Annotated in this window: 45 protein-coding genes, 1 tRNA gene and 1 riboswitch; of the genes, 26 read left to right on the top strand and 20 right to left on the bottom strand. The window is 48.3% G+C overall.

The annotated features are described in order from the left end of the window. Window positions 1–302 precede the first annotated feature (302 nt). The 3 genes from AC5JLB_RS25120 to AC5JLB_RS25110 all read left to right on the top strand — a co-directional run bounded on the left by AC5JLB_RS25120 (window position 303) and on the right by AC5JLB_RS25110 (window position 4,775). Window positions 303–3,017 (top strand): YfhO family protein, encoded by a 2,715-nt coding sequence (locus AC5JLB_RS25120; RefSeq protein ID WP_495876558.1) that lies wholly within the window; start codon window positions 303–305, stop codon window positions 3,015–3,017. Between the two features lie 19 nt (window positions 3,018–3,036). Further along, window positions 3,037–3,813, top strand: a complete 777-nt coding sequence (locus AC5JLB_RS25115; protein ID WP_495876557.1) for a glycosyltransferase family 2 protein — start codon at window positions 3,037–3,039, stop codon at window positions 3,811–3,813. A 185-nt stretch (window positions 3,814–3,998) separates the two neighbouring features. Continuing rightward, window positions 3,999–4,775, top strand: a complete 777-nt coding sequence (locus tag AC5JLB_RS25110) for a class I SAM-dependent methyltransferase (RefSeq protein ID WP_495876556.1) — start codon at window positions 3,999–4,001, stop codon at window positions 4,773–4,775. A gap of 206 nt (window positions 4,776–4,981) precedes the next feature. Here AC5JLB_RS25110 and gltB read toward each other — a convergent pair whose 3' ends face one another. Beyond that, window positions 4,982–9,628: a glutamate synthase large subunit gene (gltB, locus tag AC5JLB_RS25105; protein ID WP_495876555.1), complete on the bottom strand. Its 4,647-nt coding sequence runs from the start codon at window positions 9,626–9,628 to the stop codon at window positions 4,982–4,984. Window positions 9,629–10,328: 700 nt separating this feature from the next. Between gltB and AC5JLB_RS25100 the strand changes: the two genes are divergently transcribed. The 9 genes from AC5JLB_RS25100 (at window position 10,329) to AC5JLB_RS25060 (ending at window position 19,197) form a co-directional block, all read left to right on the top strand. Next, window positions 10,329–12,227: a phosphodiester glycosidase family protein gene (locus AC5JLB_RS25100; protein ID WP_495876554.1), complete on the top strand. Its 1,899-nt coding sequence runs from the start codon at window positions 10,329–10,331 to the stop codon at window positions 12,225–12,227. Window positions 12,228–12,410: 183 nt separating this feature from the next. Continuing rightward, a complete protein-coding gene (locus AC5JLB_RS25095) occupies window positions 12,411–12,812 on the top strand; it encodes a phosphomannose isomerase type II C-terminal cupin domain (protein WP_495876560.1) in 402 nt (133 codons plus the stop codon). 155 nt (window positions 12,813–12,967) lie between these two features. Next, window positions 12,968–13,309 carry a HesB/IscA family protein gene (locus tag AC5JLB_RS25090; protein WP_495876553.1) on the top strand — a complete coding sequence of 114 codons (342 nt, stop codon included), beginning with the start codon at window positions 12,968–12,970 and terminating at the stop codon, window positions 13,307–13,309. A gap of 156 nt (window positions 13,310–13,465) precedes the next feature. Beyond that, the gene (gene rpsL / locus AC5JLB_RS25085) at window positions 13,466–13,846 is read left to right on the top strand and encodes a 30S ribosomal protein S12 (protein WP_162422526.1); all 381 of its coding nucleotides are present in this window, start codon (window positions 13,466–13,468) and stop codon (window positions 13,844–13,846) included. A 167-nt stretch (window positions 13,847–14,013) separates the two neighbouring features. Beyond that, window positions 14,014–14,484, top strand: coding sequence for a 30S ribosomal protein S7 (gene rpsG / locus AC5JLB_RS25080; protein WP_495694744.1), 471 nt, complete (start codon window positions 14,014–14,016; stop codon window positions 14,482–14,484). 67 nt (window positions 14,485–14,551) lie between these two features. Next, window positions 14,552–16,675, top strand: coding sequence for an elongation factor G (gene fusA, locus AC5JLB_RS25075; protein ID WP_495876552.1), 2,124 nt, complete (start codon window positions 14,552–14,554; stop codon window positions 16,673–16,675). A gap of 22 nt (window positions 16,676–16,697) precedes the next feature. After that, window positions 16,698–17,927, top strand: a complete 1,230-nt coding sequence (tuf, locus tag AC5JLB_RS25070) for an elongation factor Tu (RefSeq protein ID WP_495876551.1) — start codon at window positions 16,698–16,700, stop codon at window positions 17,925–17,927. Window positions 17,928–18,071: 144 nt separating this feature from the next. After that, the gene (gene rpsJ / locus AC5JLB_RS25065; RefSeq protein WP_162422530.1) at window positions 18,072–18,389 is read left to right on the top strand and encodes a 30S ribosomal protein S10; all 318 of its coding nucleotides are present in this window, start codon (window positions 18,072–18,074) and stop codon (window positions 18,387–18,389) included. Between the two features lie 151 nt (window positions 18,390–18,540). Next, entirely contained in the window at window positions 18,541–19,197 is a 657-nt protein-coding gene (locus tag AC5JLB_RS25060) for an LON peptidase substrate-binding domain-containing protein (protein ID WP_495876550.1), read from the top strand. Window positions 19,198–19,199: 2 nt separating this feature from the next. Here the strand turns inward: AC5JLB_RS25060 and pheA are convergent, their stop codons facing one another. Then, window positions 19,200–20,039 (bottom strand): prephenate dehydratase, encoded by an 840-nt coding sequence (gene pheA / locus AC5JLB_RS25055; protein WP_495876549.1) that lies wholly within the window; start codon window positions 20,037–20,039, stop codon window positions 19,200–19,202. 195 nt (window positions 20,040–20,234) lie between these two features. On the opposite strand from pheA, the gene AC5JLB_RS25050 reads away from it, so the two are divergent. Further along, window positions 20,235–20,816 carry a DUF1997 domain-containing protein gene (locus AC5JLB_RS25050; protein ID WP_495876548.1) on the top strand — a complete coding sequence of 194 codons (582 nt, stop codon included), beginning with the start codon at window positions 20,235–20,237 and terminating at the stop codon, window positions 20,814–20,816. 353 nt (window positions 20,817–21,169) lie between these two features. After that, window positions 21,170–21,847 (top strand): GNAT family N-acetyltransferase, encoded by a 678-nt coding sequence (locus tag AC5JLB_RS25045; protein ID WP_495876547.1) that lies wholly within the window; start codon window positions 21,170–21,172, stop codon window positions 21,845–21,847. On the opposite strand, the gene rnhB is transcribed toward AC5JLB_RS25045, so the two are convergent. The 6 genes from rnhB to AC5JLB_RS25015 form a co-directional block, all read right to left on the bottom strand. Then, the gene (gene rnhB / locus AC5JLB_RS25040; protein WP_495876546.1) at window positions 21,833–22,510 is read right to left on the bottom strand and encodes a ribonuclease HII; all 678 of its coding nucleotides are present in this window, start codon (window positions 22,508–22,510) and stop codon (window positions 21,833–21,835) included. The genes AC5JLB_RS25045 and rnhB overlap by 15 nt on opposite strands. Before the next feature lie 3 nt (window positions 22,511–22,513). Beyond that, window positions 22,514–24,661: a ribonuclease E gene (gene rne, locus AC5JLB_RS25035; RefSeq protein ID WP_495876545.1), complete on the bottom strand. Its 2,148-nt coding sequence runs from the start codon at window positions 24,659–24,661 to the stop codon at window positions 22,514–22,516. Window positions 24,662–25,064: 403 nt separating this feature from the next. After that, window positions 25,065–27,743: a TIGR03960 family B12-binding radical SAM protein gene (locus AC5JLB_RS25030; RefSeq protein WP_495876544.1), complete on the bottom strand. Its 2,679-nt coding sequence runs from the start codon at window positions 27,741–27,743 to the stop codon at window positions 25,065–25,067. A gap of 65 nt (window positions 27,744–27,808) precedes the next feature. After that, entirely contained in the window at window positions 27,809–28,144 is a 336-nt protein-coding gene (locus AC5JLB_RS25025) for an STAS domain-containing protein (RefSeq protein ID WP_495876543.1), read from the bottom strand. A 290-nt stretch (window positions 28,145–28,434) separates the two neighbouring features. Further along, window positions 28,435–28,884, bottom strand: coding sequence for a YidH family protein (locus tag AC5JLB_RS25020; RefSeq protein ID WP_495876542.1), 450 nt, complete (start codon window positions 28,882–28,884; stop codon window positions 28,435–28,437). Between the two features lie 55 nt (window positions 28,885–28,939). Further along, window positions 28,940–29,368, bottom strand: a complete 429-nt coding sequence (locus AC5JLB_RS25015) for a hypothetical protein (protein ID WP_495876541.1) — start codon at window positions 29,366–29,368, stop codon at window positions 28,940–28,942. A 319-nt stretch (window positions 29,369–29,687) separates the two neighbouring features. On the opposite strand from AC5JLB_RS25015, the gene AC5JLB_RS25010 reads away from it, so the two are divergent. The 4 genes from AC5JLB_RS25010 to AC5JLB_RS24995 all read left to right on the top strand — a co-directional run bounded on the left by AC5JLB_RS25010 (window position 29,688) and on the right by AC5JLB_RS24995 (window position 34,847). Then, on the top strand, window positions 29,688–30,161 hold the full coding sequence (locus AC5JLB_RS25010; protein ID WP_495876540.1) for an NAD(P)H-quinone oxidoreductase subunit N: 474 nt from the start codon (window positions 29,688–29,690) through the stop codon (window positions 30,159–30,161). Between the two features lie 167 nt (window positions 30,162–30,328). Further along, window positions 30,329–31,471 carry a circadian clock protein LdpA gene (gene ldpA, locus AC5JLB_RS25005; RefSeq protein WP_495876539.1) on the top strand — a complete coding sequence of 381 codons (1,143 nt, stop codon included), beginning with the start codon at window positions 30,329–30,331 and terminating at the stop codon, window positions 31,469–31,471. Window positions 31,472–31,666: 195 nt separating this feature from the next. After that, window positions 31,667–33,490: a R3H domain-containing nucleic acid-binding protein gene (locus AC5JLB_RS25000; protein ID WP_495876559.1), complete on the top strand. Its 1,824-nt coding sequence runs from the start codon at window positions 31,667–31,669 to the stop codon at window positions 33,488–33,490. 238 nt (window positions 33,491–33,728) lie between these two features. Beyond that, window positions 33,729–34,847 (top strand): histidinol-phosphate transaminase, encoded by a 1,119-nt coding sequence (locus AC5JLB_RS24995; protein WP_495876538.1) that lies wholly within the window; start codon window positions 33,729–33,731, stop codon window positions 34,845–34,847. 16 nt (window positions 34,848–34,863) lie between these two features. Here the strand turns inward: AC5JLB_RS24995 and AC5JLB_RS24990 are convergent, their stop codons facing one another. The 5 genes from AC5JLB_RS24990 to AC5JLB_RS24970 all read right to left on the bottom strand — a co-directional run bounded on the left by AC5JLB_RS24990 (window position 34,864) and on the right by AC5JLB_RS24970 (window position 39,904). Next, a complete protein-coding gene (locus AC5JLB_RS24990) occupies window positions 34,864–35,289 on the bottom strand; it encodes a hypothetical protein (protein ID WP_495876537.1) in 426 nt (141 codons plus the stop codon). A 343-nt stretch (window positions 35,290–35,632) separates the two neighbouring features. After that, window positions 35,633–36,283 (bottom strand): universal stress protein, encoded by a 651-nt coding sequence (locus AC5JLB_RS24985; RefSeq protein ID WP_495876536.1) that lies wholly within the window; start codon window positions 36,281–36,283, stop codon window positions 35,633–35,635. A 131-nt stretch (window positions 36,284–36,414) separates the two neighbouring features. Beyond that, window positions 36,415–36,570: riboswitch (cyclic di-AMP (ydaO/yuaA leader) on the bottom strand. Between the two features lie 423 nt (window positions 36,571–36,993). Next, window positions 36,994–37,266, bottom strand: coding sequence for a hypothetical protein (locus tag AC5JLB_RS24980; protein WP_495876535.1), 273 nt, complete (start codon window positions 37,264–37,266; stop codon window positions 36,994–36,996). Between the two features lie 224 nt (window positions 37,267–37,490). Further along, window positions 37,491–38,393, bottom strand: a complete 903-nt coding sequence (locus AC5JLB_RS24975) for a DMT family transporter (protein ID WP_495876534.1) — start codon at window positions 38,391–38,393, stop codon at window positions 37,491–37,493. A gap of 5 nt (window positions 38,394–38,398) precedes the next feature. After that, on the bottom strand, window positions 38,399–39,904 hold the full coding sequence (locus AC5JLB_RS24970; protein ID WP_495876533.1) for a phytoene desaturase family protein: 1,506 nt from the start codon (window positions 39,902–39,904) through the stop codon (window positions 38,399–38,401). Window positions 39,905–40,003: 99 nt separating this feature from the next. Here AC5JLB_RS24970 and AC5JLB_RS24965 point away from each other — a divergent pair, with 99 nt between their 5' ends. Together AC5JLB_RS24965 and AC5JLB_RS24960 are read left to right on the top strand one after the other, a co-directional pair. Next, complete coding sequence (locus AC5JLB_RS24965; RefSeq protein WP_495876532.1) at window positions 40,004–40,441, top strand: FKBP-type peptidyl-prolyl cis-trans isomerase; 438 nt, start codon at window positions 40,004–40,006, stop codon at window positions 40,439–40,441. 374 nt (window positions 40,442–40,815) lie between these two features. Continuing rightward, window positions 40,816–42,306 (top strand): glycosyltransferase family 2 protein, encoded by a 1,491-nt coding sequence (locus tag AC5JLB_RS24960; RefSeq protein ID WP_495876531.1) that lies wholly within the window; start codon window positions 40,816–40,818, stop codon window positions 42,304–42,306. Window positions 42,307–42,312: 6 nt separating this feature from the next. On the opposite strand, the gene recJ is transcribed toward AC5JLB_RS24960, so the two are convergent. The 4 genes from recJ to AC5JLB_RS24940 all read right to left on the bottom strand — a co-directional run bounded on the left by recJ (window position 42,313) and on the right by AC5JLB_RS24940 (window position 46,738). After that, window positions 42,313–44,625: a single-stranded-DNA-specific exonuclease RecJ gene (gene recJ, locus AC5JLB_RS24955; protein WP_495876530.1), complete on the bottom strand. Its 2,313-nt coding sequence runs from the start codon at window positions 44,623–44,625 to the stop codon at window positions 42,313–42,315. Window positions 44,626–44,666: 41 nt separating this feature from the next. Beyond that, a complete protein-coding gene (locus tag AC5JLB_RS24950) occupies window positions 44,667–45,248 on the bottom strand; it encodes a GNAT family N-acetyltransferase (RefSeq protein ID WP_495876529.1) in 582 nt (193 codons plus the stop codon). Window positions 45,249–45,324: 76 nt separating this feature from the next. Beyond that, window positions 45,325–46,098 (bottom strand): PD-(D/E)XK nuclease family protein, encoded by a 774-nt coding sequence (locus AC5JLB_RS24945; RefSeq protein WP_495876528.1) that lies wholly within the window; start codon window positions 46,096–46,098, stop codon window positions 45,325–45,327. Between the two features lie 55 nt (window positions 46,099–46,153). Next, window positions 46,154–46,738, bottom strand: a complete 585-nt coding sequence (locus AC5JLB_RS24940) for a PAP/fibrillin family protein (protein WP_495876527.1) — start codon at window positions 46,736–46,738, stop codon at window positions 46,154–46,156. Window positions 46,739–47,039: 301 nt separating this feature from the next. Here AC5JLB_RS24940 and AC5JLB_RS24935 point away from each other — a divergent pair, with 301 nt between their 5' ends. The 4 genes from AC5JLB_RS24935 (at window position 47,040) to AC5JLB_RS24920 (ending at window position 50,289) form a co-directional block, all read left to right on the top strand. After that, complete coding sequence (locus AC5JLB_RS24935; protein ID WP_495876526.1) at window positions 47,040–47,273, top strand: DUF3134 domain-containing protein; 234 nt, start codon at window positions 47,040–47,042, stop codon at window positions 47,271–47,273. Between the two features lie 176 nt (window positions 47,274–47,449). Beyond that, window positions 47,450–48,490, top strand: a complete 1,041-nt coding sequence (gene mraY, locus AC5JLB_RS24930; RefSeq protein WP_495876525.1) for a phospho-N-acetylmuramoyl-pentapeptide-transferase — start codon at window positions 47,450–47,452, stop codon at window positions 48,488–48,490. Between the two features lie 72 nt (window positions 48,491–48,562). Beyond that, window positions 48,563–48,651 (top strand) — tRNA-Ser (locus AC5JLB_RS24925). 321 nt (window positions 48,652–48,972) lie between these two features. Beyond that, on the top strand, window positions 48,973–50,289 hold the full coding sequence (locus tag AC5JLB_RS24920; protein WP_495876524.1) for an ABC transporter substrate-binding protein: 1,317 nt from the start codon (window positions 48,973–48,975) through the stop codon (window positions 50,287–50,289). A 79-nt stretch (window positions 50,290–50,368) separates the two neighbouring features. On the opposite strand, the gene AC5JLB_RS24915 is transcribed toward AC5JLB_RS24920, so the two are convergent. After that, complete coding sequence (locus AC5JLB_RS24915) at window positions 50,369–51,166, bottom strand: tetratricopeptide repeat protein (protein ID WP_495876523.1); 798 nt, start codon at window positions 51,164–51,166, stop codon at window positions 50,369–50,371. Between the two features lie 656 nt (window positions 51,167–51,822). On the opposite strand from AC5JLB_RS24915, the gene AC5JLB_RS24910 reads away from it, so the two are divergent. Continuing rightward, the gene (locus tag AC5JLB_RS24910) at window positions 51,823–52,287 is read left to right on the top strand and encodes a hypothetical protein (RefSeq protein WP_495876522.1); all 465 of its coding nucleotides are present in this window, start codon (window positions 51,823–51,825) and stop codon (window positions 52,285–52,287) included. Between the two features lie 35 nt (window positions 52,288–52,322). Then, window positions 52,323–52,874: a glutathione S-transferase family protein gene (locus AC5JLB_RS24905; RefSeq protein ID WP_495876521.1), complete on the top strand. Its 552-nt coding sequence runs from the start codon at window positions 52,323–52,325 to the stop codon at window positions 52,872–52,874. A 97-nt stretch (window positions 52,875–52,971) separates the two neighbouring features. Here the strand turns inward: AC5JLB_RS24905 and AC5JLB_RS24900 are convergent, their stop codons facing one another. Both AC5JLB_RS24900 and tgt read right to left on the bottom strand, forming a co-directional pair. Further along, window positions 52,972–53,109, bottom strand: coding sequence for a photosystem II reaction center protein K (locus AC5JLB_RS24900; protein ID WP_162545730.1), 138 nt, complete (start codon window positions 53,107–53,109; stop codon window positions 52,972–52,974). 78 nt (window positions 53,110–53,187) lie between these two features. After that, window positions 53,188–54,297 carry a tRNA guanosine(34) transglycosylase Tgt gene (tgt, locus tag AC5JLB_RS24895; protein WP_495876520.1) on the bottom strand — a complete coding sequence of 370 codons (1,110 nt, stop codon included), beginning with the start codon at window positions 54,295–54,297 and terminating at the stop codon, window positions 53,188–53,190. Window positions 54,298–54,399: the final 102 nt, after the last annotated feature.

The following is a 54,399-nucleotide window of genomic DNA, read 5'->3' as shown; positions in this document are numbered from 1 at the left end:
GCCTGGTTCACGCATTGCTGCTACTGTACCTGACTAGATCGAAAAAGGCTGTAATTATCAACACAACCTAGATGACAGCATGACAAATCGGGGTAGTCCGAACTTCGATCTCATCCTCAACTATTTCCCAACAACTCTTAATGCACCAACAAACATACAGAATAGAAATATTGAACCAGCTTGGTCATTATAGAACTTCTATTACCCATGTCCTTTCAGTTCTCTTAGGCTTCTCAGCCTTCTACATCATCTTCTTCGCGCCAATCCTCCTTTTTAATCGTCTCTTGGCGTATGGAGACGCATTGGCTTACTATTTGCCCGCATTCTCCTCCCCCCGCACACTGTGGACACCGTTACTCTTTTCGGGATTTCCGATTGCTGCCGATCCGCAAATTCAGACTTGGTATCCGTTATCTCTGTTGTTCTCGCTACTGCCCCACGCCTGGAACAGCTTTGTAATCTGCGCCTACGTCCTCGCCAGTTGCTTTACCTATGGCTACGTCCATAGCCTAACTCAGTCCAAGTTAGCCGCCACAATATCAGGGTTTACTTACGGTTTGAGCGGGTTTATGATTGCTCACCTGTACCATACAACCATGATTCATGCGGCTGCTTGGATACCGCTGATAATATGGGCACTAGACAGGCTCCGCTATCGATTTGACAAGTTCTGGTTCGGGGTCGGCACAATTTCAGTCGCTTGCTGTTTCTTATCAGGACATCCACAAATCTCAGTTTATGGCATTGGCTTAACGATCGCCTATGGGATTGTGTTTGGCTGGACGGCCCCACACGGACGATGGAAATACTACCGCCTTGCGTCGGGCATATTTAGCTTAGGTATCTTGCTCTCCAGTATTCAACTGATTCCTACTGTCCAGCTAGCCCCGTTAAGTCTACGGTCAGAGATGACATTCCAAAACTTTGTAGGCTTCTCTTTACCTGCCTGGCAGGCAGGTCTGTTGCTATTCCCATACCTCACAGGAAAATTTGTCCATTCTGCTGCTCCTGATTCTTCCCCCTCCCTCTACAAAATTGCCTACTGGGGAGAATGGAATTGGGCAGAACTAACGGGTTACGTAGGCTTGCTGCCTGTAATGCTAGCGGTGATCGCAGTCTACACCTACTGCAACAGGCAAATGGTCTGGTTCTGGTTGGGTGTAGGCTTACTGGCGTTGCTCCTTGCTTTTGGAAATAGCACTCCCTTAGCTCAACTTGTCTATCATTTCATCCCTGCCTACAACAAGTTTCGTGCTCAGGGCCGGCATTTTGTAGAGGTTGACCTAGCATTTAGTGTCTTAGCTGGGTTGGGGGTTGCATCTATGCAACGATTTCTCGCACCCCACCGCCTCGTTCTCAAAATTGTGTTTGCTAGTGGTAGCGTGATGCTGGCTAGTTTAGGGGCAATTGTTCTATTTTCTAAGCAACTTAAAACTAAAGCTTTAAGTGCAGGAGTAGATAGCTTACCGTTACTGCCTTGGTCAAATCCTGCAATCGGAGTACCATTAGTTGTCTTCGTGGTTTCAGCTGCAACGCTCCTATACTGGAGCCGCCGCAAATCTCGATGGAGTTACCTTGCGTTACTCATCGCTTTGCTGATTGATTTAGGCAGTTTTGGACAATTCTCGTATTGGCAGTATTTATTCTCTAAACCAAGCGCTCTAATTCCAACTGCTTCTGTTCAAACATATCAGCAGTTGACAGAGTCTAGCCAGCAGCGCATCTTAACAATGAGCGGATATCTGGGCAGCCTCAGTGAGATTATCCCGAATCTATCTCGACTGTGGAGAGTTCCCAATGCAAGCGGCTATACCCCAATGACATTGGCTAGAATTAGCCAGTTGTATTCCATTTCTGCGGATGGAATTGTGTCTACAGCGAGTTTAGATAAGTCAGATCGCTCGTTAGACCTGATGGCAGTCCGCTACCTGTTTATGCCAACACCTGTCCGCATTGAGCGGAAGGGTATTGCTTGGTCTGATGAGAATTTATCTTTAACGGTTGGCTCTGGAGACTGTGCCACAAATCTATCTCAGTCTATTACCCTCAATGTACCGGAGCAAAGAACAACAGCGATTGGCTTCGTAACTTCGCTTGCCTGTTCAACGACGATTCCCAATTTGACACCTGTGGTTAATGTTTCTATCACCGATACTCAGGGTCGTATCGAAAATCGGAGTCTAAAAGCAGGACCCGATACGGCTGAATGGGCAGCCGATTGTGCCGATATCAAACCTCAGTTGCGGCATCAGCGCGCCCCTGTCTTTTCAAGTGTCCCAGTTTTGAGAGAGAACTTGACATGCAGCAGCAACAATTATGTTAGTATCCTGCAATTAAATCAGACGCAACCGCTCAAGACCCTCTCTCTACAGTGGACCGGTGGGCCTGGTGTCATCATGGTAAAAAAAATCAGTTTGATTGATGACACCGATCATTCCTTACTGCTGTCTGACCAGTCAAGGAATCTGCACAATACTTCTAAGTGGCGGTATGTTGAAACTGTTGGAGATGCGATTGTGTACGAAAATCAGCAGGCAATGCCTCGTGCTTGGTTGGTTCCGGAAGTGGTTGCCATGGCTCAAGAAGACATCTTACGAACGATCAAAACGTCTAAGCTTCCAGACGGTCGTCCCTACGATCCAAGCCAAATTGCCTTAACTGAAGAAGACTTCACACTCAAGTCTTTGCCCCAGAAGCTGGCTACTGCCAAAACTACCCTCATTTCTGATACTCAGGTAGAAGTCCAGACAGAATCCACTGCACCCGCTTTCTTGGTGTTGAGCGATGTTTACTACCCTGGATGGAGAGTATCAATAGATGGCAAATCAACCCATCTTTTTTCTGCGAACTATGTCCTCCGCGGAGTGTCTCTACCAGAAGGACGTCACACCGTCAAGTTCGAGTTCAAGCCTCAGAGTTTTCATGTAGGCGTTGGCATAAGTACGGCTGCATTGTTCGTTTTGGGCTACGTTCTACTCCGCGCCCAATCTCACCTCTCTATTTCTGAAAAGCGCTAACTCATTCATGTCACACTCTTTGAATAACACTTCAGTTGTTATTGTTTTACCTGTCCATAATGAAGAAGCAACCTTAGCTGGGGTTGTAGAAGAAATTGACGCGGCATTTAGCAGTATGGCACTGCCCATGCTGTTGTTTGTAGACGATGGCAGCTCTGATCGATCACGCGAAATTATCGCTCAACTGATTGGGAGCCGGGGTAAGGTTTGCTGTTTGGCATTTTCGCGAAACTTTGGGCATCAAGCAGCAGTGATGGCAGGGCTAGCCTATGCTCCGGATGGCTGCATTGTATTAGTCATGGATGCTGATGGACAAGATCCACCCAGTGTTGCATTAGAACTAGTGCATCAGGTACTTTACGGTTTTGATATTGCATATGGCATTCGCCAAAAGCGCGAGGGCAAGAACCGCTTCAAACGACTGGCTTACTGGAGCTTTTATCGCGTTCTGTGCTGGCTTTCTAGTACAAACCTTCCCCTCGATGCGGGAGACTTTTGTGCGTATTCGTCACGTGCCGCAAGATTACTAGCCAATATGGGGGAGTCCTATCCCTACATTAGAGGATTGCGGGCTTGGATTGGATTGAACCAAGTCGGAGTGCCTTATTACCGTCCCGATCGCGTTGCTGGAGAAACTAGTTATAACCTCACACGCTTGATACGATTAGCGCTGGATGGCATTCTAGGATTTTCTCTTAAGCCCTTGAGGTTCTCCCTATATCTAGGTTTGATCACGTTTCTCCTTTGCCTTCTTTTGGGATTGATTTACCTCATGCTATATGTTTTTAACATTTAGGTTGCAGGGTCAAGCGTGAGGTCAGTGCCAGGATTCACGACGCTAATTTTAATGATTTTTGCTTTTAGGGGACTTCAAATGATGATGTTGGGCATCATTGGCGAGTATTTGGGGCGGTTATTTGAACAGTCTAAAGGCAGACCCCGATTTATTATTGCAGAAACACTCGGAAGATTGGAGAAACCATGAGCGTAGTTAATCAAATTGTAAAGTTGAGTTCTCCTGCCAACGTTAGTATGGCAAATGCTTGGTTTGATTACGGCAAGGCAAATCATTTTTGGGTGCGTCATCGCAATGCGGTGCTTGATCGGCACTTCAGTTTTTGGGTTCGTCGAGCATCTCAAATATGTGAGATCGGCTGTGGTAACGGCTTGATTCTGAGCCATCTGGCACAACAGTACAACCGAGCAGTCGATGGTTTTGAGTTGAATGACAAAGCCCTACACCTTTGTCCACCATTGCCAGGAACCCTTTATATTTACAACGTCCTTCAACGTCATCCCGATATGGTGCATCGTTATGATGTCCTGTTCATGATGGATGTATTGGAGCATATTGAGAATGAGGTCGAGTTTTTACAAGCCGTTCGCGACCACCTAATAGAGAATGGCTGGCTAATCATCGGAGTGCCGATGCGCCAACATCTGTATTCTGCTTATGACGCAGCAGATGGACATTATCGGCGCTATTCCTCCTCCTATCTAAGCTCCATAGTGCAGGCATCGGGATTTGAAGTAAAGCAAATTGTGCAGTGGGGGCACGCATATATTCCCCTTCTAATGTTGCGTCAATGGTTGCTACAGAATAGCAGCGGAGACGAGGCGATTCGCCAGGGATTTGCGGTTTCTAACCTCGTTAACTCCGTATTATCGATAATCCGTTACCTAGATTTCATCCCTACTTTTGGGATACCAGGGGCCTCCTCGCTGCTTTTGGCGCAGAAATCAACTCCAACAAATTGATAGGTTTGTAGGAATTGCTAAATACTCGATTCATTGGGTACTACGCTAAATGAATAGAGCTAAATCACCAAAGCCAACTCTAGCAAAGCCTTCTGAGTAGAATATCAATAGGTCTAGAACATGACCCAGTAACCTATCTTGAGTAGTTTTTGAAGAAGCAGGGACACAAATCGCATCCCCGCTTTCGCTTTTCTGCAGGCTGCAAGTTACACGGACATTGCAACTTTAACCGCATCCGGATTTGCTTCCGGCGTATCTTTTTCAGACGGCGGTACGACCTGCCAGAACTTCGGCAAATACTCCGACCAGTCCGCTAAGATGGCTTTCGCTTTCGGGCTACCTGTACGATCGCTGTGCGCTTGGATCAATTCCTTTAACTGTTGCTCACCCGCAGGTGTGGTCACCCGTTGCACCTTCACAATTTCAGGATTCACTTTTGCTTGGAAGGTATTATTTTCATCCAAGAAGTAAGCGAGTCCGCCCGTCATGCCTGCGCCCACATTGCGACCCGACCGACCCAGAACCACTACGACACCGCCCGTCATGTATTCGCAGCAGTGATCGCCCACACCTTCGACAACCGCTTCAGCTAGGGAATTGCGAACGGCAAATCGTTCCCCCGCTTGACCATTGGCGAAAAGACGACCTCCTGTAGCGCCATATAAGCAAGTATTGCCGATGATCACATTTCGAGAAGCATCATAGGTTGCATCAATAGACGGCTTGATCGCAATTTCGCCGCCGTGCATCCCTTTACCCACATAATCGTTGGCTTCACCAACCAAGTTAAGCGTCATACAAGGTAGGTTAAACGCGCCGAAGCTTTGACCGACACTGCCTGTGTAGTTCAGCGTCACCTGACCGCTGAAACCAGAGTTACCGTATTTCGCCGCGATCGCACCGGCTACTCGTGTCGCCACTGTCCGGTCTGTATTCACCACCACTACGTCTTTGGTCAAATTAGCTTGATTGGCGATCGCCGATTGCACCTTGGCATCTGCCAGCAGGTCGTCATCGACCACATGACCATTACTGTGAACGGTCTCATGCTGAAGCCAACTGCGATCGTTACGAGTATCAGGTAGCTGAGTCAAACAATCTAAATTCAACGTCTTGGTTTTGGTCAGTTCCACGCCTTCCCGCATTTTGAGCAGATCAGCGCGTCCAATTAGGTCACTTAGAGATTGATATCCGAGTCGAGCTAATAGCGATCGCACTTCTTCCGCAATGAATAAGAAGAAGTTGACCACATGTTCTGGAGTGCCAGGGAAGCGCTTCCGCAGTTCTTCTTTCTGGCTAGCAACGCCGACGGGACAGTTGTTGGTGTGGCAAATTCGAGCCATGATACAGCCTTCAGCAATCATGGCGATCGAGCCGAAGCCGTACTCTTCACCGCCCATCAGCGCCGCCATGATGATATCCCAGCCGGTTTTGATGCCGCCATCGACCCGCAACAGGACGCGATCGCGCAATTGATTTTCCATCAGCACCCGATGCACCTCGGTTAGACCCAGTTCCCAAGGGCTACCCGCATGTTTAATCGAGCTAAGCGGAGACGCACCCGTGCCGCCATCGTGTCCAGAAATTTGAATAATGTCGGCATTTGCTTTCGCAACGCCTGCTGCGATCGTGCCAATTCCCACCTCTGCCACCAATTTCACCGAGACTTGCGCCTTGGGATTAATTTGATGCAGATCGAAAATCAGTTGAGACAGATCTTCAATGGAATAGATGTCGTGGTGCGGCGGTGGCGAAATCAGCGTCACTCCCGGCTTCGAGCGGCGCAACATGGCAATATAAGGACTCACTTTTGGTCCTGGTAACTGACCGCCTTCACCCGGTTTTGCCCCTTGAGCAATCTTAATTTCGATTTGCTTGGCACTCATCAGATATTCTGGCGTGACGCCAAATCGTCCAGACGCAACTTGTTTAATGGATGAACTGGCGGTGTCTCCGTTCTTCAAGCCTTTGAGATGCGGCAGGACAGGCGAAAGTCCTTGCTCTACGTCGTTTAGCACCTTGAAGCGAACCGGATCTTCGCCGCCCTCACCCGAATTCGATTTGCCGTTCAGCCGATTCATCGCGATCGCTAGCACTTCATGAGCTTCACGAGACAGGGCTCCGAGCGACATTCCTCCGGTACAGAACCGCTTCACAATTTCTGTGGCAGATTCTACCTCGTCAATGGAGATTGACGGGCGATCGCTCTTGAAGTCAAGCAAATCACGCAGCGCTGTTAGCGGGCGATTGGCTAAATGCCGCTGATACAGCTCGTAATGATCGAAGCTCTTAGTTTCCACCGCTTTGTGCAAGTGCTTTGCGAGTTCTGGACTATTCATGTGGTACTCGCCTCCCGGACGGTACTGCACAAATCCAAAGTTCTCTAGTTTTTTCGCGCTCAGTTCTGGAAAGGCGCGACTGTGGAACGACAGAATTTCTTGTGCCAGATCATTCACGCTCAGTCCGCCTAGGCGAGATGCGGTGCCACAAAATCCCATGTTCAGCAGGTCGCCGCCAATGCCGATCGCTTCAAAGATCTGTGCGCCCTGATAGCTCGATAGCAGAGAGATTCCCATCTTCGAGAGAATTTTGAGCAGTCCATCTTCAACCGCTTTGCGATAATTTGCTTGCACTGCTGTTAAGCTTGCCGCTTTAATTTTGCCGCGCTCCATCATCGTCTGGGTTTTCGGATCTGACCACCACGATCGCACACTTTCTAGCGCCAGATACGGACATACGGCGCTTGCGCCATAGCCGACTAGACATGCGAAATGATGGGTACTCCAAGCTTGAGCCGTATCAGCGACTAGCGACACTTTCATTCGGAGCCCCTGACGAATCAGATGATGGTGGACTGCACCTACAGCAAGTAACGGTGGAATATAGCTCTGCTCAGCCGTCAAACGAGCCGAGTTGCCGTTTTTATCTAAGCGATCGCTGAGAATCAAAATCTTCTGACCCGCCCGAACGGCTTCAGCCGCGTCTTGGCACAGTTGAGTGACAGCGCGTCTCAGTCCTTCCGGCCCTTCTGACACTTCAAATAACGTTGATAAACTAGTCGTCTCGAATCCCGATTGCCGAATTTGATCTAGTTCAGGCTCACTCAGCACCGGAGATTCCAGCAGCAGCAAATTGGCATATTCTGGCTTTGCATCAAGCATGTTGCCGCGTCCGCCAAGCTGCATTGTCAGAGACATCACCAGCTTTTCGCGCAACGGATCGATCGCTGGATTCGTCACTTGCGCAAACCGCTGCTTGAAATAGTCATAGAGGACGTGAGGACGTGAGGACAGAACAGCAAGAGGAATATCATCCCCCATACAGAATGTCGGCTCTTTTCCTTGTGCCGCCATTTCCTGAATCGTCATCTCCACATCTTCAGCGCTATAGCCAAACGCGGTTTGTGCCGTCAATAGCGCTTGAGTTTTAGCTTCTGCGGTGTCAATAAAGGTTTGAGATTGCAGCGATCGCCGATTTTGGCGCACCCAGTCTCCGTAGGGATGAACTGCCGCGACCCGCTTTTTCAGATCCCAATTTTTCAAGATTTCGCGAGACTCTAGATCAAACGCGATCGTCTGTCCGGGACCAAGCCGCCCTTTCTCAACAATCTCATCTTCTGGCAACTGAACGACGCCCGCTTCAGACGCAACGACAAGATAGCCATCGCGAGTAATGCTGTAGCGGGCAGGACGCAACCCATTGCGATCGAGGCTTGCTCCAACTCGCTTGCCATCACTAAATACCAGTAGCGCCGGTCCATCCCACGGCTCTTGAATGCCACTGTAATATTCGTAGAAATCTATGATTTCAGGATGCTCTTGCAAATCAGGCTGATTTTTATACGCCTCTGGAACCATGATCATCAAGGCTTCCATCGGAGTCCGTCCCGATCGCACCAGCAATTCTAAAACGTTATCCAAGCTAGCAGAGTCACTGTTCTCTGGATTAACAGTGGGCTTCAATGCCTCGATTTTTTCACCCCAGCAAGGATGCGCCAAATCTTCTTGTCGGGCCAACATCCAGTTGACGTTACCCAACTGAGTATTGATTTCACCATTGTGTCCGAGCAATCGCATTGGCTGAGCAAGCGGCCATTTCGGTAACGTATTGGTGCTAAATCGGCGGTGATAGACAGCAAACGCACTTTGATAAGCAGAATTTTGAAAGTCCTGATAAAACTCACCCAAGACTTCTCCCCGCACCATGCCCTTGTAGACGATCGTGCGACTAGAAAACGAGCAAACGTAGAACTCTTCCAGTCCAGAATTTGAGTCTGCCGCTTTCGCGATGGCGTTTTCAATGCGCTTGCGAATCAGATACAGCTTCCCTTCTAAGTCATCTCCCCGAAGCTGAGCCGACTGAACCAAAATCTGCTCGATCTGAGGCTGGTTCTCACGGGCTTGAACGCCTAATACATCGGGGTTAACCGGAAGCACTCGCCACCCTAAAACCGATAATCCTTCCTCAGCGACAATTTGTTCGACCGTCTGACGTGATGTTGACGCGATCGCGCCGTTTTGGGGCAAAAACATCATGCCTACACCCACGCCCTCAGACGGCAACGATGTCCCCGTCGAGGTCGCCCATTCATTCAGCATTGCCCAAGGAATTGCTGTCATCACCCCTGCGCCATCTCCAGAATCGCGATCGGCGCTACATCCTCCCCGATGCTCCATACAAGAAAGCGCCGTCAGCGACTTCAACACCAGATCGTGGCTTTCTCGTCCCTGCTGATCGGCAATAAAGCCCACACCACAGGCATCCCGCTCTTCCACAAGCCACCGCTGACCTGCATATGTCGCGTTTTGGTGATCCTGCGATCGATTCTCAGATGTTGCACTTACGTTAGTCATGGGATGGTTCATTCCACTCATTTCAATGAAAGATGTAGTTGATGGCTAGGGACGGGGAAGGCGCTCACGCTGGTAGCAACGTAAACGATTAGGTTAAGGGCTGATTTCGTCAGAAACTTTATATGAAGAGAATGCCGATCAAGATCACGTAGATCCAACAATCGAGTAAAAAAAACTGCTAGTCAAGCCCTACTATTCATACACTTGTCAACGAACAGACATTTAGTTCATCGAATCTTCAGTATCACACCGCTTAAGCAACTCAGGTTTCCTGCTAAGGCTGCGCTTAGAATTTAGTAGCTCTATACAAATCCATGTTAGAGATGCCCTCAATCCTCTAAAACTTGCCAAGCGTTCTTGCAAAGCTGCACGTTGAGGTAATCGTAACCGTCAAAACTCAATGGAGCAGCAGTAGATCAGGGAGAGGAGTATCCTTCAGGCAACTTCGCCGACTTTTTATAAAGGTTGAGTTAAGAATATTATAAAAAATTTATTGGCATAGCAATCCCCATCTGCCAACAAGCATGTAACGCTATCTTGACAATCTCTGTCGTGGTTTAGAGATTGGGAACAATCAACGCTTCGCTACCCTTTGAAAAAACCGTTGCGTTGGAACTCTTTGCCGCATCGATTCGACAGCACTAACAATCTGTAACTTCAAGCTGTAACTTCAAGTACAATACGCGGCGGCGATCGTTGAATGAGTTTCGAGGCTTTAGAAAACGTTGTGGTTAAGATTGACATTCTCAAACAGATTCGGTTAAACCGTTTCAAATCCTTGATTCTAGGGAAAACATTCCCCTCAAAGGTAGCGATCTTGATGCTCGTCACGCTGCTGATTCCACTCCCTAGTCGAGCAGATTCTCCTGGTTCTACTCCTCAGCCAACGTTAAGCCCAAAACCTCTGCCAGAGCGTTCGGTTTCTACTCCTCTCTCTCCTTCTACTCCCCTTTCTACACCGTTTGGCAACCGTCAAATTGTTCTCAATGGTCAACCGTTTTACGCAGCCTGGACTCAGTGGCAAGCTGGCAGTAGTTCTCGCATCGGCATCAGTGATGCTGCCTTAACTCAGCGTTTCGGAGTTCAGCTTCTTAGCACAACGAATGTGAGCCAGCAGCCAATCCAATGGTTCTCAGATGCAACAACGTCGGTTCTTCCAACGCGTGCCGATTCAACCTCTCGCTACCTCGACATCACAGAGCTTGCTCAGAAAAATGGCTGGCAGTTGCAGGCTGATGGCGATCGCTTAAACATCGCAACTCAACCCGCAAAGGTTTTAGCCATTCGTCAAGAGCAGCAGCCTTGGGGCGATCGCATTACGATTGATCTCGATCGATCAACTCCTTGGCAAGTTGATCCCCAAAGTCTCGAATTTCTACTGACTCTGAATGCTCAACTTGGCTTTGCTCCTCCTCAAGTCTTTAAGCCAAGTCCTGCTAACAAAATCCGAACGCTGCAAATCGAAACATCACCGACTCAAACTCGCTTGAGAATTGGTATTCCCTGGCGCGTGCGTCCACAAATTACAACTCAAGCCAATCGCATTATTGTCGATGTCGGGACTCCTTACCTAGCCGCAAAGGACATCGCTTGGCTACCCGGAGTGCGATGGCGGCAGCAGTACATTAGGGTTGGAGATGCCCAGTTTCCCACTGTTTGGTTAGAGGTCAATCCCAAGCAGCCCCAGTTAAGCTTTCGTCCAGTGCTATCCAACACAGATAGAGTTCCAGGGACTGCACCGTTGCTGCAAACGGCTCAGCAGACAGGCACGATCGCAGCAATTAACGGGGGCTTCTTTAATCGCATTAATCAGCTCCCCCTCGGAGCCATTCGCCTCAATAATCAGTGGCTATCTAGCCCAATTCTGAGCCGTGGCGTCGTTGCTTGGAACACCGATGGCAAGCTAAGGGTCGATCGATTAGTGCTGCAAGAAACTGCAATCGTCTCTAATCAACGCTTTCCCTTAACAACGCTTAACAGTGGCTATGTTCAAGCTGGAATTGCCCGTTACACTCCCGCATGGGGCACTTCTTACACCACCCTCTCGGACAACGAAATTTTAGTTCCTGTTCAAAATAATCAAGTCATTGAGCAAACCACCGTAGAGAAAGCTGGAAGTTCGGCTGCAATTCCCTCGAATGGATATTTACTTGTGCTGCGGTCAAATCGAAGTGCCGCCAGTTCTTTTTCAGTAGCTGCGCCTGTTCAACTCGAAGTGAGTCTGACGCCTCCCGATTTAGCTAACTATACAACTATCCTTGGCGCAGGACCTCTACTCCTCCAAAATGGGCAAACTGTATTAGATGCCACAGCAGAACGATTTAGTAAAGCTTTTATTGAAGAGAAAGCAGCCCGCAGTGCGATCGGACAAACGCTGGATGGCACAATTCTGATTGTTGCCGTCCAAGATCGAATCGGCGGAGTCGGCGCAACGCTAGGCGACACTGCCAATATCATGAAGCAGCTTGGCGCGACCAACGCCCTGAATCTAGACGGCGGAAGTTCGACGACACTGTATCTGGGCGGTCAGATTCTTGACCGTCCTCCCCAATCAGCCGCTCGTGTCCACAATGGCATTGGCGTCTTTTACCAACCCTAATCTCTTTGACACATGAGAATAAAGCCGATTTGAAGCTCAATAAAGACTTGGTAAAATTCTTCTAAACTGTCCAATTTCCAGTGGTGTCCATCAAAAGCGTTTGCTAGTCTTGGTGGGTGGAAAAACGAATCCAACATGAATCCGAACATAGGGAGGAGAGGAACGGTGGTACAAGCTAAAGAAATGGCGCAAGCTCCTACATTGACGCTATCTCCGTCTACAGTGAAAGGCGCAAGTGCAACAGAACTGCGTCCTTGGGGTTCATTTACAATTCTAGAAGAAGGACGAGGATACAAAATCAAGCGAATTGATGTAAAACCTGGACATCGCCTTAGCCTTCAAATGCATCACCACCGCAGTGAACATTGGATTGTAGTCTCAGGAACTGCTAAAGTCGTTTGCGGTGATGCAGAACTTACGCTTGGCAGCAATCAATCAACTTATGTGCCTCAATGCACTGCCCACCGTCTAGAAAATCCTGGGGTTATTCCTCTCGTTCTCATTGAAGTTCAGAATGGCGAATATCTTGGCGAAGACGATATTGTCCGGTTCCAAGACGATTACTCCCGTGCTAATAGACCGTAGCTAGGCACAATTCAATCTCTGAATATTTCTTTAGATATTTTTTTGAAGAGGCAATCAAAATTTTGATTGCCTCTTCTTGGTTTTTAGTCTAATTCTTGGTTTGGAGTCTTAAGAGCGATCGCACCAAGATAGGATAAAGCCTAGAAGCACTACTGATGGTTATCATGATTCAGATCAGCGATTCTGCACGTGAGGAGATCATTCGTTTACAAGCTAAACAATCTGCTCCAGACGCCTTTCTTCGCCTTAAAGTTGAAACTGGGGGCTGTTCCGGACTGCTCTACGTCACTAAATTTGACCGTAATCTTCAACCTCAGGATCAGGTGCATCACTATCAGGGAATTAATATTGCGATCGATGCTGAAAGCGTAGAATATCTCAACGGGCTAGCTCTTGATTTCTCTGAAGACTTGATGGGTGGCAGTTTTCGATTTCATAATCCTAAAGCAACAAAAATCTGCGGCTGTGGTGTCTCATTTACAGTAACAGAGAGCTAGAATAGGGAATCTGCTGTCTTGATCTGAACGCAATTCTAAATTGAATTTGACTGAACAAAAACACTTAAAAAAAAGTGTTTGACAGTTGTGCTGCCAGGTTGGTATGGTTAGTATTTGTTAAAAGTTGGAACAGGTCAAAACTGCGTACTCCATAACATGCCCACTATCCAGCAACTCATCCGTGACGAGCGCTTCAATGCTCGTAAGAAAACCAAATCTCCGGCGCTCAAGAGTTGCCCTCAGCGTCGTGGCGTTTGCACAAGGGTTTACACAACAACTCCGAAAAAGCCCAACTCCGCGCTGCGTAAAGTTGCACGGGTTCGTCTAACCTCCGGTTTTGAAGTAACTGCTTACATCCCTGGCATTGGGCACAACTTGCAAGAGCACTCTGTAGTCATGATTCGCGGCGGTCGTGTGAAAGATCTGCCAGGCGTTCGTTACCACATTATTCGCGGTACGCTCGACACAGCCGGAGTGAAAGACCGCAAGCAAGGTCGTTCTAAGTACGGCGCAAAGCGCCCGAAAGCCGCATCATAGCTTGAATTGTGCTAGCACGAATTATTAAACAGAAAACCTCTAGATTTGGATTATCCAAGTGTGGGGTCTGTTTACTAGCGATTATCTAGAACTCGAAAGTGATTCTAAGATTGCTAATTGAAACCTCTTAACTAACTGTTCAATTTCTCTTGAAGTGAAGGCTCACTATGTCTCGTCGCGTCGTCATCAAAAAGCGTCCTATTCCCGCAGATCCAGTTCATAACTCTCGCCTCGTCACAATGATGGTTCGGAGAATTATGAAGAGTGGCAAAAAGTCCTTGGCGTCTCACATTGTCTACGATGCGTTCGAGACAATCAAAGAACGCACCGGAACCGAACCATTAGAGGTGTTTGAGCGGGCAGTAAGAAACGCAACTCCCCTAGTTGAGGTGAAGGCGCGTCGGGTGGGTGGTGCAACGTATCAAGTCCCGATGGAAGTGCGAACCGATCGTGGTACTGCATTAGCATTGCGGTGGTTGATTCAATATGCAAGGGCGCGTTCAGGCAAATCGATGGCAACCCGATTGGCGAGCGAACTGATGGACGCAGCAAATGAAACTGGAAGCGCAATTCGCAAGCGCGAAGAAACGCACCGAATGGCAGAGGCAAACAAAGCCTTCGCACACTATCGGTATTAAAAAGTATAGAATCTTAATAGAACGGTAGTGTGATTTTGACTATGCAACAGATGCTAAGGAGGTAGCTGTGGCTCGTACCGTCCCGCTCGAAAGAGTACGGAATATCGGAATTGCTGCGCATATTGATGCGGGCAAGACAACAACAACAGAACGGATTTTATTTTATTCCGGCATCGTCCATAAGATTGGTGAGGTACACGAAGGTACTGCCACGACAGACTGGATGGAGCAGGAGCGGGAGCGGGGAATTACCATTACTGCTGCTGCTATTAGTACCCAGTGGACACGTCGCGATCCGGAAAAGCCGACTCAAGTTGGAGAAGGCGAACTAGAACACAAAATCAACATCATTGACACTCCTGGGCACGTAGACTTCACAATTGAAGTAGAGCGTTCCATGCGGGTACTGGATGGCGTGATCACTGTGTTCTGCTCCGTTGGAGGTGTGCAGCCTCAATCTGAAACCGTGTGGAAGCAGGCGAATCGGTACAATGTGCCTCGCCTTGTGTTTGTGAACAAGATGGATCGCACCGGGGCTGACTTCTATAAAGTCTATGGGCAGGTGCGCGATCGCTTACAAGCAAACGCAGTTCCCATTCAAATTCCAATTGGTGCTGAAGATCAGTTCAAAGGCATCGTTGATTTGGTGCGGATGAAAGCTTATATCCACAAAGATGACCTAGGTCGTGAGATTGAAGTCACGGATATTCCTGCTGACTTGAAAGATAGAGCAGAAGAATTCCGCGTCAAGTTGATCGAAGCTGTGGCGGAAACAAGCGAAGACTTGATGGAGAAATACTTTGGTGGAGAAGAGTTCACTGAAGACGAAATTAAAGCTGCGCTTCGTAAGGGCGTTATCGACAACACAATCATTCCGATGCTGTGTGGTTCTGCCTTTAAGAACAAAGGCGTTCAGCAGATGCTTGATGCTGTAATCGATTATCTGCCTGCTCCGATCGACGTGAAGCCTATTCAGGGCATCCTGCCATCGGGCGAAACGGCTGAGCGTCCACCTAAAGATGATGCTCCGTTTGCAGCCTTGGCCTTCAAGGTCATGACCGATAAGTTTGTAGGTCGTCTCACCTTCGTGCGGGTTTACTCTGGTGTGCTCGCTAAAGGAAGTTACATCTACAACTCTACAAAGGGTAAGAAAGAGCGCGTTTCTCGTTTAATCGTCTTGAAAGCAGATGAGCGAATCGACGTAGATGAGTTGCGGGCAGGTGACCTAGGCGCGATTCCTGGTTTATCTGATACCTTGACGGGTGATACTCTCTGCCCCGAAAACGACAGCATCATTCTTGAGTCGTTGTTTATTCCTGAACCCGTAATTTCTGTGGCGGTAGAGCCAAAAACGAAAGGTGACATGGAAAAACTCTCTAAGGCACTCAAGGCTTTATCTGAGGAGGATCCAACCTTCCGCGTCAACATTGATCAGGAAACTAATCAAACAGTTATCGCGGGTATGGGTGAACTTCACCTAGAAATCCTTGTAGATAGAATGTTACGGGAGTTTAAGGTTGAAGCAAACGTGGGTGCACCTCAAGTTGCTTACCGAGAAACTATTCGCCAACCAGTTAAGGCAGAAGGTAGATTCGTTCGCCAAAGTGGTGGTAAAGGCCAGTATGGTCACGTTGTGATTCAAGTTGAGCCTGGTGAAACAGGCAGCGGTTTTGAGTTTGTCTCTAAGATCGTTGGTGGCTCGGTTCCCAAAGAGTATATTGGTCCGGCGGAAGCAGGAATGCGTGAAGCGTGTGAGTCTGGCATCATTGCTGGATACCCGCTCATTGACATTAAAGCTACTTTAATTGATGGCTCTTATCACGACGTAGACTCCAACGAAATGGCATTTAAGATTGCTGGATCAATGGCAATCAAAAGTGGCGTTATGAAAGCTTCGCCTGTGCTACTTGAACCGATGATGAAAGTCGAGGTTGAAGCACCAGAAGATTTCCTTGGAACTGTTATGGGCAACCTCATCTCCCGAAGAGGTCAAATTGAAGCTCAGGGTGTAGAGCGGGGTATTGCTAAAGTAACGACCAAGGTTCCGTTGGCAGAGATGTTCGGATATGCTACGGATATTCGGTCAATGACTCAGGGACGAGGAACTTTCACAATGGAATTTAGCCATTATGATGAAGTACCTCGCAACGTTGCTGAGACGATCATTGCAAAAAACAAAGGGAACGCTTAATCAGGAAGAGGAACTGTAACTCATGGCACGCGCAAAATTTGAACGGAATAAACCCCACGTTAACATTGGAACCATTGGTCATGTTGACCATGGTAAGACTACATTAACGGCTGCAATCACGATGACTCTCTCTGCTCTGGGTCAAGCGGTAGCCAAAGGATATGCAGATATCGATGCAGCTCCTGAGGAGAAGGCGCGCGGTATCACTATTAACACTGCTCATGTGGAGTATGAAACCGAATCCCGTCACTATGCTCACGTGGACTGTCCCGGCCACGCGGACTATGTGAAAAACATGATCACGGGAGCTGCTCAGATGGATGGAGCAATTCTTGTGGTGTCCGCGGCAGATGGTCCGATGCCTCAAACCCGTGAACACATTCTGTTGGCTCGTCAGGTTGGCGTTCCTCGTCTGGTAGTCTTCCTAAACAAGAAAGACATGGTAGACGACGAAGAGCTACTGGAACTCGTCGAACTTGAGGTTCGTGAGTTGCTAAGTTCTTACGAATTTCCCGGTGATGATATTCCCATCACGGCTGGCTCTGCATTGCAAGCAGTAGAAACGATGACGGCTAATCCGAAGACTAAAAAAGGCGAGAATGAGTGGGTTGACAGTATCTATGCTCTGATGGATTCTGTTGATGAATATATCCCGACTCCCGAGCGCGACGTGGACAAGCCGTTCTTGATGGCGGTAGAGGATGTCTTCTCCATTACAGGTCGTGGTACGGTGGCGACGGGTCGTATTGAGCGCGGCACGGTTAAGGTGCAAGATGAAGTTGAATTGGTCGGCATCAGAAAAACCCAGAAGACGACTGTAACGGGTATCGAGATGTTCAAGAAGAGTCTCGACCAAGGTATGGCAGGTGATAACGCCGGCATCTTGTTGCGGGGTCTCAAGAAAGAAGATATCGAGCGGGGCATGGTGCTTGCTAAGCCCGGTTCAATTACACCTCATACCAAGTTTGAGTCTGAAGTGTACATCTTGAAGAAAGAAGAAGGCGGTCGTCACACTCCGTTCTTTCCTGGATATCGTCCTCAGTTCTACGTACGGACAACTGATGTAACGGGAACGATCAGTGACTTTACATCGGATGATGGCAGCACGGCAGAAATGGTAATGCCGGGCGATCGCATCAAGATGACAGTGGAACTGATCAACCCGATCGCAATTGAGCAGGGAATGCGCTTTGCAATCCGCGAAGGTGGCCGCACTGTTGGTGCAGGTGTTGTCGCAAAGATCTTGAAGTAGTGATACGTCACTAGCTTGAAGCTATCAGTGGCCAGCCTATTTTGGCTACTGATAGCTTTATTATAAGCATCGTACGTACATAGCACTGCTTGGTAGAGCGGTGCTATGTAACTCTGAACCACGAAAACTTGAGTATTAATTCCAATGGCAACTATTCAGCAGCAAAAGATTCGAATTCGTCTGAAAGCATTTGATCGCCGCCTCCTTGATACGTCTTGCGAAAAGATTGTAGACACTGCAAATCGTACTAATGCAACTGCGATCGGTCCAATTCCACTTCCAACTCGTCGCCGAATTTATTGTGTTCTGCGATCTCCCCACGTCGATAAAGACTCGCGGGAACACTTCGAGACCCGCACTCACAAACGGATTATTGATATTTATCAGCCGTCTTCAAAAACGATCGATGCGTTGATGAAGCTTGATTTGCCTGCAGGGGTTGATATTGAAGTCAAGCTGTAAGCTTGTTGGATGTTCGATACTAGAAGGATGTATGGAGGTTTTATCACTCTGTGCATCCTTTTAATGTTTTGATGAGAAACCTTCTAACGCCTCATTTTCCAGAGCGAATGGGCTACAGTAGAAACAGAAGACACCGTTTAACTTATAGGTAATGACTTCCTTCTCATCGATCGCAGTCCGCGAGCTTCCAATATTTCCATTGCCTGAAGTTGTCCTGTTTCCTGGGAGACCGTTACCCCTCCACATCTTTGAATTTCGCTATCGCATCATGATGAATACGATTCTAGAAGCGGATCGGCGCTTTGGTGTGTTGATGTGGGATCCAGTGAAAGGTGAGCCTGCAACCGTAGGATGTTGTGCCGAAATTGTGCAGTTTCATCGGTTGCCGGACGATCGAATGAAGGTTTTGACCCTTGGACAACAGCGCTTTAGAGTTTTGGAGTACGTGCGTGAGAAGCCTTACCGAGTTGGGCTAGTTGAATGGATTGAAGATGAGGCTCCAAGCCAAGATCTTAGACCTATGGCAAATGATGTTGGTCAGTTGCTGCAAGATGTGGTGCGGCTGTCTGCAAAACTGACGGGTCAAGAAATTGAGCTGCCAGAACAGATTCCTGATTTGCCAACGGAGTTGTCTTACTGGATTGCCAGCAATTTATATGGAGTTGCGGATGAGCAGCAGGCGCTTCTGCAACTTCAAGACACTGCCGCTCGGCTTGAGCGCGAATCTGAAATTTTAATGTCTACTCGCAATCATCTTGCTGCTCGAACTGTTTTAAAGGATACATTGGGCGATGTGATTGAAGAGTAGCGCTATTGAGACAGGAAATCGTAACTGCCAAAAATTTTGAGCGTCTCGGTACACGTTAGTAGTTCTCTCAAGGCACTTTGAGTTGCAACCTGTCTCACGTCTGCTTCTAAATCTACAAAAAATAAGTAGTCGCCTAGCGATCGCTTACTGGGGCGCGATTCGATTCGGCTCATATTAATGTTGCGCTCTGCAAATACCTGGAGAGGCTTAAGCAGCATTCCAGGATGATTTGCGCTGAGACTAAATGCTAGTGAAGTGTGGGTTCCACCGGAAGAAGGATCTAAACTTAGCACTAGGAAACGCGTGCAATTATCTGGGTAGTCATTGATAGGGCATGCCAGAACCGAAAGATTATAGAGTTCAGCGGCACGTTGAGACGCGATCGCAGCACTTGTCGCATCTTCATTTAGGTGTTGTAATGCTTCTGTTGTCGAATTTGCGGCAATGCGCTGAGCATTTGGAATGTACTTGTCTAACCATTGTTGGCATTGAGCAAGGGCTTGAGGGTGAGAATACACAACTCGAATTGTATCTAGGTGCGGTGATTGGGTAATCAGTGCGTGATTGATCGGCAACACGAGTGCTTGTTGAATTTGTAGTCGATCCAGTCGCCAAAGTGCATCCATCGTCATCGTAACGCTGCCTTCGATCGAGTTCTCAATTGGAACAACTGCCAATTGAGCTTTACCGTGAGCTACTGCTTCTAGCGTCTGAGCAATACTAGGATAAGGACACAAATCCGCCTCTTGCCCGGTTTCCGCTTGAAACCAATTTAGAAAAATTAGAGCGGCAGCTTCAGCATATGTGCCATTAGGTCCTAAGTGAGCGATCGCGGTTGTCATTATGGTTAATCTGCGTCAAGCAAGGATATCAAGAGCTTGTGACATAGAAGTACGTGCTTTAACAAAGTTTCTCAGGTTTCTCCAACCGTAAGATCAACTATTTATGTTTATATTTCAAAAGATTGACTTGAAATCATGAGAAGACCTTTAAGATTGATGAATGCTTCGAGAATCTTTATCTCTTAACAAAATTAAATGCATATCCGGTTTACTGCATCTCAAGCGGTTGAACTCCTTGTTCCAGAGCAACCTATCCACATTGCAAACTATCTTAGTCAACCGCAAAGAGTGGTCAATGCATTATCAGCGTCTAGCCAGATTGAAAAAGTGGCGGAAGGTTGCTACCGCTTAACGATGCGACCGCTCAAATTCATGTCGCTTAGCATTAAGCCCGCCGTTGATCTACAGGTCTGGGCAGATGACGACGCAAGAGTGAATGTTCAATCTATGAACTGCGAGTTGCAGGGTATGGAATACATCAACGAACGATTTATGCTCGATCTGAAGGGGCAGCTTTATCCCCTTCAAAAACATGGATCCACTTACCTAACTGGACAGGCAAATTTAGCTGTAGAAGTCGATTTACCACCGCCCTTTTCCTTGACACCACGATCGCTGCTTGAAACCGCGGGCAACGGTCTTCTCGCTAGTGTTTTAGGAGGGTTCAAGCAGCGTCTACTGCGCCAATTAATTCTAGATTATCGGCAGTGGGTAGATTCTCAAGTCAACTCAGTTCAGAAAACGAACCCTTCTGTCTCTACCAAACTTTCTTATTAATGAAAATGATGTGATGAATTGAGTGATCAGAGTTAGCGTTCTAGCCTCGACAAACAGTAATTGGCTATACTTTTGACCGATAAAAATGGTGGAAAGTGATGAACGTCTACTCGTGTGAAGGTTTTGCTGAGGCATTTCGTGCTGCCTACTACTCGGAGACAGCTATTAAACCTGCGCTGTTTAGTTTAGGGAACCAAGTCTGGCAACTACCTGCTATAAACTCAACTCGACCTATCGTTCTTGATTCTTTTTCGACCTCTTTTATTGATTTTTACGAACCTTGTCGCTCTTTAGATGCGCTTGAAGGTGCTAACTTGCGCCAAATAAGTTACTTGCCAGCAGTATCTCATGGCATGGTCACTACAACAGAGTGGCATGAGAGGCAGCTAGATCAGGCCTATACGGCAGCGCCTACAATTTTGTGGAAGAACTTTCAGACGTGGGGCGATTTTGTCGACCACGTCCAGCAAAATCGTTCTAATGCTTTCGCTGATTCCCGCCGGCGACGTCGCAAGCTAGAAAAACAGGTGGGAAATTTAACCTTTCTGTTTGACGATCGCAGACCGGAGACTATGGCAACTTGCATGAAATTAAAGTCTGCCCAATATCAGAGATCAAGATGCACAGACCACTTCCTTCATGAGCCGCACATTCAATTTTTTAAGGAGTTAGCGGAAAGAAATTTGCTGGTAGTTTCTAGCTTAAGTTCAAAAGATCAAGTGATTGCAGCCCATATGGGATTACTTGCCAACGGACGGTTATATTTTTGGGTTCCAGCTTATGACGTAAACTTCTCTTCCTGTTCGCCAGGACGCTTGCTCCTTGAAATGCTTCTAGAGGAAAGCTTTAACCGCGAACATACAGAATTTGATTTTCTTATTGGTGGTGAAACCTACAAGTGGGACTATGCAACCCATACACGGCTAATTGCAGAGTTAGGCTCTCGCCCACTTTCGCTAAGGGCAAGCTTAACAGCGCAGAGCCTTAAGCAGAGTGTAAAGCGATCGCTGAAAACTTTAATTCGGGCTTAACTTGCTATTTGAATTTGCTGCGGCTGTTTCATCTAGTAGCTCTAGCTGCTGAACGATCTGCTGCACAGGCGCATACGTTCGACGATGGTAAGAAGTAATTCCCAGGCTTTGCATTGCTTGAATGTGCTGCTTCGTGCCGTATCCAACGTTCTTCTCCCAGCCATAGCCTGGACAGCGCTTGGCTAATCGTTGCATGAAGTGATCGCGCCTGACTTTCGCCACGATCGAAGCACAAGCGATCGCATAAGACGTTGCATCGCCATCAATAATTGCCGTATGCGCTCCGAGATCAGCGTGTTTAATAGTGCGTCCGTCAATTAGGGCATGATCGTAAGGCAAAACACGGGAGAGAGATCGCTGCATCGCTAAGTAGGACGCTCGAAGGACATTAACTTGCTCAATTTCTCGAACGGTAGCCATTCCAATTCCAACCACGATCGCCTGGTCAAGAATTTGAGCAAATAACCGTTCTCGCTGCTTTAGAGAAAGCGACTTTGAGTCTTTAACACCCTCGAGCGGTGTGCAGAACGCAGGGATGGCGACAGCGGCAGCCACAACTGGACCCGCAAGGCACCCTAAACCCACCTCATCCACACCCACAAGGCGGAGCATTCCTTCTTGCCAAAGGATAGACTCCGCATCAAGATTTGGTGTCTGACTCACGCTCTATTCGGCTACCGCCGCAGACGAACGACGGCGACGACGGCGGGGCGGTTCCTTCTCATCAGCTACCGTTGGATCCAGTTCGGGTTGTTCAGGTTGATCATCGACTTCAGAAGATGTTGCGCTGGACTCAAGGTCATCGGATGCAACCGTACTGGACTCAATTTGATCGGGTGCGACACGAACTGCAATATCCTCTTCCTCATCTTCCACGTCGACGTCAGGCTCAACCGGAGACGCGATGGAAACTGGCGGAGCTTCGCCTGGAAGAGTAACTGCGACGATCGCAGATTTAGGATTCTTCACTTCTTTATCGGTCAAAATGAGTGGAGAAATTCCCATCCACGCATACACGTCTTGCTCCTCCGGCGTCATCTCAACGTGAATGACTTCGGGTGGATCGAGAACAGGCTTCATGCTACCGCGCCGCGATCGCCCACGCCGTTCTTCAGAAAATCGAGGCTCTCGCTCTCGCGGCGTAAAGGTTTCCTCGACGGGAGCCGACTCTTCTAGTTCCAAATCATATTCTGCACGGGCTGGATACTCTGATCTTATTGGAGCATCTGCACGAGTTGGATATTCCGCTCTCGTTGGGGCAGGAGTCGGAGTGTAACGATTCGGCTCCTCCCACGGAGTTGCTTTTGAAGGCACCTCGCGAGTAAACCCTTCACGCCGATTACCAGCACCATTTCGGCGACGACGACTTTGATTAGAACGATTCCGCTCTTGATAGCTAGGGTGATGCAGAATGTCTAATTCTTGGTCATTGCCTTCAAGCTCTGGCTCTTCACCCCCATCCCAGAATGCTTCAGTTGCAACAGGCTCGCGATCGCGGCGAGGTTCTACCCGACGAGGTTCCCGCTCTCGCAAAGCCACTGCAGAACGCTCTATGCTCTCTCCCTCTTCATCATGGGTTTCTCCAGGAAGATGTACCAACTGCCCCAAACCGGCACAGGTCGGGCACGGTCGCCCAAACATCTCATAGATATTCTTCCCTTGACGTTTTCGAGTCAGTTCAATCAGTCCAAGTTCAGTCAGTTGGGAAATTTGAGGTTTTGCCTTATCGCTACGGAGGGCTTTATTGAAGTGTTCAAGCACCTGCAACTGATCGCGACGCGCATCCATATCGATGAAATCGACAATGATGATGCCCGCAATGTTTCGGAGTCTCAGTTGACGCGCAATCTCGGTAGCAGCTTCACAGTTTGTCCACAGCACTGTCTCTCGTGCGGTTGCAGAACGAGTAAAGGAGCCAGAGTTAACGTCGATCACGGTCAGAGCTTCGGTTCGCTCGATGATGACGTAGCCACCTGAAGGTAGGTCCACTCTAGGTTTCAGAGCTTCGCGGATGGCAGCATTCACGCGGAAGTATTCCAAAATAGGAACACGATCGCGGTGATGATCAATCAATACGCCTTGGGGTAGCTTTCCGCCGCCCCAATTCATCAACTGCTGCTTGACGCGCTTTAGCCCTGTGTGGGAATCCACGACAATCCGGTTGACATCAGCGTTGTAAACATCACGCAACACGCGTTGGATAAAATCATCGTCCCGGTTCAGCAAGGCTGGGGCACGAGTTGAATTTGCTTCTTGAAGAATGGATTCCCACTGGCGCTGGAGATTTTCTAAGTCCTCCATGATCGCTTCTTCGGGCATTCCTTCAGCTTCTGTGCGAATGACGATGCCCATTCCCGCCGGTTTTACCAGAATCGCCAAGGCTCTTAAGCGATTGCGTTCATTTTCATTGCGGATTCTGCGAGACAAATTTACGCCACGACCGAATGGCATTAAAACTAAATAGCGCCCAGGCATCGATATGTTGCCGGTCAAGCGAGGTCCCTTGTTACCGGTCGGCTCTTTCATCACCTGAACCAACACCTTCTGCTGCGGAGCCAACAGTTCAGTAATGGAACCTGCCGAGCGCTTTAATCGCAATGGTCCTAAGTCAGAAACATGAATAAATCCGTTGCGCTCAGAATCACCAATATTAACAAAAGCGGCATCAATGCCGGGTAAGACGTTTTCTACAACACCTAAATAAATATCACTAACTTGGTGGCTACCAGTTGCAACAATTAGTTCTTGAGTTTGGTCTTCTGAAAAAACGGCAGCAATTCGATGCTGCTCCGCGATAACGATCTGCTTTGGCATTCAATTTCCTCAAAGTTTGATTGCGATCGAGCCATTACTGAAGTTTTGCTCTTCTCGCAGAGAATTAGGTGTGAGATTATTCAGCTAAACCTCAACTACCATCTAAAACTGGGCGACTCATCGCTTGAGATGCTTAAGACGCTACCATCAAGGAAGCTACCACCGTAACAGACGAGTCAATTCGTGAGCTTCGGTCAGTAGAACAGTGAACCCCTACTCAGAAGCAACCACTGTACGTTATGAAGAATGCGCGAAAAGTCTAGCAAGAAAGCTGAGGAGTCTAAAGACGGATCTTCCGGCGGCGACCACGGAGAACGTTTAGCCTATATCAGCCTCTGATGCATTGCATTATAGCGTGCAGACTTAACATATGCACAAACTTTACGGTTTTTATAGCAATGGACTAAGCGATCGCATCCTCTACCTGACCGATTGCTGCTAGAAAAAGCTGGCAGCGATGAATCGAGAGGAGGCGGAATTCATGCCCTGCGACCTGTTCTAACATACTTACAACGTGCTCTGGACGAAGCATTGTGCCGTCATTACGGCAGCTTCCAATGTAGCGAAGTACAGCTTGGGATGAGTTGGGCGAGATATTAATCAGAGAAAGCGCAAATAAGCGATCGCGCCCATTAATTTGATGTACTTTGCCGGATTTCGTTTTTTGCTCTAACCACACTTCAGTCTGCGATAGAACCGATTCAACCCAAGTTTGCCAGTTTGAGAGTGCAGACTGAGCGGCAACATCTACCGTAATTTCATATTCTGCTTTTTCTAATATCTGAGTTGCAGCGGGGGTTTTGAGACTTACCTCTTCAACAGTGTGAACAGGTAAGTTAACCGGAAGATGAGTACTCAGCTTGTGGCGGAAGTCTTCAAGGTCTAGCGATCGCGTCAACTCAAAATCAACAATTTCACCCGAACTTGTGACACCAAGCGGCAATGCATTTGCGGCAACAATACGGGGACTGGGATGAAATCCTTGCGTAAATGCAATTGGAAGCGCCGCACGCCGCACGACCCGATCAAATAAACGCATCATATCTAAATGACTTAATAGCGCCATGTCTCCTACCTTGCCCAACCGCACCCGGATGCGCTGCACGCGATCGGGAACTGGCTTGAAATGCCCATCAAACTGAGGAATTGGTAGAGGCGGAACAACGACATTGTGGCCAAAATCGGTACTACACACCCCGCAGTGAGAACACCCGTCAAACGAGCAGTCTGGAACGGTTGCTGCTTCTAAAGCTTTTTGGAGGTCATCTTTCAACCACTGCTTATCAATTCCAGTATTGAGATAATCCCACGGTAACGGAGCATCCAGCGAAGCTGCACCTGCCGCCTGTTCAAAAACATTCCATTCTCCGCTTTCAACCTGGCGATATTTCCAGCCAACACCCGATTCTTCGATGGCTTGCGTCCATGCGTCATACGCACGATCGAGGCTTTCCCACCAGGCATCCATGCCCGCACCCAACTCCCAAGCCCGTCGAACAACGGCTGCTAACCTGCGATCACCCCGACCGACAAAATCTTCCATTGCAGAAATTCGGACATCGGTAAAGTTAATCTTGACGCCCCGAATCGAACGAAAAGCGTCTTTGAGAAGATTCTGTTTGCGCTTAAACTCTGTCGTCGAGACAGAATGCCATTGAAACGGCGTGTGGGGTTTAGGTGTGAAGTTAGAAATTGTCACGTTGAAATCTAACCGTCGTCTGCCCTGCTTGCTGCATTCGCGGCGCAGCCAGCGCAAGGTGTCCGCAATTCCTAGCACATCTTCATCCGTTTCACCTGGCAACCCAATCATGAAGTAAAGCTTGACCTTATCCCAACCTTGCTCATGGGCTGTCTTGATGCCGCGAAGCAATTCTTCATTCGTCAAGCCCTTGTTAATGATGTCTCGCATCCGTTGAGTGCCTGCTTCCGGGGCAAAGGTGATACCGATCGGGCGAGTTCCACCAATGATGTGAGCAATGTTTTCGTCAAAGCGATCGACACGCTGGCTTGGCAGAGAAAGCGAGATATTCTCGTCTTTGAGACGGTTTTTGATCTCAACCCCGACCGCAGGCAGCGCGAGATAATCTGAACAGCTGAGCGACAAGAGCGAGAATTCGTTATACCCCGTTGCTTGCATTCCCTGCTCGATCGCATCAATTACCTTTTCTGGCTCTACATCCCGCGCTGGGCGAGTCAGCATTCCGGGCTGACAAAACCGACAGCCGCGAGTACAGCCGCGTCGAATCTCGATTGTGAGGCGATCGTGAACCGTCTCCACGTAGGGAACTAAGCCAATTGAGTAAGCTGGGATCGGATCGGCAACCCGACGCAGAATTCGGGCCGGAACATCTGGATGATTTGGATGAATCGAACCATCAGCCGCCATGTCATAGAAGTGGGGGACATAAACGCCTGGAACTTGCGCCAAATCGAGCAAGATCTCTTCACGGCTCAGTTTTGCGGCTTTGCCTTCCTCAAGCACTAGCCCAATTTCGGGCAACAGTTCTTCACCATCACCGAGGGCAACAAAATCGAAGAAGTCGGCGTAGGGTTCAGGGTTAGAAGTTGCCGTCTGCCCACCTGCAAAGATTAAGGGGTAATCAGTCCCCAATCGTTCTCGCCACGTTAACGGGATGCCTGCCAGGTCGAGCATCTCTAAAATATTAGTCGCCCCTAGCTCGTAGCTTAGACTAAACCCTAGAATATCGAAATCAATTAGTGGACGACGGGATTCGACCGCAAACAACGGAGTGCCCGTAGCGCGAAGCTTGGCAGCAAAGTCGGAAGCGGGAAGGTAGGCGCGATCGCACAATTGCCGGGGTTGGGTGTTCAGAATGCTGTAGAGAATGATATGTCCCAAATTAGACGCACCCACTTCATACACTTCTGGGTACGTTAAGACCCAACGAATGGTGCTGTCTTGCCACGGCTTATGCACTGCGCCTAGCTCATTTCCCAAATACCGAGCCGGGCGAAGAATATCCGAGGTGAGGAGTTCTTCGACAGCAACAGTTTGGTCGCGCTTCTTAGGGGGAGCATCCGTTGGAATTGCCACGATGACTTTGCCTAGCAGAGAGGACATAGACTATCAGTATACTGACTCACCTACTCTGTTGCGGGCGATCTCACGCGATTCAACCGATGGAACTAAGCGGTGACTAATTCAAAAGCAGTGAAGCTCTCGAAGATTTCAAAGACGCGATCGAGCTGAGTCATCTCAAAAATGATACGAGTTGAGGCAGAAACAGAACATAGACTCAGACGCTTGTTTCTGCGTTGCGCTAACCGGAGAGCAGCAACCAAGACCATCAAGCCTGCACTATCAAGCGCTTCAGCTTGGCTCAAGTCTACTAACACTGTGAAATGATGCTCAGATAAGATAGCGGCTGTTAACTGAGTTTGAAACTGAGGCGCGCTAGCGGCGTTTAGGCAACCGCAAGGACGAACAATAGCAGTTTGAGGACGGACGAGTACATTCTGCATAACGTTACCTTTAATAAATTCCAAAACCAAGAATTTTGATGCCAATGCCCCTGACGATAGCTAGGTATCCTTGACATTGCCTAGAGCGGTTGTCGAGTTTGGCAGAATCTTTATTAGATAAGGGCTATTTTATAAACTTTTCAGTAAGGGGTTGAATTTAAATTGTAAAAAATTACACATTTGATGCGCTCCACATCTAACCTTGTCAAAGTTGCTAAAGTGAGGCGAACAAGGCAACCTTAATCGAATTTCTATCAAATCTTCTTGATAAATTCCCGGATCTATTCTTACTAGTTTCTACTGATCAAGGAACGGTTTACCTGAGAGTGGGTAGGTGCAGGAGAAGGACTGGGTATTTTGGTGCGTGACAAGATTAGTGGAATACTAAGCGTTCCTAGAATCATGACAACCGCTGTTATCACCCAAATGGAGAGAGGGCTGGGGCGGTAATTGCCCTGCTCAATTTGCCACAATACCTGGTTATATCGCCATGCCGCAAACGCGACCATCGTAATGCCGAACACAACCAAGCTAACGCCCAAATTCTCCGAGTTAAAGAGGGGATCTGCTTGATACTCTTGCCGAGTTAGAGCGAGATGTAGTTGGCGGAGAAATAAACCAAAGCGAGCGATCACAAATCCAAAACCAATCAATGCGATCGAGGTTCGTAACCACGCCAAAAAGGTGCGTTCGTTCGCCTGATGTTCTCGTTGACGGTCGATCTTTGGCTCTTTTGTCATGGAAATGTCATACGGAAAATATAATTCAGGCGAATAACTGGATGTCACAATCTATTTACTTGGAACGATCGCTTGAGAATACATCAGGGTAAGCTTGCCAAATCTTTTGAATAAACTGGTGTAGTTGATGAGATGCAGGTTTAGTTTGTACTTTAAGTTCAGGATTTGCATCCAAGCTGTAGAGCCATGACAGGAGCGGAATTACGTCAGTATCTAATGCTTGTTGGAACAGAACGGCAGGACACATTAGATCGGAACCGTCTCGCAAGTCTTGTAGAGCTAGAGAGTTACAATCTGTCCAGCCTATGACAGCATCTGACTGAGACACTAACGCTAACGGACGCACCCAGCATTGGCGTCTCGATTCCACAAACTGGACTACTTCTGCATAAAGCCGAGTTAAATCGTGTTCTAGGTAAACGATTTGAGAGGGATGAAAGATGATTGCTTTGTCTTTCCCTGCCTGAAATGCAGCAGAGTTCATGGGTATCAATTGAGTTTTGTGAACGGTATCTTACAGTTTAAGAGATCGAGTTAACAGATCATCACTTGTGATTGCAACATTTGCTCTCTGACACTACAGCATTTGCTCTCTGCCATCACAACGATCCATAGAGATATACCAATTGCTGAGTTCAAATTTTTCTGAGCGCAGGAAACAGAAGGAATGAGTAGAATTAGGAACGGATAAGCGCCAGACCGGTAGTTGAGCTGAAACTTGAAGGATTTCTAGCGAAAGATGAAGAAGTTCTGATCAGCAGTATCTATTACAGTAGAGAGGATGGGAAAAGGAGCGATCGCAGATGGCACTCATTACAACAGGCGGACAACTGATTAAAGATGTTGAAAAACACGGCGCAATTGCCGCGTACGTTCCTTTAGAAGGAGGCTTTGAGGGACGCTATCGCCGTCGAATACGCGCGGCTGGTTACACCTCAGTCAGTATCACCGCGCGGGGATTAGGAGACGTTGCCGCTTATTTAACGGGCGTTCACGGCGTTCGTCCAGCTCACTTGGGTAAGAAGAGTACAGGGGCTGGAGCTGCTGTTGGATATCGGTATTTTGCTCCTCCTATTGTCACCACTTACGTTGACAACCTTCCTCCCAAATCCAAAGGGCTGTTGCTTTGGATTATTGAAGGACACATTCTCTCTAGCCAAGAACTTGAATACTTGGCAAACCTTCCGAAACTAGAGCCTCGTGTCAAGCTTGTGGTTGAAGTGGGTGGAGAACGCTATTTTCGGTGGACATCGTTGACCGATGCGATCGCGGCGTAAGAGTTGGATGAAGGATGAGGGATGGAAGTAGAAACGTGAAACAGAACTCTGGACGGTTGAAAGTTGATCAGCCTTTTCCGCCTCATCTCTCCTCTCTACCTATGTCTTAGGAGTCAATTTTTCTTAAAAATCAGCTTTATTTGCGATTTGCACATTAGCATAAAGGGGTGACTGAATATCTTCACCCTCTACACTCCCTTAAGGAAGGTCACTGGTTTAAACTCATTTGCGGAGCCAGCTTTCAGCATCTTCCTGCCGTTCGCACACTCGCCCTCACATATGCCCTTGCTGGTGCGGATTGTATTGATGTCGCTGCCGATCCAGCGATTGTCGCTACAGCACGAGAAGGTCTTGCGATCGCGCACACTCTTTCTGATGAAGCCCGCCACCGAGGATTTCACGCTTCATCACCTTGGCTCATGGTCAGCCTTAATGACGGAGAAGATCCACATTTCCGCAAAGCAGAATTTATTGCATCAGAATGTCCAACCGATTGTCCGCAGCCTTGCGAGCAGGTTTGCCCAGCACAGGCGATCAGGTTTAGCCACTATTCTGGTGTGATTGATGAACTCTGTTATGGATGCGGACGATGTATTCCTATCTGTCCTAATCAACAAATTTCAACCCGATCGTATATCTACACGCCAGAAGTAATCTCGCCGATTTTACGGCAAGCAGGAATTGATGCGATCGAGATTCATACCCAAGTAGGGCGATTTGAAGACTTCAAGCGATTGTGGAGTGCGATTGCACCGTGGGTGCATCAACTCAAGCTTGTCGCCATTAGCTGTCCCGATGGTGAAGATCTGATTGACTACCTGCAAGCATTACACGATTTGATATCGCCCCTGCCCTGCGCTTTGATTTGGCAAACCGATGGACGACCGATGAGCGGCGATATTGGCGACGGAGCTACAAGAGCTTGCTTAAAACTTGGTCAGAAAGTTCTTGCCGCGAATCTTCCAGGGTATGTGCAACTGGCAGGAGGAACGAATCAATCGACTGTTCCCAAGCTAGAAACGTTAAATTTGTTGCACAATAGAAATAGTACTTTTGTATCTAAATCTATTGCAGGGATTGCCTATGGAAGTTATGCCCGGAGTCTACTTTTACCCATTCTGAATCAGCTTGAGGTACTGGAAATGCAGCCATCAACGTTACCACCAAATGCGATGAGAACGCCTTCTGACTCACAATTCCCCGTTCGCATCGAGACAACTCCCGCTTTACTATGGCAAGCCGTTGCGATCGCGGATGCACTCGTCAGCCAAATCAAACCTTCCCAGGTCTATTCTTCTCCAATCCGTTGATACAAGTGATTTAGCATACACCAGTGCTAAATGGCGATCCCGTACCCTACCCTCAAGGACTTCCGTTCCCCGTTCTTTTTGGAGCTTGTTGAACAACTTATGGTGCAACCCAGCGAGATCAACGTTTCCTCAGTCCCCGATTCTGACTACGACCAGAACGACCGTCACACCGGACTTATCTCCTCACCTAAAAGAATGCAAGTGACCGACGACTTAACGAAATTATTGGATATTTTGCCGAATGCTCTGCGCGATCGTTTAAATCAACATCCGCAGCGAGACAGTTTAGTTGAAGTCGTCATGGATTTAGGACGGCGTCCTGAAGCTCGATTTCCAGGCAAAGCAGAGTACCTGTCGGAAGATCCAATCACTCAAGACGAGTTAAATGAAAGCATCACCAAAGTTGGCGATTTTGGAGGAGACAACCGGGCCGGGATTGAGCGCACCTTGCACCGGATTAGCGCCATTCGGAATCGACGTGGCGATGTAATTGGTTTAACCTGTCGCGTGGGTCGAGCTATCTTCGGAACAATTGGCATGATTCGCGACTTGGTAGAAAGCGGTCGCTCGATTTTGATGCTGGGTCGTCCGGGTGTCGGCAAAACGACGGCATTAAGAGAAATCGCTCGGGTGTTGGCAGACGAGTTGGATAAGCGCGTCGTTATCATCGACACGTCTAACGAGATTGCAGGAGACGGGGATGTGCCGCATCCTGCGATCGGGCGAGCGAGACGGATGCAAGTTGCCCGTCCTGAGTTGCAGCATCAGGTCATGATTGAGGCCGTGGAAAACCACATGCCTGAAGTCATCGTCATTGATGAGATTGGAACGGAATTAGAAGCCTTAGCCGCCCGAACGATCGCAGAACGGGGCGTCCAGCTTGTGGGAACCGCCCACGGCAACCAATTAGCAAATTTGATCAAAAATCCAACGCTATCTGATCTCATTGGTGGGATTCAATCTGTCACCTTGGGAGACGATGAAGCAAGACGGCGCGGAACTCAAAAAAGCGTTTTAGAGCGCAAAGCGCCACCGACGTTTGATATTGCGGTGGAAATGCTAGAACGAGAAAAGTGGGTGGTTCACGAACAGGTCGCTGAAACCGTCGATAGCGTGTTGCGAGGGCGAGTTCCCAATCCTCAAGTCAGGACAGTTGATGAAACGGGCAAAGTGGTTGTTAGCCATGAACCCGTTAGTGAACAGGCAACGGCGCGGCTAGGGTCTCGCAGTGAGTTGCGATCTAACGTGGTTCATGGAGGGTTTCCCTCTCAAGAATCGAGCCAGTTTGCAGCGCCACAGAGCCGAGGATGGCGATCTTCGGGTCGCATGAAAGCTGTTTCTAGCCAAAGCAGAGCGCCGCTTTCGCCCGAACAGCAAGCCTTTGAGCAACTGCTTGACGAATCCTTAGACAAGCAGTCTGATCCGTTTAGCGCCATGCGTAGCCCCGACGGAAGCGCTGCTCCCTATCAAAGCGCAACTGAACAGCGCTACTTCCCAGGTCCCAACGGGGAAGAATTGCCCTTGCATGTTTACCCTTATGGGGTGAGTCGGCAAAACCTCGATCAGGTGATCCGGACGCTGAACTTACCAATTGTTTTGACCAAAAACATTGAGGATGCTGACACCGTGCTGGCCCTGCGATCGCACGTCAAAAATCACTCCAAGCTTCGGCATCTCGCTCAAACACGACAGATTCCGATTCACACGGTCAAATCGAATAGCGTTCCTCAAATTGCTCTTTCCTTGCGTCATGCACTCAACATAGATGATTTAGGAGTGCCCACCGATGCAGAATTAGATTTACTCGTACGCGGCGATAGCACTGACGAAATCGAAGCGTTAGAAGAAGCAAGATTAGCGGTTGAACAGATTGTCATTCCGAAAGGACAACCTGTTGAGTTGTTGCCGCGATCGGCAATGGTTCGCAAGATGCAGCATGAGTTGGTCGAACACTATCGTCTAAAATCGAACAGCTTTGGTGAGGAGCCAAATCGCCGTTTGCGAATCTATCCCGCCTAGTGTTGTAAACCTGTGGTTGGTTGCATTGCCTTGTAAAGACGCGATTAATCGCGTCTTTACAACACGTCACTGAAGCTGATCAGCGGGTCTACAACATCACTAAAGATCAGAGCTTTGGATGCGCTGTTTCTTAAGTCTCAATTAAGTCTCAAGGGCGCAAAGACAACGTTCCTGATGGCAAAATTTGTGGGTTGCACATCAAGGCGACCCTTCTCACTCAAAACCTATCGTTTCTGCCATGCTCCAGTTTATTCGGTCAGATTTAGCCCAGCTCACCTCTTACAGTACTCACCATACTGATAATTCAACCGTGCATCTCGATCGCTTAGATGTGAACGAGAACCCTTACGATCTGCCCGAAGAACTGAAGGAAAAATTGGCCTGGACATGGCAACAACAGATCGAATCGAATCGTTATCCCGACGGAGGTTATCTTGCCTTAAAGGAGGCGATCGCAGCTTACGCAACAGACTCCTCTAACGCCAACTTTGTGGCTGCAAATATCTCCGTTGGCAACGGTTCTGATGAATTGATTCGCTCTCTGTTGATTGCAACGTGCCTCAACGGAGAAGGCTCTATTCTCGTCGCAAATCCTACATTCTCGATGTATGACATTTTGGCGAAGACATTAGGAATTCTAGTGGTTACGATCGTGCGATCGCCTGACACCTTCGAGATGGATTTGACCGCCGCACAAGCCGCCATCACCGATACTCAACAGCCACCGATTCGAGTTGTATTTGTGGTGCATCCCAACTCGCCCACTGGAAACGCTTTAACTGAAGCTGAAATTACTTGGCTAAGGAGCCTTCCTCAACACATCTTGATTGTCATTGATGAAGCTTATTTTGAATTTAGCCAGACAACATTAGCAGATGAACTGGTACAGCATCCCAACTGGGTCGTGTTACGGACATTCTCAAAGGCATTTCGCTTAGCGGCACATCGAGTCGGTTATGCGATCGCTCATCCCGATTTAATCACCACACTAGAGAACGTCCGATTGCCCTATAACTTGCCAAGCTTTACGATCGCCGCTGCACAATTTGCCCTATCGGAACGGCAGCATCTCCTCGCGATCGTGGATGTTTTGCTAATAGAACGTCGCAAACTGATTGCAGAACTTTCAAAACACGAACAGCTTCGCCTCTGGAATAGTGATGCCAACTTCATTCATATTCGGTTGCAGAATGCGGATGAGGCTAACTCTAAACTCGAAGCAATCTATCGATCGCTCAAACAGCAAGGCACCCTGATTCGGCACACGGGTGGTGGGTTGCGGCTTACCGTAGGAACTCCAGACGAAAATCAGCGCACCTGCAATCGAATGAAACAAGCTCTAGTCGAAATGCTCTAGCCTGCGCCGCTTATATTTAAGACGTTTGGGAGTTTCGACGAATCAGTTCAATCGTCTGAGGTAACACCCCAACGAGAAGCGCGAAGGCATCATCTGGCACTTGAGCTACTATTTCTGCGCCAAAATAATTTTCAAACTGATTCAGAATCATTTGCGCTCGCTGAGTTGGTAATGGATTGTCAGTCAACTGTTGAGTCAATCGAATCCACTGCCGACGAATTAAATATGCCTTTTGGCGCTCCTCAGGGGATTTTGGGCAGACCAACGCCAAATCACCTATGGGTAACACTCGTTCACAATCTAAATCAAAGAAACTACCGACAGCGGCTCCAGGTCCGGCGAACTCAGCATGAAAGCGCTTATATAAGATTAAGCCGTTTCGTCTACGACTATTGACGATCAGCAACTGTCCCTTACTAAGCTGAGTCAGAATATCAGCCACTTTGCTTAAAGAATTACGATTTATGAAAAATGCCCCCCTATTCTATGGCATGGAACCAGAGAGCAAGAAGCTGTACGTGATGGAAATCAAAGCGTCTGATATACAACGTAATTTAGAGCGCTAGAGGGAGTTAGACATTCTCTCGCACTTATTCTTTCTACCCTGTGAAGTTCCTGAGTATTTCTGCAAGAAGTCTCATTTTTGATTTGTTGGCATTCGCCCCCTAATCTCCTAACTTCTAGAAAAGATAGACCTTAAACTTCCAGAAGTTAGGAGATTTGAAGAGTTTTTAGAACCTCTCTTAGAAGAGCAGAAAAAACGTAGAAGCGATGACTTAATGTTCTTAGGGGTCTTCTACATTCGATGGAATTCCTAGCACCGGGCATGGGAGTCGACGCAGTTGCTTGACCAATGAATGGTGTTTAGACTCACAGCCCAAGATCATCAGCGAGGCTGACTCAGACTCGACAACCGCTTTTAGCTCTTCAGCAACGGAGCCAAATCGCAAATGAGTTTTGAGAGAACCTCGCCACTCTTCTGCAAGACAACGCGCATGCCAAAGAATGCGATCGGCTTGCTCAAACACCTCCGCCATACTTGCTGGAGCCGATTGTAAGTCTACCTCTCGACATTCAGCAATGGCAGTTCCACCAGTCGCGCTGTGTCCTCCTACAGAGCGCTCTAAGTCGCAGTAGGGTCGGCTAGGCTGCAAATCTGCCAGTCTTTGCATCCATTCGTCGATCACGTAGACCACTTGTACAGTCACTTGTTTCCCCGTAGCTAAGCGGGTTTGATGAGCAATCCATAAGGTCAGATCCAGCGCCGTCTGACTGCGAGGCGAGTGAGAATAACCAACAACTAGATTAATTTCTGAGCTTGAAGCGTTGTGGGAACCTACAGGCGATTTTGCTTGCGGCAAGAGCAACATCTGGTTGACCAAATCAGTGCAACCCAGCGTGTCCTGAAGCCGTGCCAGCATTGACAAAATATTCACGATAACAAACCTCTCCTAACGACGGTGTGCGAGAGGTGGGTCGGGCCAAGCTACCGGTGTCACTATAAGCTGACACCTGTCACTCCCAGGAGACCACAACGACTACTGCACTGGGCAGTACAAGTCTTGGGCACTCCTCCCATTGCCGACGGAGTTAGCTGACGGGCTAAGACTGGAAGGTGTCTCTCTCAAACGCAGAGAAGTTTGACCTAAACCTCAAAACGCTTAAAATTCGCCCCAGAAAAATTGGTTCCTCCGCTTGAATTTGAACTTGGAGCTTTACCCCATTGCTCGATTCAGATTAGGCTACCCACAAAGAAACTGAGAAATTGACGCTAAGACATTCCACTATGAGAATGTATCAGATTTAAGAATTAAGAAGATGTGCCAGAATTTAAGCTCGGCAATTTGATTCTAAATCCGCTAATAACCAACTTATTACAGGTCAAGGTGTGAGAACTGCTATCTGCAAAACAAAACCACTCCAGATCATGAATTTGCTCAACTGATAAGTCACCCTAAACTAGTATATCAGTGCATTCCAACTCTGCGGTTCTTTATAAACTGTGATTTTTCATAAATAAAAATTAAGTAGTCGTCTACGCTACTTTTTAGTCTAGAAAAGACTACTGATAGAAAATTCTTAATATTTTTCACAGATAGATTCTTACAAGCTAGAAAAACGGGGTTAGCTTACTGAAAGCTTTGTCCTAAGCTGCTTGCTGAGCATTAGTTGTCTCAAGCATACGTTGGTAGAGACGTGCCGTTTTTGTGGAGCGCTTGAGCTTGCCTAAAAGTTCTAAGTAAGCGAAGGGAAGCACAATAGGCCAAAGCATTGTTGCGATCGCAATGACAAACCAAGATGTTTTTCTTTCTTCATCAGACATTTCTTCATCGCGGCGGAAGAAAGCCATCCAAGCGGAAAACAAAATCGGCATTACTAGAAGATAAAAGCCAACCGGGAGTAGGAACAGGGTCTGCATAACCAACATCTCAATGAAAGTCCAACGTTCGATCCGAAGCTTTTGTGAGAGGCATTTAGCTAATTCGCCTTGATGTACAAAATACTAGGTTATTCAGGTCTTTCTCATTGGCATAAATACCGAAGCATGAGACGGGGAGTTGCAAAAGCACGTGAATATACTAAGTCTTTTTTTGTTTGTTTTATTACTCTTCGTACAGAACGTAATAGCTGTAGTTTTGTAAGTTACGCTCTGCTAAACAATAAACTCACACCTGCTAAAGCAATCAAGACACCAATCACTGATCGAATACTAACGCGATCGCCCAACATTCGAGTGAGCGGAATAACGAACAACGGGCTGGTGCTGGTGAGGGCTTGAGCGACTCCAGTAGGAGCAAATTTAAGCGAGATTTGCTGGAGCCAAACTCCCAAATAGGTGCTAACGAAAGCAGTTCCAGCAACAACGAAAAAGAGGCTTTGAGAGCGCAATGGTTTAACGATTTCATGAGACTGCTTTTGTGCCACACCCCAAATCAATAGCACTATTGTTCCGCCAATTAAGCGAATTAACGTACTCCACAATGGGTCAACATCAGAGTCGATAAAGGCAAATCGAGAGAGGACAGCACCAATCGCTTGTCCTACAGCAGCAAGCAACCCAAATAAAGCACCGCGCCTGATTTGATAAGACGGTTCTGTTGATTCAGGAAGGCGCTCAAGAACAACCCAAATTACTCCTGTTAAAATCATCACAATTCCGAACCAGGATTGTGATGAGAGTCTTTCTTGTAAAAAAACCAGCGCTAAAAGGGCAGCGATCGCAGGCGCGAGGGTTTCAAATAGGAGAGTACGTCGCGCGCCAATCGAGTTGAGTGCATTGAAATAAGCCGTATCGCCAAATCCGATGCCGATCGCACCACTAAGCAACAGCAGCATGGCGCTTTTGACATGGATCAGTGGCACAGGTTGGCCGATTGCAAATAGAGTGAAACCGAGCATCGCGATCGCAATCCATCCTTTCGTCAAATTGAGCGCTAGAGGCGAGATTTGCTGTCCGACTCCGGTGTAAACCAGCGAGGCACAGGCCCAAATGAAGGCAGCGCTAAGAGCCGCAATTTCGCCTCGATAGTGAAGAACCTGGAACATGAATTTTAGAGAAGTTTTAGCAGTTCTAAAGTCTGTTTGGGATGAACTAGCGTATTGGCACAGAGAATTCCAGAAGCGGCGACGGCAGGAACTCCGATGCCGGGAGTCGTACTGTCACCAACGCGATAGAGTCCTGAAATTGGAGTGTGGCAACTGGGGAACAGTCCTGCTCCGGCAGCAATAGCGGCTCCATAAGTGCCTTGATGACGACGCAGATACCGAGCATGAGTTAATGGCGTGCCCATGAGTTCTAGCACAATCCGTTGCCTGATATCTGGAATGACTCGCTCCAAGGCGCGAAAGAGGGAGTGCGATCGCGTTCGTTTCTTCATCTCGTACTGCTCGTCGCGCATCCAGCCTTCATAAGGTTCGAGGGTATAGGCATGAACTCCATGATGGCCTACAGGCGCAAGGCTTTTATCCCACACTGAAGGAATAGAAATCATGCAGGTGTTCCCCGGCTCAGCGATGTCTTGATCAGCATCGTGCACGACGACATGATGCCCAGTCAACGCCTCTAATCCGTCGGCTCGAATGCCTAGATGTAAGTGCATAAAGCTATCGACCGTGGGAGTTGCTAGCGCGGATTGACGGTAGGCAGTAGGAACATCAGATGGTCGTAGCAGATGGGTATAGGTGTCCCAAATAGTGGCATTGGAGATGACGATCGGGGCACTTAGGGTTTCCCCATTTCGCAGTCGAACACCTTTCACGGTGCTTGATTCCACCAATATTTGCTCGACATGCGTTCCCAAGCGAAGCTGTCCGCCCCATTTCTTGAAGCCTCGGATCAAGGCATCCACGATCGCAGTACTACCTCCAACCGGATAGTCAATGACAGATCGCGATCGCTCTCCAAACATAAATGCAACTTCCGGGGCGATCGTCCCGTGAGCTTTTAATCCTGATAAAAGAAAACACTCCAAATCAATTAACCGCCGTACCCACGGATCACGAATCGTTTGATCCACCAACGCCCCGACCGAGCTTTGAATCAAACCCAGGTTTGGCAACAGCTTTAGCAACGATGGAAAGTAGCGGATCAGCGTGGGAATGAGGTTGAGATCCGATCGCAGTGCCAGAGTAGGAATAGCGCGTAAGCCCTCATATAGGCGCAAGAAGCGTTTTTCTAGTTGAGCAAATTCTGTTGCGCCTTGAGGAGTTATGGCTGCGATCGCCGCTCGATATTTTTCGGAGTCGCCATAGATCGGCAGCGTAGCGTCAGGAAAATGATAATGTCCAAACGGATCGTAGGGAATCGCAGGAATGGTTTCTCCCAAAACGGCTAAAACTTGTCGCAGAGGATTGAGCGAATTTGGGTCAGAAAGCCCGCAGTAGAACGATGCGCCCGAATCGAAGTGAAATCCTTGGCGCGAGAATCCGTGGACGGCTCCACCCGCGATCGTATGGCTTTCACAGAGGAGAACTTGTTTGCCGTAGCGAGCGAGGAGTGCCCCTGCCACCAAACCACCAATGCCGCTTCCAATCACAATCACATCGGCTTGCTGCATGAAAATTTAGAAGATTACATGAATATTTAGAAGTAAACTGTTTCCGACCATTCCCGCTAGAGTGAAAAGGATGAAATCAACCCTAGGAGAACTGCGCTTATGGCTCAGGCAAAGCTTGGAGATATGGTCAAAGTCCACTATACGGGCAAGCTTGACGATGGAACCGTTTTTGATTCTTCCACCGATGGCTCTCCCTTAGAATTTACAATTGGCTCTGGACAAATTATTCCTGGATTTGAGCAGGCGGTAGTAGGCATGAGTCCGGGCGATTCAAAGACGGAACTTATTCCCGTCGAGCAAGCTTATGGTCCTCATCGCGAAGATATGGTCGTGATTGTCGATCGCGCTCAGATGCCAGGAGATTTAGAGCCAGAAATTGGTCAGCAGCTTCAAATTCAGCAGCCGACTGGACAGCCAATCCCAGTCGTTGTGACGGAAGTTTCAGAGGCAGACATTACGCTGGATGCAAATCATCCGTTGGCCGGAGAAGACTTGACGTTTGACATTCAGCTAGTGGACATTGAGGCAGAAGGCTAATCCAGAATTAGTGAATCATACTTGGTACGTATCAGCATTTTTTAACCTTGTAGCAAAATAATCTGGCTCTGTGGCGAAACTCTCTCGCTGCGGAGCCAAAATTTTTGTCAAGTTTCCGTAATGATTCGGGACGAAGATGAAGATTTCATTTAGTGAAAAACCGTGACGTTTCTTCCTTTTGGTAGAGAAATCTTAACAAACCTTGTTATATCTTTTGAGCAATCTTACCTACAGCGTCAAAGCTAGGGTGTGTTGCAGTTTCAGTGATTTTGGCTGAGCCTTCCAGCCAACTCAACTGTCCATAAAGATTTGACAAGACTTGTTACACATGGTTTCTATCTATGAAGGACCCTTTAATTTTTTAACAAGTAGCTATGCGAAAAGGACTGCCGCGCACCCCCATTACCGTCTTTGGTCCGATTCTTGACAAGATTATTTTGACTCACCTTGTCGTGATCGGCTTACCTACAGTCCTGTACTACTACGTGCTCAGTGGCGGTGGGAATCTGCTGCCGATGCACGTTGTGATTCCGGTGTTGTACTTTGTCACTTCGCTGGTGGTGATGGGGGAAGCGGTTTCTACAGCGCTCACTTACGGATATAAAAAATCTGGGTCTAAGGCACTGCGTAAACCAAAGTTTGGCTGGATTCAACGATTTTTACGGACGCCGCGCACCTACGACAGCGATCGCAGGGAAGTTCCAGAACTACAAAGTGGAACACCCAGAAGCTCACTCATTGTGGCGGCGTATCTGCCGAACGAACAGCATATTATTCTCAGCACTCTGAAGTACATTCTGACGACGCTTAATCGACCAAAGGATGGACTAGAAGTGATTTTGGCATACAACCGACCGGAGCGACTGGCGATCGAGGATGAATTAGAAAAGCTCGCCGAGCGTTATCCCGATTTGAAGCTCCTGTGTGTCGAAGACAGCCACTCTAAAGCAGAGAATGTGAACGCTGCATTAGAAGTGGTGACTGGAGAAATCACGGGTATTTTAGACGCTGATCATTACCCCAATGCAGACTGCTTCGATCGAGCATGGCGTTGGTTAGAGAGCTATCGCTATTCTGTCGTTCAAGGCCGGAATGTGATTCGCAATCATGATGTGAATTTTATGACGAGCATGATTGCGGTTGAGTTTGAGTGCATGTATGGAGTCAGTCACCCGGCTAAGTCGCTTCTGGCTGACACTGGCATGTTCTGTGGCTCTAACGGCTATTGGAGGACATCAGTCCTGAAGCGGATGCGGTTTTCATCGACGATGTTGACGGAAGATATCGATGCATCGCTCAGAACGCTGCTTAGCGGCTACAACATTGTTCACGATCCAACAATTCTAACGACAGAATTGGCTCCGGTTGATCTGCGATCGTTCTGGTTCCAACGAAAGCGGTGGGCGCAAGGCTGGCTAGAGGTGACTTTGAGACACCAGTTTTCGCTGCTGCTTTCAACAAAGCTTGACCACTGGCAAAAACTCTACTGGTCGCTGCTGTTGGTCTACAGTGCAGGGTTTCACTTTGTTGCACTCCAGATGTTTCCAATGATGATCAGCCTGACCTTGACAGGCACAACAGCCCCTGAAGTTGCACCAGAGTATTTCTGGGCGACCACTGCACTGACGTTGCTGAGTGGTCCGATCCAAACTTTAGCCGCTTGGCTGGTGCGAACCGACCTCGTACATCAGCCCCGCAAGAATTATCTAGCGTTCTGCCTATTCATTCCGTTCTACTGTGTGTTAAAGAGCGTGATTGCCATTACTGCAATTTACGATCATTTTGCAGGCAATACAGAATGGGTTGTCACACGTCGAGGGTTCATGGAGTCGCTGCCAACTGGATTTTTACGTAAAGCGGGATAGAGGAGCTTATCCATTTAGCGTTTGAATCGCGACGGCTTTAATCGTGGCGAGCGGCACTTGATAAAAATACTGGCGGCGGAATTGTTCTTCGCGCACTGCATCTAGAAATTGCTCAACCCTGCCTCTTGCTTCGGCTTGAGGCTTTTTTTCTGCCCAAACGATGCTAAAGCCTTGTTCGGTATAGGAGACGCTGAAGCCAAGCAGTTCTAACGCTTGAAAGCCCATTTTTAGAGGCAAATCACCAATTTCTAAGCGATCGTAGAGTTGTCGGCGAGTGGCAGTTTGCTCAGTGCGGCTTAAGTATTTAGCAATGCCGATCAGAGTTTGCCACGTGTCTTGCGGAGGAGTAAGGGTTGGAGCAGAGTAAGCGATCGCTAACAGCCTTTCTTCTCGTGCCGCTCGCCGAAACCATACTTGCAGCTCCTGCCAGCTAGTTGGACAGGTTTGGACTTGAAGCGGTTTAACATCACTAGAAGAGGATTGAGTGCGCCAGTCGAGAATCCAGTCGAGGCGAGTCGTTTGAGTGACAGCATCTGAGCAGGGACGTAAGGCAATGAGACGAACTTCGTAGCGTTTGTGATAGGTGTTATTTTCCAGTTCGACGATCGCGTCACAGCGACCTAGAGGAATTTCATTAGCATAGTGCCCCCACCAAAGCCCGGGAAATCCGGTTGTTGCCGAGTTATCCCAAAGGGTAAAAGAGGTACGAATGTATTCAACTTTTCGTCCCCGTAAGTCTTGAATTTTGCGGTTTTTGTCTGCTTCTAGCCAACAGTTTTGAATCAGCAATCGAGGAATCGGGTTGCCCATTCCACAAGGTTCGATCAGGCGCAATTCTTTGTATAGCTCTAGTCCAAGCTCTGCAACCGTGACGCAGAGATCGGCGCGAAGCATAGGCGACGCGATGATGCCCTGTTGCAGCAGGCGTTGATTGATCGCCGCTTTAAATAAGGGTAAATTATCAACCGAGATGCTGAGTCCAGCCGCGAAGGGATGACCGCCAAAGCGATGGAGTAAGTGTTCTTGATATTTGACGAGTTGATAGAGATCGACTTGATTAATAGAGCGGGCAGACCCCCTTGCAAGTTGAGGTGTAGATGGCACGGCTGGCTCACTTGGCGTGCTGAGCAAAATGGCCGGACGACCATATTCTTGAGCAATTTGACCTGCAACAAGACCCAAAACGCCTGGACTCCATTGCTCATCCCAAAGAACAATCACACTGGTTGTTGAGAGATCTAGCTGTGATAGTTTTGCTTGGACGTGCTGAGTCACATCTTTTTGCAAGGCTTTGCGACGCGAATTGGCAAGTTCTGTTTCTTCTGCTAGGTCTCGACACCGTTGAGCATCTTGACTTGTAAGCAACTCGACGCAAAATCCAGCATCACCTTGAATTCGGCTCACAGCATTGATTCGCGGACCTAAACCAAACGAAATATCGGTGGGCCGATCGCCCGATCGCTTGCAAAATTCTAATAGTCGAGCAATGCCCGGACGAGTCATCGTCTTGGGGTTAGATTGCTTTTGGAGTTGCTGAATGCCGCGCTGGGCGAGGTATCGGCAATCACCTTTCAGTTCAACTAGATCTGCAATTAGCCCAATCGCAACGAGATCTAACAATTCTTCTAGAGATCGCTCTGCAACGTCTGGAAGCTTCTGGTACAGTGCTTCGACTAGTTTGTAGGCAACGGCAACGCCTGAAAGCGTTGCTAGCGGATGCTCGGGTGCAAGATAGCGCGGATTAACGATCGCAATCACGGGTGGGCGATCGCTAGGCAACGTATGGTGATCCGTAACAATCACATCAATTCCTAACCGTTGAGCGTACTGAATTTCATCCAGATTCGTACTGCCCGTATCACACGTCACAATGAGCTGACAGCCTTGCGCTTTCAGTTGGTCGAGTCCTTGACGGGACAAGCCATGAGACTCGGTTAAGCGATTGGGAATGTAGTAGAAAAGCTGATGATGTTTAGGAAAAAACTGTCCTAGTCCATCCCAAAGCACTGAGGTTGCGGTGACACCATCGGCGTCGAAATCGCCCCAAATCCCGACTATTTCGCCAATCTCGTAAGCTCTGGTCAGGCGTTTTGTGGCCCACTCCATTTCCTGCCCAAATTCAAATGGAGATTGAGGCTGATAGTGATCGACGTGCAGATAGGGTGCGATCACAGCTTCATCTCGAATGCCGCGTTGCCACAAAAGCTGAGTAATATAACGTCCGTCTACTTCTGGAGCGCACCGCCGAACCGCTTGAACAAACTTTTCTGGAAGTGCGATCGTTGATTCAACTTGCCACTGAAAGGATTGCTCAGGCATATCTGCAAAGAGTAGAAGTATTTCTGTACCATAACCTGAGATCACTTTTTTGGAGTTGGACGCAAACGAGGACGCTTCCAGACCTTGCGATCGGCTTTCTCGCGCTCGTAGGCGATCAGTTTTCCGTAATATTCATGCTGACTTAAATCCATCGACAAGAAAATATGGCGGCGGGCATCGTGAAAGCCCTTACGATCGAAAAATTTAACGGCGGGCGCATTTTCAGGGTCAGTATCTGCCATCATGAACCGCGCTCCATCGTTAATCAATCGTTCAACCAAGCGGTCTACAAGCTGATCAGCAACGCCGCGCCGCTGAAAGCTAGGAGAAACGCCAAGCCAGGTGATGTAGCCGTAGACCAACGCCCCTTTGCTAATAATCGTGCCCAAGATAAAGCCTGCAAGCTGTTCGTCTACCTCGGCAACTAAACAGTAATCTGGCTCGGTATTGTAAGAGCCAATCACTTCCCACTCGTCCCAAGTGCGGTAAATGTAGGGATATAAGTCACTGGTAAAGAGCAATTCACCCAGATGAAATACTCCCGCGAGATCGTCAATCTCCATCTCCCGAACCGTTAGCCCAGAGTCAGAACGCTCATTGTCAAAACTGTCTTCAATACTCATAAAAATGTAAGTCATCAGGACGGTAAACCGTGGCTGAGTAAAATTAGCCTGATGCTTCTATGGTGTCACAGAGAACTTACAGAGGAATTTCGGCGATCGCGCTCACACTTGGAATCACCACATCTTGTCGCTGACACCGCACGGCAAAACTACAGCGATCGCACTCTCCCACCGCTTGGGAGACTTGAGGAAACGGCTCCCCCATTTCGTAGCGATGGAGCCATTCGGTTAACTGCTTGAGAAGCTGGGTTAAGGTTTGCCAAGTCTGCTCGTGTTTCGTGCGATCGTACTTGAGGGTCAGGCTTTGCGGTTCGGTCGCTTCTCCCTTGGCCTGAAAGAACCAGTAGATCATTGAAATTTGGTCAGGTGTATATTGGCTCGTTTCGGCAAGAACAAAGGGGTAGAGGCGAGATTGCCAATTTTGCGACAATCGATCTGAGCGCCCTGGTTTGGGGTAGGTTTTCCAGTCAAGAATTTGAGCTTGGGTAGGAGACAGAATCAATAGATCATAAATGACGGTAAGGAGATGCCCTTCGACGGCGAGCGTGCGGAGGTGTTCACTTTGACGGTAAGCGCTGTCACCCGTTTGCGAGGCAATCGTACCTAAAATTTTTGGCTCCGCTTCAATAAATGCCCCAAACCAGCGTCGCAACTGCTCGTCTTCTCTCAGCAGCGGGTCAATCGGCAGTCCCATCTCCCACTGCTGCATTAATAAGTGAAAGCGGCTCCCTGCTAACAATCGCTCTTGCTGCTCAAGATCGGTCGGAGAGCCGAGTTGTTCTAAATAGGTGTGCTGAAACTTGCGAGGACAAACTTCAAGCAGATTCAACTGACCTTGAGAGAGCCGCATAGATGTAAAGAGTTAGCCACGAATCAGCTTCATTTCAATGTTCATATTTTAGTGTTCATCCTTTGGTTAAGACGAACACACTTCCTTCGTTGCCGCGTCCGATACGTAAATCTTCGTCGAGATAGGTAATGTCGAGCCAGCCCTGTTGGTCACGATTTTCGATGCTGACATCGATCGCGGCAAATTTTCGTCTCGCTTCAATTTGTTCAATAAAAGAGGCGGGCGATCGATAGTCTATTAATCGCTGAAGTCCAACAATCGAGCGCTCAAATTTCACCTCGACGCGCCGTTCTGACACGGGCTTAAACCGAGCCGCCACGCTGACAATTCCTTCTAAAAAAGGGACGCCGACTAATTCAGCAATGTTGTAGACTTTCGCATCGGCAACCCGAATCGATTGATAGACCTGCCCAAGCTGCACGAGGGGAACGCGATCGATACCCAAAATTCCGCTACTGGTCGTGTAAATCAGCCGCCAATCTCCTTCGAGCAATGCCGTTGCTTCCACAGGGCGCGGCGTTGGATTCCGATCTTCGAGTTGAGCGATCGCGGCCAAGACGCCCTGACGATCCGCATCGGTCGTGAGCAAGCCTCGATTTTTGCCTGCGATCGCTTCTAGTAATGTAGCTTTCCCGATCATGGGTTCCTCCTTGTGTAAACAGAATTACCCCCTCAGCAGAATAGTAATGGTTGGCCTTTAGAGCCGAGTGCCGATTGACACCTTTTTTAACCCCCTTAACGGGTGCGATTCCCCTTCGCAGTTCCGAAGCAACCGCAATCAATTATTTAGGCTGCAAAAAAATCTTGACATTTTCCTAACAAATATGCGATGTTGCGTGAACCAAATTCCTGACGCGGTGGTACACTCTGGGTGTTTCATTCGATCTAGAATCTGAAGTATCTGTGTTGTAACGATCCGACTCTGGAACATTTCTTTACTTATGGTTCATAATCCCTCTTTACGTCAAGAACCCCGCGATGTGCGCGCGGGAATCATTCCAATTGGGCGAGAAGCATCAATTCTCGACTGGCTGGAAAGTTCAGGTCGTCTGCTCGCACGAGATACTTCAGACGTTGATTACCTTGAAGAAGAAGAGGAAATCAATGCGTTGATGGCAGGCGATGACAATACGATTGACGATGATGACGACGATGACTTCGATTTAGAAGATTAACGAAATTAGTTTGGGGGTGAGCAGATTAAAGCTCTAACCCCTACTAAAGTCAGAATTTTTGCTCTTTTTCCGAAGTTGGCTTCTCAGGTGTTGTGGTGTTACTGTGCGGAGTGAAGTAGAAGCTTGTGGATGCGAAGCTATTTAGCAATCGATCGGTTAGTCTCTCAGGAACCCTTTTGTTTCTGATCCTGAGTGTTGGCATGACGATCGCTGCCTTGATTTTAGATCGAGTTGGTGGGCGGGCTTGGAGTGAGGCGATTTCGCTAACGACGCCGCTTTGGATTAGTGGGTTAGCGAGCGCCGGAGTTGGGTTTTGGGCGGTTCCCTTTCTAAAGGCACTGAAGGCAGGACAAATTATTCGAGAAGATGGTCCGCAATCTCACCTGAAAAAGGCTGGTACTCCGACGATGGGCGGAGCCTTTTTTGTTCCCGTTGCCCTCCTGATTGCGTTGGTATTAACCGGCTTTTCGAGCGATGCAATGGCCGTTTCTCTGCTAACGCTTGGTTATGCGGGAATCGGCTTTGTAGACGACTGGCAAATCATTCGTCAGAAATCGAATAAAGGCATTTCTCCACGCATGAAGCTGGGATTGCAGATCGGATTTGCGATCGCGTTTTGCCTCTGGTTAATCATGACGCACCCGACGCTCACAACCTTAGCGTTGCCATTGGGAATTATGCTGCCACTGGGAAGCTTGTTTGCACTGCTGGCGTGCTTTGTGTTGGTCGCAGAAAGTAATGCCACGAATCTAACGGACGGCATGGACGGACTGGCAGGAGGAACCGTTGCGATCGCATTCTTGGGAATTGGCGCGATCGTTGCTCCCACCAATTCTGACCTAATGATTTTCTGCGCCTGCATGAGCGGCAGTTGTCTAGGATTTTTAGTTCATAATCGGAATCCCGCTCGCGTGTTTATGGGAGATACTGGCTCACTGGCACTTGGCGGGGGCTTAGCAGCCGTGGGACTGCTTAGTAATTCGCTGTTTTCACTGCTGATCCTAAGTGGCCTTTTCTTCTGGGAAACCATCTCTGTGATTATTCAAGTGAGCTACTTCAAAGCCACGAAAAATAGCGCTGGGGTTGGAAAACGCTTTTTTAGAATGTCTCCGTTTCACAATCATCTAGAACTGAGTGGCTGGACAGAAACGCAAGTCGTTGGTTGGTTTTATGCGATCGCAGCGGTCTTAGCCGCGATCGGTCTCGCGATTCGTTAACAGGTTCAACTCCGCACCTAAAAATTGAGATCGAGTCACTCAAATCTGTTATGATAGTGACTCGTTAGACCTGGAGAGATGGCTGAGTGGTCGAAAGCGGCAGATTGCTAATCTGTTGATGGATTTAGGTCTATCCGAGGGTTCGAATCCCTCTCTCTCCGTTGAATAATTTGTAATGACCAAGGTTTGCTTTCACTTGTTGAGTGCAACCGTTGGAGATTGAACGTTGGTTTAGTCTCTGCTAGATCAATCGTGGTGAGAAGTAGCGGCGGACGTTTTGGTGGGCGTATTCTTCCCTCCAACCTTCTTAAAAGCGTTATCGTCTTCATCTGCGATCGCTTAGTGTTGGCTGAAGCAATTACAAATTACAAACTACAAATTACGCATTAGCCTGCTCTTAGTTTAAGATGAGGCTCATTTACAGCAAATCTACGGAGTCGCACTCTAACATGAGCAGATTGACATCGGCACATCGGGTTAGATTGAGCAGGGTTAAATTAAGTAGCGCAGTAGCACTTGCCGGAGTCACCCTCGCTGCCGGGTTATTGACTGCCGCCTGTCAAGAAGCAGAAGCTCCCACCGCTCAAGGGGGCGCACCTTCGGGTTCTAATACCGCCGCAACCACAACCAAAGGATTAAAAATTGGCTCCTTACTGCCATCGACAGGAGATTTGGCGTCCATTGGACAGCAGATGGTGGCAACCGTACCGCTACTTAGGGATACTGTCAATCAATGCGGAGGTGTAAACGGTGAGCCGGTCACTCTGGTTGCGGTTGATGATCAGACTGATCCAGCGGCGGGCGCAGAAGGAATGACTCGCCTCGCCCAAGTCGAGCGAGTGGCGGGAGTAGTTGGGTCGTTTGCCAGTAGCGTCTCTACGGCAGCATTACCAATTGCGGTTCGCAACAAAGTTGTTCTCATCTCTCCAGGTAGTACTAGCCCCGTTTTCACGCAACAAGCAAAAGAAGGCAAGTATGATGGTTATTGGGCCAGAACGGCTCCACCGGACACCTATCAAGCCCAAGCGTTAGCAAAATTAGCCGCTGAAAGAGGTTTCAAAACCGCAGGTACAGTTGTGATCAATAACGACTATGGCGTGGGCTTTGAGAAGGAATTTGTGAAGTCATTTGATAAGCTGGGCGGGACGATCACCAATCAGTCGAAGCCAACTCGGTACGATCCGAAAGCAACCACATTAGAAACTGAGGCAGCAGCGGCATTTTCAGGGAAACCAAATGCGGTGGCGGCAATCTTGTACGCCGATACTGGAAGTTTGCTTGTCAAGTCTGCGTTTGAGCAAGGTCTCAGTAAGGGCGTCCAGCTTTTATTTACGGATGGCGTCTATTCTCAAGACTTCGTGAACAAAGTTGGTAAAACCTCAGATGGCAAATCAATTTTGGCAGGCGCGATCGGAACGGTTCCCGGAGCTGGTGGAAAAGGACTCGATCAGTTCTCTAAACTTTGGCAACAGAAGCAAAATCGTCCACTTGCGGCCTATGCTCCTCACTCTTGGGATGCGGCTGCCATTTTAGTGTTGGCCGCGCAAGCCGCCAAGTCAAATACTGGAGAAGGCATCAAGAGCAAGCTTCGGGACGTAACCAATGCACCCGGCGAAGAAGTGACAGACGTGTGTAAAGGGCTAGAGTTGCTGAGACAGGGCAAGGAAATCAACTTCCAAGGCGCAAGCGGCGATGTCGATATTGACGCAAATGGAGATGCGATCGGCAGCTACGATGTCTGGACGGTTAAAGAAGACGGGGCACTTCAAACGATTGGCAAGGTGAATCCTGCACAATAACGTCAAGTGCAGTCATTTCAAGTTAAGAAGGGCATTTCAAGTTGAGAAGGCACTTCAAGTGAGAAGGGCTGAGCTAAAATCAGCCCTTCAGCGCTTCTATCCATCTTGTCACTTGAGTATAGAGGCGCTCTGACGCGCGTTCAGATAAGCAATCGAGGGCACGGTTATAGTCTGCAATCGCATAGTTCCAGTCACCGATAATGTGATGGGTTCTGCCCCGTGCGGCGTAAATATGAGCATCGAGTACGCAAGCATCCTCCGAGGTGCGAGTCAGCAGCTCGCTGATGTGGAGTGCCTGTTCAAAGTTTTCAATCGCTTGAGAATACATTTCTAAATCGCGAAAGGTGATGCCTTGATTAAGCCACGCACGCACGTTGGTTGGATCGAGGTCGATCGCCATTTCGTAATCTGCGATCGCTTCGGCTAGCTGTCCTTGGATAGCGTAGTAATTGGCTCGATTATTGTAGGCATTCGCCAGTTTTGGGTTGAGTTGAATCGCTCGATTGTAATCTTCTAACGCCGCTTCTCGCTCACCCCACTGAAACTGCACCAAGCCGCGATTGTTGTAGTCTGTTGCGTTTTCAGGATTACGATCGATCAAAACGCTCAATCCTTCAACAGCAAGCGGATAATTTCCTTGTTTTGCTTCTTCAAGCGATCGCCGACGCAACAGCCGATCCTGCTCATGAGCGTCGAGCCAGACGCCCTGATTTCGCATCGAACGCTCAGTAGTTTCACGACGCTGAGGGCGGCGTTTTACACTCCGTGTTACTCCAAGTGAACCGCGACGAGGGGAAAAAGATCTTGTTATGCCAACTGTCTCAGGGCGGAGGTGATGAGTTGTATTGGCGCGATTTAGAGAACTGTGAACGTTCATATCATCCTCACTCAGCGTGTGCCTTTACCTTACAGACTTACGAACCAAAGTTTTTCTGCCCAAGCGCTACATCATGAATATGTCTTCAGTTAGATTTTAGAAGTTTGGGCTGAAATGCCTTAGCACGAGAAGACTTACGACTTACTTGGAAATTTTATGCGCGAACTTTAGCTACAAGGTGGAGCGATTCCATTTCTGAAACAGACCTTCCTTGAAAGATGAAGATTTGGTCAAGAGATATTCAATAACCTAAGACGCCACTGCAGAAAAGTTGGATCACTCCTTAAACTAACTTTGTCATTTCTTCATATTGCTTCGCGTCAGCTTAACGTTCCCGCAACTGCTGAACGCTTAACAGTTAGAGAAAAAGGCTGAAGCTGCTCGATCAGTCTCTGTATTATTTAGGCGACTGCTCCGCAGAACAAGGCGCGATCGCTAGTCTGCAAATCTAGAATTAGCCCATCATCTGTGGTTCGCATTTCTAGGCTCATTCCTCGATCCACTGACGACGGCTGGCTTTAGAAATCACGTTAAGTTACAAATCACGAATGGGCGCAGGAAGAACTTGGTAAAATGCGACAAATGTGAGGCAATTTGCATCCTTCCGCTCTAACGAAACCCACCAGAGTTTAGTCTGGTTGACGACAAAACATCCTATGACAGCAGCCACTTCGTATCCCAATATTTCCGATGTCTCCGCAGATGATTATCTTGTCCTTGGCTTAGCCACTTGCTTTCTGAAAGACGAGGGAGAGATCCATGAAGTTAAAGTAGTGGAGCCAATTCCATCTGCGGCACTCGAAGCGATTCTGAAGGGCATCCCCACCTCGTATTCATTGGCGATCGCAACCCCGATCGGAGCCGTCTTGCCAGGCGAAACGCCTCAACTTCCATCTGATTTTCCGACCGACGCTCAGTTTTGCGATGACTTTGCCTATCGTGCCACTTCTGCTGCCCGGACTTACAAAGCTAAGACCGTTGCACAGCAGCATATCCCTATAGGCACGTCCCGTGCTGACTTTAATTTTTCAACTGAGCGCAGACGGATTCTCAACTCTCAGCGCATCGTGAAAACAGAAGATAACGTTAAGCAGCACGAGTACACGCACAAAACTCTGTAGTAAATACTCTGTAGTTCATTGAAGGATTTGACTGAATGTTGAAGCTCTATGCTGGCGTGCGGAGCCGCGCGTCTATTGTGCAGTGGTATTTAGAAGAGTTAAACGTTCCCTATGAGATTGTAGTGCTAGATCTTCAGGCGGGAGAACAGCTACAGCCGAGTTACCGAGAGATCAACCCGTTTGGCAAGGTTCCGGGAATTGTAGATGGTACGGTCAAACTGTGGGAATCGGGCGCAATCTTGCTTTACCTGGAAGAAAAGTACGGAGAGGCTTCGTTTGAAGAACGAATGATTTCAACTCAGTGGGTTACTTTTGCCAATGCGACATTAGGGCCTGGCGTATTTGTTGAGGCTAATCGTGACCGAGAACTTCCGCGCTTGATGAACCCACTGAACGAATTGTTCGAGCGGCAACACTTTGTTAGCGGCGACCATTTTACGGTTGCAGATATCGCTGTTGGCTCCTTGCTGGCATACATTCCACTCATGCTGCAATTGGATCTCAGCGAGTATCCTGCCGTGGTTGATTACACCAAACGAATGGCAGAACGTCCTTCCTTTCAAAAAGCGATCGGTGGGCGCAAATAATCTGCTACCAAATGAAATCAAGGGATCAAAAACAATCCATAAAAAAGGGGCATTAATTATGCCCCTTTCGTTTTCTATATTCGGTTTTATATGCAGATTATCTGAAACCGATCGCGGCTTGCCAAACAAACGCCAGCAGCAAAAAGAAGACGGGAATGACGGGTAGAACGTCTACCAAGGGATCGAAAATGGAGTACGCTTCGGGCAGTTTGGCTAAAAGCAATGCTGCTTCCATGACTCGTTTACCTCTTCAACACAGATTCATAATTGCCATGAATTTTAACATGATCGATAGGTCAACGGTAAGCAGGTTTCATTGAAGGGGGACTAACCAGGGAGTAAAGTCTTGGTGAAATGTGCCGTTTAAAACAGAAGCACGAATTCGTTGAGTAAAGGAAATTAGCTCAGTAATGTTGTGAATGGAAAGGAGAGTATAGCCGAGAAGTTCTTGCGATCGCAGCAGGTGACTAAGATAAGCTCGGCTAAAGGTCTGACAGGTGTAGCACGAACAGGATTGATCGAGGGGAGTAAAATCTTCACGAAACTTAGCATTTTTCAGATTCCACCGCTCTCCTTGCACGAGTGCCGCACCATGCCGCGCCAAGCGAGTTGGAATAACACAATCAAATAGATCAATTCCTGCTGCGATCGCGCGTGCCATTTCTCGATACGTTCCCACTCCCATTAGATATCGCGGCTTATGGGATGGCAGGAGCGGCGCAGTGGCTTGAACGACTCGATCAATTACGTCAGGCGCTTCGCCAACGCTGACGCCTCCAATCGCATAGCCTGGCAAATCTAACTCACTTAGCATCTGAACCGCCCGCGATCGCAGATCCAAAAATTCGCCCCCTTGAACAATGCCAAACAGCGCTTGGTCGGATCGGCTATGGGCTGAAATACAGCGTTTTAGCCATTGGTAGGTACGTTCTGTTGCAGTCTCAGTTGCCTCGCGTCCCACGCCGGGCGGTGGACACTCATCGAACGCCATAATCACATCTGCACCGAGCGCATTCTGAATCTCAATTGAGCGTTCTGGAGTGAGATGAATCATTTGTCCGTCGCGGGGAGAGCGAAACGTGACCCCTTCATCGGAGAGCGATCTCATCTCGCTTAGACTGAACACCTGAAAGCCTCCAGAGTCCGTTAGCATTGGCTGCGACCAGCCCATAAACCGATGCAAGCCCCCTGCCCGTTCTACAATGTCTTCTCCTGGCTGCAAGTGGAGGTGATAGGTGTTAGCTAACACCATTTGTGCGCCCGTGGCTTTCAGCTGATCGGGCGTTACGGTTTTGACATTTGCCAGCGTACCAACTGGCATAAAACGCGGGGTTTCAACGATTCCATGTGGCGTGTGGAAAACTCCCGCCCGTGCATGAGTGTGGCGACAGGTCGTTTGGCAGTGAAAGGAAAACTGATTCAAAGCGAGTTAATGTGCGATCGCAAAACAGACTATCCATTGTTGCAGATTCTAGGTTGTGTTGACATTTCAGCGAAGTTCAATCAGCAAGGCAGTGAAATAAAC

Source organism: Myxacorys chilensis (assembly GCF_059505265.1).
This window is presented reverse-complemented; position numbering and strand designations above follow the sequence as displayed.

What these genes read in the sequence shown, in the direction of transcription:
- AC5JLB_RS24950 (WP_495876529.1), bottom strand. Translation starts at nt 45,248, where the DNA reads ATGAGTATTGAAGACAGTTTTGACAATGAGCGTTCTGACTCTGGGCTA.
- tuf (WP_495876551.1), top strand. Translation starts at nt 16,698, where the DNA reads ATGGCACGCGCAAAATTTGAACGGAATAAACCCCACGTTAACATTGGA.
- AC5JLB_RS24960 (WP_495876531.1), top strand. Translation starts at nt 40,816, where the DNA reads ATGCGAAAAGGACTGCCGCGCACCCCCATTACCGTCTTTGGTCCGATT.
- AC5JLB_RS24905 (WP_495876521.1), top strand. Translation starts at nt 52,323, where the DNA reads ATGTTGAAGCTCTATGCTGGCGTGCGGAGCCGCGCGTCTATTGTGCAG.
- AC5JLB_RS25060 (WP_495876550.1), top strand. Translation starts at nt 18,541, where the DNA reads ATGACTTCCTTCTCATCGATCGCAGTCCGCGAGCTTCCAATATTTCCA.
- AC5JLB_RS24900 (WP_162545730.1), bottom strand. Translation starts at nt 53,109, where the DNA reads ATGGAAGCAGCATTGCTTTTAGCCAAACTGCCCGAAGCGTACTCCATT.
- AC5JLB_RS25050 (WP_495876548.1), top strand. Translation starts at nt 20,235, where the DNA reads ATGCATATCCGGTTTACTGCATCTCAAGCGGTTGAACTCCTTGTTCCA.
- AC5JLB_RS24975 (WP_495876534.1), bottom strand. Translation starts at nt 38,393, where the DNA reads ATGTTCCAGGTTCTTCACTATCGAGGCGAAATTGCGGCTCTTAGCGCT.
- rpsL (WP_162422526.1), top strand. Translation starts at nt 13,466, where the DNA reads ATGCCCACTATCCAGCAACTCATCCGTGACGAGCGCTTCAATGCTCGT.
- AC5JLB_RS24940 (WP_495876527.1), bottom strand. Translation starts at nt 46,738, where the DNA reads ATGATCGGGAAAGCTACATTACTAGAAGCGATCGCAGGCAAAAATCGA.
- AC5JLB_RS25095 (WP_495876560.1), top strand. Translation starts at nt 12,411, where the DNA reads ATGGCGCAAGCTCCTACATTGACGCTATCTCCGTCTACAGTGAAAGGC.
- AC5JLB_RS25090 (WP_495876553.1), top strand. Translation starts at nt 12,968, where the DNA reads ATGGTTATCATGATTCAGATCAGCGATTCTGCACGTGAGGAGATCATT.
- AC5JLB_RS24965 (WP_495876532.1), top strand. Translation starts at nt 40,004, where the DNA reads ATGGCTCAGGCAAAGCTTGGAGATATGGTCAAAGTCCACTATACGGGC.
- pheA (WP_495876549.1), bottom strand. Translation starts at nt 20,039, where the DNA reads ATGACAACCGCGATCGCTCACTTAGGACCTAATGGCACATATGCTGAA.
- AC5JLB_RS24995 (WP_495876538.1), top strand. Translation starts at nt 33,729, where the DNA reads ATGCTCCAGTTTATTCGGTCAGATTTAGCCCAGCTCACCTCTTACAGT.
- AC5JLB_RS25100 (WP_495876554.1), top strand. Translation starts at nt 10,329, where the DNA reads ATGAGTTTCGAGGCTTTAGAAAACGTTGTGGTTAAGATTGACATTCTC.
- AC5JLB_RS25025 (WP_495876543.1), bottom strand. Translation starts at nt 28,144, where the DNA reads ATGCAGAATGTACTCGTCCGTCCTCAAACTGCTATTGTTCGTCCTTGC.
- recJ (WP_495876530.1), bottom strand. Translation starts at nt 44,625, where the DNA reads ATGCCTGAGCAATCCTTTCAGTGGCAAGTTGAATCAACGATCGCACTT.
- AC5JLB_RS25030 (WP_495876544.1), bottom strand. Translation starts at nt 27,743, where the DNA reads ATGTCCTCTCTGCTAGGCAAAGTCATCGTGGCAATTCCAACGGATGCT.
- rpsJ (WP_162422530.1), top strand. Translation starts at nt 18,072, where the DNA reads ATGGCAACTATTCAGCAGCAAAAGATTCGAATTCGTCTGAAAGCATTT.
- AC5JLB_RS24945 (WP_495876528.1), bottom strand. Translation starts at nt 46,098, where the DNA reads ATGCGGCTCTCTCAAGGTCAGTTGAATCTGCTTGAAGTTTGTCCTCGC.
- AC5JLB_RS25015 (WP_495876541.1), bottom strand. Translation starts at nt 29,368, where the DNA reads ATGAACTCTGCTGCATTTCAGGCAGGGAAAGACAAAGCAATCATCTTT.
- rpsG (WP_495694744.1), top strand. Translation starts at nt 14,014, where the DNA reads ATGTCTCGTCGCGTCGTCATCAAAAAGCGTCCTATTCCCGCAGATCCA.
- AC5JLB_RS25020 (WP_495876542.1), bottom strand. Translation starts at nt 28,884, where the DNA reads ATGACAAAAGAGCCAAAGATCGACCGTCAACGAGAACATCAGGCGAAC.
- AC5JLB_RS25045 (WP_495876547.1), top strand. Translation starts at nt 21,170, where the DNA reads ATGGTCACTACAACAGAGTGGCATGAGAGGCAGCTAGATCAGGCCTAT.
- AC5JLB_RS25000 (WP_495876559.1), top strand. Translation starts at nt 31,667, where the DNA reads ATGCAAGTGACCGACGACTTAACGAAATTATTGGATATTTTGCCGAAT.
- AC5JLB_RS24910 (WP_495876522.1), top strand. Translation starts at nt 51,823, where the DNA reads ATGACAGCAGCCACTTCGTATCCCAATATTTCCGATGTCTCCGCAGAT.
- AC5JLB_RS24915 (WP_495876523.1), bottom strand. Translation starts at nt 51,166, where the DNA reads ATGAACGTTCACAGTTCTCTAAATCGCGCCAATACAACTCATCACCTC.
- AC5JLB_RS24970 (WP_495876533.1), bottom strand. Translation starts at nt 39,904, where the DNA reads ATGCAGCAAGCCGATGTGATTGTGATTGGAAGCGGCATTGGTGGTTTG.
- AC5JLB_RS25110 (WP_495876556.1), top strand. Translation starts at nt 3,999, where the DNA reads ATGAGCGTAGTTAATCAAATTGTAAAGTTGAGTTCTCCTGCCAACGTT.
- AC5JLB_RS25010 (WP_495876540.1), top strand. Translation starts at nt 29,688, where the DNA reads ATGGCACTCATTACAACAGGCGGACAACTGATTAAAGATGTTGAAAAA.
- AC5JLB_RS24980 (WP_495876535.1), bottom strand. Translation starts at nt 37,266, where the DNA reads ATGCAGACCCTGTTCCTACTCCCGGTTGGCTTTTATCTTCTAGTAATG.
- gltB (WP_495876555.1), bottom strand. Translation starts at nt 9,628, where the DNA reads ATGACTAACGTAAGTGCAACATCTGAGAATCGATCGCAGGATCACCAA.
- AC5JLB_RS24935 (WP_495876526.1), top strand. Translation starts at nt 47,040, where the DNA reads ATGGTTCATAATCCCTCTTTACGTCAAGAACCCCGCGATGTGCGCGCG.
- rne (WP_495876545.1), bottom strand. Translation starts at nt 24,661, where the DNA reads ATGCCAAAGCAGATCGTTATCGCGGAGCAGCATCGAATTGCTGCCGTT.